Raw genomic sequence first — 56,981 nt, forward strand, 5'->3', positions numbered from 1 at the left:
TCTTAACGACGTCGCGAGCTTGGAGGATGGAACCAACTCTATTGTTATAGGGCGGAAGGGGACTGGAAAAACCGCAATTTGCCGGTATTTCGAAACAAACATTCAATACAACAGATTCAGCTTAAAGCTATCATTCAAGGAATTTCCATTCAACCTACTGTATTCTCTGGAAGATCGGAACTTCACGACGCCCAGTCAGTATATTTCGCTTTGGAAATACTTTATCTACAATTCAGTTCTAAAGATGATGGCTTCGAACGAGAACATCAACGCGGACTTCAAGTCCAGAATTCAAAAGATGTATCCGAGCGACGAGTTTCGCTACATTGGTTCAATAATGGAGACTTGGACCAAAGGAGGCTTCGGGGCAGGAATTTTTGGATTGTCAGGAAGCGCGTCAGCTGAACGCGAGAAGGCGAAGCTTGAGGATATTTGGCAAGATCTAATTCCGGCGATGGAGCTATTGATTACTAGGAATATCGACGACTCAAGCTATTTTATTGTATTTGATGAGCTCGACGAGGATTATAGGAACTACTGGGACGAAACTTCGCGATCCCGTTATCTTGCCTTGGTAACCAGTTTAATGAAAGCGGTTTCGAATGTGCGGCGTGTCTTTGCAGATCATAACTGCGATATTAAGCCGATAGTGTTCCTTCGTGATGACATTTACGAATTGCTATCCGATCCAGATAAGAATAAGTGGGAAGATCACAAGGTTAATTTGTCATGGAAAAAGGAAGAGCTGAAAAGAATGCTTGCATTCCGAATTGCAAGATCACACAACCCAACAGCTCAATCCTATGATTTTGAAACAGAGTGGCAAGGATTGTTTTCGAGCTACAAGATGCCTGTTGGCTCACCCAAATCGAAAAACTCACTTCATTCCTTTGATTATATCCTTGAACTCACGCATTCCCGGCCGAGGGACATGGTAAGGTTTTTGCGAGATGCTGCTAGGTCATCAATAGGTCAAGGTCACCGATACGTGAACGCTGACACGATTCGAGGCGTTGACGGAGATTTCTCCAATCACTTTCGGGAGGAGCTAGTAAACGAAATTGGGGGCGTCATTCCGGATATAAACTCGCTCCTTTCCAGCTTAGGAGCAACCCATAAACAAAGATACCGGTATGATGACTTTGTTGCGCAGATAACCGCCTACCAGAATACTGAGGATTGCAACTCAGAAACAAAGAGGCTCTCTGCAGTGGGGATTGCCAAGATACTATTCCACTTCAGCATTATTGGCAACGCACCCCAAAATCGTCGCCCAATTTTTAAATACCAAAGGAATCACTTGGCCCTAAATGCATCAGAGCCGATAGTGGTTCACCGAGGATTGGTGAAGACCCTTGGCCTCCATTAATATCCCTCTAACCAGATGTGATTAGCCCCGTTACTGACTGGCAACGTCACGTCTAGTCCCTCCGCCGCGTCTCCGGGTCCAGCACCGCCTCAATGGCGCGCTGGCCGGGGATGCGCTCCACCGCATCGGGCCGGATCGGGCTGTCATACAGGCCCGCCTGCCGCTGCGCCTCAAGGAACTCCTCCATCGTCAATTTGTTCGGCACCACCAGCACCCCGCCGGTGTCGATGTTCACGTTCACCCCGACCTGCTCGCCTTCGCGGTATCCGTGGCGGGCCTTCAAGAGGAACATCGCCGGGACATACTGGCCCGCCATCGCCAGATCATGCAGGACGCCCACGAGCTTGTCGTGTTCGGTCGCGCGGCCCCGGTCGATTGCCTCCTGCACCGCAGGGTCGCGCCGCTTCGCAGCGCGAAAGGCATCCTTGCCCATCCGCAGGGCCTTGGCCATCGTCGCCTCGGCCACGCCGCGCGCGGCAAGCTCCTCCACGATCTTCAATCCGCGCTTGCCGACGCGATAGGCCGGACCACCGGGGGTGCCGTCCGATACGCGGCGCGCGATTGCGTCAAACCTGTCGTCATCCATCTGCCATCTCCTTGTCGAACTCTTGGCAAACCCTCTGGCTCAGGCCCTTGCCGCATTTCAGGTTGCGCGCGATCCGGTCCATCCCCATCCCGTCCGCGCGCAGGGCGCGGATCGCGTCGATCAGCGCGTCAGAGGCCGGGACGCGACCGATCTGTTTGCCGCGCGCCCGGGCGCGGGCCATTCCGGCTTTCGTGCGCTCCACGATCATCGCCCGCTCGAACTCGGCAAACACGCCCGACATCTGCAACAGGGCGCGGCCCGCCGGTGTCGAGGTGTCGAGCGCTTGCTGTTCCAGAAAGAGGTCGCAGCCGACGCTGCGTAGCGTCTCGAACAGGTCCACCAGATCGCGCAGGGATCGCCCGAGGCGCGACACATCCCACGCCATCACCACGTCGAACCGGCGGCGCGCGGCGTCCTTCATCATCGCGTCCAGCCCGGGCCGCGCGCGGCTGGCCCCGGATACCGTCTCGACATATTCGCACACAACCGCCCAGCCCGCGCGCTCCGCCACCTCTCGCAGGCGGATAAGCTGGTTCTCGGGCGTCTGTTCGCCGGTCGATACCCGGGCATAGATCGCGGCGCGGCGGGGGGGTGTTTTCGGAAAGTCCATTGTTGTTGCTCCATTTCTTCTCTCAACCATAGGTAGAACATACCGCGAACACAGTTGGGCCGTCTATCCGAAAGCACCCTGTGCCGGTCGGTCCGGGGGTGGCCTGCGCGGCGGGGATAGACACCTGCGAATATGGGCTTTCAGGCGGCCAGATCGCGCGACCCTTGCGGGGTGGCCATTGCCCAGAAAGATCAGGCCGAGGGGATCGGCGCGGCGGATCGCGGATCGCAACACCAAGACCAGCCCAGCGGGGCGCGGGATCGGGCGTGGCCTTTTAGGAGCGGCGCACAACGCGGGTTTCGGTGTTTCCGGCCACACGGCCCCGGTTTCAGCCGGCGCGGCGCGGTCGGGGTTCGGTCGCACCCCGGTCGGGGTTCGGTCGGGGCTTCCAATCCGCTAACGCCCATAACGGCAACGGTTTCTTTCATCCGGTCGGGGCGGTCGGGGTTAGTCTCAACATATCCCGCAGAGCGAAGGAAAAAGAGAGATAGAGACAAACCGGAACACACAATAGGCGGAAACCCCGACCGCCCCGACCGGGACAGCTAAGCCCCTGTTATTTTGGGCAGGGGCCGGGGCGAACCCCGACCCGAACCCCGACCGGCCTAGAACGGCGGATCGTCCGACCTGGGCCGCGCGTCGAACCCGGACCGCAGGGCAATGCCACCATACGCCTCAATCCGCCGCTTTCCGGTCGGGTCGTGCGGATCGCGGGGCCGGTAGGGCCTCACCGCTTGGTCGGTCGCGGAATAGAGGTCCTGCGCGAAGATGTTGGCCTTGCCGACATAGTCCTGCCCCATATGCTCCCGGTGCCATTCGCGGAAGGCCGCAAACAGCCGATCCTTTGCCACCCAGAGGTCGCCGCCGATATCGCACCATTCGCGCACGAAGGCCGGGATGGGCGACGATAGGTCCGTCATCTGCAAGGCAACGTCACGCCCCGCCTCGGGCTGTGTAATCCGGTGCGTCGCCCGAACGCGGCGCCAGCCATCGACGGCCCATAGAAGGATGCCGGGCAATTCGGCGGCAAGGTTTCGCTTTAGGTCGGGGTCTTCGCGTCCATAGAAGCTCTGCCGCATCGGCAACACGACGAAACGCGAAACCAGCGCACCCGACCTATCCGCGAACTTTGGCACCTCATTCGTCATCACGACAAACCGCGTCCGCAGCGTCACCTCGACAGCGTGGCGATGCTTGCGGTTCACGCTCACGCGATCTTCGCCCGTGATCCGCAGCAGGTTTTCCGCCACCGCCGCCTCATCGGTGCGACCACTCAGGCGCATATCCGACACGATGGCAAGTTGCTTCGCCAAGAGCGGTTCCAGCCCGAAGTCGCTGCGCCCGAAGCTGTTCAGCGACGGCGCGACGGTATTTGCCTCACCGACCAACTTGCCCATAATGTGGCCGATGGTCCCCTTGCCCGACCGCTTCGGGCCGGGGAGCAGCAGGGCCTTCTGCAAGCTGGTGTCGGGGGTCAGCAGGTATCCCATAAACTCCTGCAACGCGGCAATGCAGTCGGCTTCATCATCCCCGGGCCAGACCTCGCGCAGGAACCGCAGCCACCGTTCGGGCGGCGGCGCGTCCGGGTCGTGCGAGAAGTCGAGCGCATTGCGCGTAAAAAGGTCCGGCGTGGCCGGCAAGAGGTCCCCCGTGGGCAGGTGCAACAGGCCCGAACGGGTCGGCAAGAGCTCCATCGGATCGGGGCCGGACCGCCCGTCCAGCCAAAGCGGCGGTTCCTCGCGCGACGGTGGCAGGTGCGACACGGCGCGCAGCGCGTCGATTGCGCCCGACACCATCTCGCTCTTGGGCACCATAGGCTTCACGCCGTCCTTTTCCGTCTCAACGCGGCAGGTCTCAAGGAACCGCCAGACCTCCGACCGCACCGTGTCGTCGGCCACACCGACATAGGCCGCGCCGTCCCAGTCAAGGAACTCTTGCTGGTGGTGCCGCAGGTTCGGCCGCAAGACATCGCGGCAGGCCCGCGCAAGATCCATCGGCAGGGGCCGGAGGATAGGACCCGGAGCGGGTTGCTCCTCGTGGGCACGGGCGATCTGGCGGTCGGCATAGCGGTCCGCACCCTTCTGTTCCAAGACGTGCGCACTCACGGCTAAATCCGGGTCGAGGATCACCGCCTTCATTTCAGCGTCAGATACCCCTGCGCGGATCATCTCGCACAGCACATAGAGCACGAGGCGGGATCGGTCTTCCCAGCGGCCCGGGTCATCGGGATCGTTGCCGGTCACGATCAGCGCCTTCACCCGGTCGGACACCGGCAAGGCCGACACGTCCACATCGGCAACCGCCGACACGGCCCGGACAGGCCCGGTCTTGGCCGTCGCCGTCGCGGCCTTGGCAAGTGGCGCGAAATCGGCCAGCCGGTAGCGCAAGGACCAATCCGCGAAGATCACGCGCGCCACGCGCGGCTTCCGCCCCTTCTTGCGCTTCTTCTCGCCCGGCAGGTTCACCGTGCCCGGCAGCCTCATAATCCGGTCGATGTTGTGGCAATCATCCCCGCCAAGCGCGACCTCGATGCGCCGGTTCCGATCTTCGACCGGCAGGTGCCGCGCTTCGTCGCCGCGTTCACCCTCCATCACCACAGGCGCGTCGAGCAACCAGAAGCTCTGGTATCCACCGCCACTGTCAACGATCACGCTGGGCGCGGGATCGTGTTCGCGCAGAACCCTTTCTGCCCGCTCACGCTCGGCAGCCAGCGGTTCCCCCGCGCGCGGGTCAACATCGACGTGCAGCGCAATCGCAGACTCAATGTCGGATTTCTTGGGCTTGCTGCTCGCCGGAGCGAACACGCGGTTCACGGTAAAGTAGATGTTCTGGCGACCCTGCCGCGCTTCGATCCACTCGGCCATCCGGTCGCGGTCACCGGCGCCAAAGGTCGCCGTGGTGGTCTTGTCGCCGTCCAGTGGGATCGCGGTCAGGACGCGCGGCCCGTCCCCGCACCAATGGTCAAGGAAGTCGAGCGCCGCGCCGGTGTTGGGCAACAAGCCTTTTTCGTCGCCCGGATCATCACCCGGCGGTATACTCGCGGCATCAGGGTGATGATGATGGTTCCTGTCCTCTGCGCCCCCGGCCCGCTGCCCAGCGCCGGGGGTGCTTTCGTTCTCCGGCCCGCTCATTCCGACACCTCGCCCGGTTCGACGCGGTGCTGGGCCATCCAGTCACGCAGATCGGTCACGCGGTAGCGCACGAGCTTGCCCGAGGCGCGGATAAAGGCAGGGCCACGCCCTTCCTTGCGCATCGTCTCCATTCCAGCAGGCGTCAGCCCGAGAAATGCGGCGGCGTGGGCCGTGTTAAGGTATTCAGGGGGTGGCGCATATCGGCCAGTGGCATAGCCATCGGCCATTTCCTTCGCCACAAGCTTTGCGAATGCAACAGGATCGTCCATAGAGCCTCCTGCCCCGTTTCGGGGCAATAGAGGCTCGCGGCTGGTCCTTAGCGTCCGCGACATGGGGCCTAGCCGCACCCGCCCGAAGGCAAGGCTCCCCTCGTGGGGATTTATAGCGACCGTTGTGCCGTGGCCCGCCGGTTAAGATGTCAACGGCGCCGTTATACCGGCTTAAGCGGGGCTGCGTCTAGATGCTGGTTCTTGTTGCCGAAGGTTTTCCATCATCACCGTGCTTATGCGCTCTTGGGCCAGCAGAAGCTGGTTCCAGACGCCCGTTCGGCTGCCGTAGGTGCCCGAGTGGGTGTCGCCCTTCTGCGAATGGTTCATCAGCTTCTTCGACAGGTTGTCGCTCACCACGGCCCATTCGCAGGCGTTCCGGTAGGTGTGGCGCAGACCGTGGCCCGAACACGGCAACTTGGGTTCGGTGGTCGCATAGAGCGACATATGTCCGGCGAAATCTCCGCTGCCGCGCTTGGCCTTGGACGGATCGCCCGGGAATATCCATTCACGCGCAAGGGCGGCCTGGTAGACCTTTGCGGCACGGCGGGCGCGCGCAAGGCAGGCCAGCATCGGACGCGTCAGGGGAATATCATAGGCACGGGCCTTGCCGCCTTTGGGCGTCGGGATGTGCAGCCGCCGCCCGGCCACGTCGAGGTGTTCCCAGCGTGCCGTCGCAATGGCCCCCGACCGGCTGCCGGACAGCAGCAGGAATAGCTGAAATTCAGCACGCACACGATTTTCCATCGCAAGGTATGCCTGCCACCACTCGGCAAGGTCGGACAGGTCCATCGCCTTCTTGTCGCCGTTCTGTTCCTCCGGGTTATACGTCACCTGCCGGGTCGGGTGCCATCCGTCCGGGTTTGGCCGAACGTGCCCGCGTTCGAGTGCCCAGTTATAGATCACGCGGAGGGTCCGCATCGCGCCGTTCGCGGCATAGGTGCCACCGTGCTGCGGATGCGTCTGCTTCGCGGAAATCGCATCGTGTCGGGCCGCGACCTTTCGCGCCCCCGCCTCGGTCGCCAAGTCTTCCAATGGCGTGTCGCGCCAGATGCCCAGAAGGTGGTCGGCTTCGACGGCATTTCGGTAGCTCTCGACGGTCGCGGGGCTGCGGCCCCGGCGCTCTATCGCAGATCGGTAAAGGCCCCATGCCTCGCCCAGGGTCACGCCCCGCGATTTGTCGGCGGCCAGATCGCCGGTCAGGATCGCGGCAATCTCTGCCTTGGCCTGTTCGCGCGCCGTCTTCACGCTGGTTTCGGGAAACGACGCGAAGGCCCGGCGCACCGTCTTGCGCGCCTTGCGCATAATGTCATCAAGCACGCGCAGTTCGCGCTGCACGACCCAGCTTTTCGCGGTCTTGCCGACTTTAAGGTAAAGCCCCGGTTCGACCTCATCCGCGATCAGCTTCTGCCCCTTGGGCAGGAAGGGAAACTTGGCGGCCATCGCGTCTGTCAGGCGGGCCTTGGTTGGGTAGGTGGTCATATGTGCCTCCGGTCTGGCGTAAGGCTCGCGTAAGGCTACATTGGGGTCAAGGTATCTTTGCGGAGCCGTCTATGGGGGTGGGTTTGCGTCTCAAGTCATTGTTTTCGCTTGGATTAGCCTAGCTTAGCCGTCCACCAGCCGTCTAGCCCATAGAACTGTTAATCAATTGGTCGTAGGTTCGATCCCTACCGCCGGAGCCAAAATCTTCACAAAAACCCGGGATTAGGGGAAGGTCCGAACCGGGCCTGAAAGCCTGTGTTGCGCGAAGGGGCCGTTGTTGCCTGGCAAGGTATCTGCCCTTGATCCAGCACTTGCCGCGCGCCTGCCGCATGCGTGGTATCCCGGGCGGGCGGCTGGGTGTGTTGGCGCCATCGGGATCACGGTGCACCCGGGGCTTCAGCCCTTGCGCAATTCTCCATGCCGCTGGGCAGGCACCCCGGATCATCGGGTCCGGTGATCATCCGGGCTGTTTGCGGCATATCGGCGGCAAGCCGCGGGAGGGACTTGAACCGGATGTCGCCAGACCGAGTTGGGTGCAATGATGGTGCCGGGTGTCGCCAAGGACGGCCGCGAAGCCGGAACCGGGGTCACGCCGGAAACAGGGAAGAGAGGATGCAGGACGTCGCCGACATGCTGGACCGGCTCGACGCACTCGGCGCAACGCGGCAGCGCGTGACGCTCGACGCCGTGCGCGATTGCCTTGGCAGGCATGCCTTCACGTCGGCGCTGCTGACCTCCGGGCTCCTGGCCCTCAGCCCGCTCGGCGATCTGCCCGGCACCTCGGCCATTCTCGGCGGCGTCATCGCGGCGATCAGCGTGCAGATGCTGCTCGGGCGCAGCGATCTGTGGCTCCCGCCATTCCTTCTCCGGCGCGGCTTTGCTGGCCGCCGTCTGTGTCAGGCCGCGCGTGTGCTGCGACCGGCGGTTCGGATCCTCGGCGTGGTGGTGCGGCGAAGGCTCGCATGGCTGACCGCCGGGGCCTTCGAGCGGGCGATCGCCGCGATCATCCTGCTTCTCGCACTTACGCTCCCGCCGCTCGAGATCGTGCCCTTCGGGGCCACCGTGCCGTCTTCGGTCATCACCCTCCTTGCCGTCTCCCTCTTTGCGCGGGACGGGCTGCTTGCGTTGCTCTCCCTCGCCCTGATGGTCGCTGGCGGCTGGTTCGTTGTGGCGCTGGCGGGTTGACCACGGGGCCACCCGGCGCCGGGGGTGGGCCGGAAGCCCGCCGGGCGGCACCGGGCAGGCTCACGCAGGGGGCAAGCCCGGAACACTTGGGCGAGCAGCCTGTTTCGCGACCTGATAGGCTGGAAGAACCACCTCGAATCGAGGCGATGCGGAGGACATCTTGGAAGCGCGGATGAGCCCGGAACGGATTGCCGACGTGGACGCCTTCGTGCAGCGTCACTTCACCTGGCCCGGCACCCTGCGCCTGCACCGCGTGGCGCTCGGGCGCGATATCCTGCGCGCCCCGGCGAACCTGCTGCTGTCGCCGGTCCTTGTGCTTGTCAGGGTTCTGGGATGGCTTTGCGGGCGGTTCGGGCTTCACGCCCTGTCGGCCTGGCTGCGCGGCCGACGCATCCTGCTCAGAACGAGCGTCGCGGCACGGCTCGAGGCCGCGATCCTGTCAGAGCTTTGCGGCGTGCCGCTGGCCGGGGCGGATCGCCTGCGCAGCCCTGCAGCCCTCCGCCACGCGTTGCGTGCCGCGCCGCGGTTTTGCGAGGCGCAACACCGGCGCGGAGATGCGGCGGGGGCCGGGCCGGTGGCCGACCGGATCATGTCGGCAATCTCGGAATACACCGGCACCCGCTCCGCGATGGCCGAGGTCGCGGCGGCCCTCATCGCCTTGGTCGTCGGGGCGATCGCGTTGCGGTCGCTGACGCCGGGCATGATCTCGATGGCACCGGGCATCGCCGGGGCGGTCTCGCTGAGCGCGGCGATCGCGGATTTTCCGCTCGGCACCGCCCTGGGCGGGATCTGGTACCGGATCTTCCCTGTCGGGCCTTCGCTCGCCCTCGTCGCGGCCACTCTTTTCGGCCTGATGCTTCTGGGATCGGTGATCACCGCCTTCGCCGGTGCCCTCGCAGACCCCGTGCAGGTTCGGATCGGCATCCATCGCCACCGCCTGATCCGCCTTGTCGCCGTTCTCGACGCCGAACTCGAGGGCCGGCCATCGCTGCCTTTCGTCGCCCATGCGCACTTTCTCGCGCGAATCTTCGACATTTGGGATGCATGCCTGTCCCTTCTCAGGGTATTCCGAAGTTGACATTCGCACCGCTCTCGCCGCCTGCCGGGGCGGAACCTCATCCAGTCCGGACCGCTTGACCATGCTGCTCGAAATCCTCATCGTCCTTGTCCTGATCCTCGCAAACGGGGTCTTGGCGATGTCGGAACTCGCCATCGTCTCGTCGCGGAGCGCACGGCTCAAGGTGCTGGTCGATAACGGCAGCCGGGGTGCCGCCATCGCCATGAAACTGGCCGAAGATCCGGGCAGGTATCTCTCCAGCGTCCAGATCGGGATCACGCTTGTCGGCGTCCTTTCAGGCGCATTCTCGGGCGCGACGCTGGGGGTCCGGCTGGCCGATGCGCTGATCGTGGCGGGCATCAGTCCCGCGCTCGCGCACACGCTTGGCGTCGGCGGAGTTGTCGTGGCGATCACCTACCTGTCGCTGATCCTCGGCGAGTTGGTCCCGAAACAGATCGCCCTGCGCGCGCCCGAGGCCGTCGCGACCCGGATCGCCCCGCTCCTGAACCTGATCTCGATCAGTGCCGGCCCGCTGATCTGGCTTCTCGACAAATCGGGCAAGCTGGTGCTGAAGCTCCTGGGCCAGTCGGGCGCGGCGGACCGCGGCATGACCGACGAAGAGGTCAAGCTGGTGATCTCCGAAGCGCATTCCGCCGGTGTCATGGAGAAGGCCGAGACCGAGATGATCGCGGGCGTGATGCGGATCGCCGACCGCACCGCGCGGGGCCTGATGGTGCCGCGCCACGAGGTCGAGCTGGTCGATATCACCGACCCGGCGGAGACGATCATCCGGCGGTTCCGCGAAACCGGCCATTCCCGGCTCCCGGTTCGTGATGGCGGCCCCGATGACATTGTAGGGGTCCTGAAGTCGCGCGACTTCCTCGATCCCGGCGACGTAGCCCATCCGCCCGATCCGAGGGAATTTGTGATCGAGACCCCCGTGATCCGGGACGGAATGGCGGCGCTCGATGTGCTCGAAGCGCTGCGGTCCTCACCCGCGCACATGGTGTTCGTCTTCGACGAATACGGGTATTTCAAGGGGATCGTGACACCGATGGACGTGCTCGAAGGGATTGCCGGCGAGTTCCCGGAAGGCTCAGAGGCCGAGACCAGGATCGCGGTGCGCGACGACGGCAGCCTGCTCGTGGCGGGCTGGATGCCGGTTGACGAGTTCGCCGACCACATCGGGATCGCGATGGAGGACGACCGCGACTACGAGACGGTCGCGGGCCTCGTCATCGACAGGTTGAAGACCCTTGCGAAACTTGGCGATCATGTCGATCTCGGGCCTTGGCGGGTGGAGGTCGTGGATCTCGACGGCCGCCGGATCGACAAGCTGCTGGTGCAGAGGCGTGACGACACATGACATCCACACCGGCCGGGTGCGACCGCGATCGCGCAGCGGCTTCGAAATGCGCGCACCCGCCACGCTTACGCCGGGCCGGACCCGTCCCGGTGCTTTTTGCCAGTTGCCCAAAGAGCGCCGCAAACCGGCGGCAACGCAGATGACCACCTGGGAGCAGGACAGATGACCGACACGCACGGCAGGGATATCAGGCAGGTCATCGAGACGCTGTCCGTCGACCCGGAGCAGGGTCTGGACGAGGCAGAAGTCCAGCGTCGGCGCAAGAAACACGGCAAGAACCTTCTGAGCGATGCCACGACGGCGAGCCCGTGGCAGATCCTCGCCGACCAGTTTCGCAACCTCGTCATCGCCATTCTAGCCATCGCCGCCGTGCTGTCCTTCGCGATGGGCGAGATCGTGCAGATGGCCGCGATCCTTGCGGCGATCGGGATCAATGCCGCGATCGGGTTCGTGACCGAGTGGAAGGCCGTGCGCTCGATGGAAGCGCTGCGCAGCCTGGGAACGGTGCGGGCGCGGGTCATGCGCGACGGCAGGAGCGCAACCGTCGATGCCGAGGATCTCGTGCCGGGCGACGTGGCGCTGCTCGATGCCGGAGACGTCGTGACCGCCGACTTGCGGCTGATCGAGGCGAACGGGCTGACCTGCGACGAGTCCGCCCTGACCGGCGAATCCGTCCCCGTCACCAAGACGATACAGGCCGTGGCCCCCGATAGCCCGCTGGCAGAGCGCAGCTCGATGGCCTTCAAGGGCACCGCGATCACCGGCGGCAGCGGCGCGGGCGTGGTGGTCGCCACCGGCATGGACACCGAACTCGGCGGGATCGCACGGATGACCGCCGAGGCCAGCGAGGAGGTAACCCCGCTGGAACGGCGGCTCGACCGGTTGGCGCGCAACCTCGTGGTGGTGACGATCGTCGTGGCGGCGGCGGTCGCGTTCCTCGGCTGGCTCGGCGGCAAGGATCTTGTCTCGATGCTGGAAACCGCCGTTGCGCTCGCCGTCGCCGCGGTCCCTGAAGGCTTGCCCATTGTCGCCACGGTGGCGCTCGCGCGCGGCATGTGGCGCATGGCGCGGCGCAACGCGCTGGTGGAGCGGCTGGCCGCTGTCGAAACCCTCGGCTCGACCGGCGTGATCTTCGCCGACAAGACCGGAACGCTCACCCAGAACCGGATGCGGGTCGCGCGGCTGGCCCTTCCCGGCCAGGACGACGCGGTGCGCTGGGACGACGCAGCGGGCCGCGAAGATCCCTCGCCCCTGACGCGCCGACTGCTCGAGGTGGCCGCACTCTGCAACAATGCCGAGCTTGATGGTGCAAGCGTCGGGCCCAACGATCACCCGGCCGGCACCGGCGACCCGACGGAGATCGCCCTGCTCCATGCCGCCGCGGCCGCCGGTCTCGGGCGCGACGCTCTGCTCGATGATCAGCCCGAGGAACGCGAGGAAAGCTTCGACGCCGACACCAAGATGATGGCGACGTTTCACACCCAGGGCGACGGCTGGCGCATCGCGGTGAAGGGCGCCCCGGAGGCCGTGTTGGAGATCGCCACGCAGGTTGCCACCCTCGACGGGGCCGAGGCGCTGTCCGACCCGGCCCGCAAGCACTGGGCGGCGCGGGTCGAGAGCCTGGCCGCCGAAGGGTACCGCGTGCTCGCCTTCGCCGAACGGCAAGCCGGGAGCGCCGAGGCCGACCCTTACGAAGACCTCACCCTGCTCGGTCTCGTCGGGCTGGAGGATCCGCCCCGCACCGACGTGCCCGACGCCATCGAACGCTGCCGCAGGGCCGACATCCGGGTGATCATGGTGACCGGCGACCAACCGGTGACCGCGGCCGCCATCGCGCGGCAGGTCGGGCTCGCCGACGATCCGCAGACGACCGTGGGCCGCGACCTGCCGGAAATGGGCGAGGACGCGCGCTCGGACGCACACGAAAGCCTGCGCCACACCCACGTCTTCGCCCGGGTCTCGCCGGAGCAGAAGCTCAACCTGATCCGTCTCTGGCAGGAGGCGGGCGCCGTGGTCGCGATGACCGGAGACGGCGTGAACGACGCACCCGCGCTCAAGAAAGCCGACGTGGGCATCGCCATGGGCCAGCGCGGCACCGATGTCGCCCGCGAGGCGGCCGATATCGTGCTGAAGGACGACGCCTTCCCCACCATCGTGATGGCCATCGAACAGGGCCGCACGATCTTCGAGAACATCCGTCGCTTCATCGTCTACCTGCTTTCGGGCAATCTCGGGCAGGTTCTGGCCGTCGGGGCCTGCGCGGTGATCGGCGCGCCGCTGCCGCTTCTGCCCTTGCAGATCCTCTACATCAATCTCGTCCTTGACGTCTTCCCCGCGCTCGCGCTCGGCGTCGGCGAAAGCCCGAAAGGGATCATGGACCGGCCGCCGCGCGACCCCAGCGAACCGGTGCTGACCCGGGCGCACTGGATCGCCACCGCGCTCTGGGGCGCGCTGATCGCGGCCGCGGCCCTCACCGTGTTCTTCGTCGCGCTGGCGTGGGAGATGGGACAGGATTCGGCGGTGACGATCGGCTTCCTCACCTTCGCGCTGGCGCGGCTCTGGCACGTCTTCAACATGCGCGACCCCGGAACCGGGCTGCTCGCCAACGAGGTCGTGCGCAACCGTTGGGTCTGGTCCGCGATCGCCATCTGCCTTGCGCTCACGGCCGCCGCCGCATGGCTGCCCGGCCTGAGCACGGTGCTCGACGTGGTGCCGCTGGATCCTTCCGGGTGGATGCTGGTTCTGGCGGGAAGTATCGCGCCCCTGCTCGTCGGGCAAGTGGCGCTGAGCCTGTGGCCCCGCTCGGCCTCCAACGCGCCCGGGTGACGCAACGGCCCCGCAACGCCGCCTCGGCGGACCGCATCGGTGAGGCAAAGTCTGCGGAAACCAAAGGCCTCCCGCGCCGCAGCGAGCCCCTTGTTCGTCGGCGCAAAAGGGGATGGCGGAGAGACAGGGATTCGAACCCTGGAGACGGTTTCCCGCCTACACGCGTTCCAGGCGTGCGCCTTCGACCACTCGGCCACCTCTCCGTTGCGCGCTATCTATCCTCGCGACAACCCGGCTGGCAAGGGGGGCACCGCAAAAATCAATCGACGCCGCAGACCAGCCCCACGGCTGCGCGCACGTCTTCCAATGCGGCCGCTGTCGGCCTGTCGGTCGGCGCGGTTCCCGCCATCCAGTGATTGAAGGCGAACAGCGCCTGCGCCGAGCCCGCACCCCATAGCCCGTCGATGGCGCCGCCATAGCATCCGACGCGGGCAAGTTCGGCCTGCAGCATGCGCGCGAGCTCCGTGTCGTCGGGCACCGCGACGGGAGCCGGGCCGCCGGACAGATAGGCATCAAGCGCGGCTTTCGATGCCGCGCCGAAGGCCCCGTCGAGCGGGCCGTCGTAGTAGCGCGCGGCCCGCAGCATCTGCTGAAGCCAGACCGAGGCCTGGCGCGATACATCGCGGGCAAGAACCTCGATCGCCTCCAGCGGCGCGGCGCGGTAGGCCTGCTCGAAGACCGACACGAAGCCGGTGTTGTCGCCGATCTGGTCCAACACCATGAGCGCACGGAAATAGCCCCGCACCGCTCCGGCCTCGGCGGCCTGCAGGTAGCGGCGTACCGCGAGGCCGTTGTCGGTCGCCATGCCGATACCCTGTTCGGCAAGGCTGCCAAGCTCGATCATCGCGTCGGTCTGCCCAAGCGCCGCCGCCTGTTCGAGCAGTGCGATCGGCTCGCGCGCGGCGGCGTTCCATTCGCCCGGCGGACGCACGAACACCTGGTTGAGCCGGTCCATCGCGGCGCGGTAGAGCGCATCTGGCTCCGGGGCCGCGGCGACCGGGTCGGGCGCCGGCGCGGTACCGCCGGCCTTGTCGACCTCGCGCAGACGCGCCTCGGCGATGAGACGGAATGTGCCGTTGGGGAATTGCCGCAGATAGGCCTCGAAGAGCGTTGCATCCGCGCTGTCCGCGATGGATTGCCAGAACGCGAGGTCGAGCGCGCGGTCTTGCGGATCGCTTGCCGCGGGGGCCGCGTCCGCATCGACCGGCACCGGGACCTGATCGGGTTCGCGGCATTCGCGGTCTCTGCATGCCATCGCATCCCCCGTATCGACCGGTGCGGGCTCGTCGATCGCTCCGATGCCCGCATCGGGCATGCAGTCCGGCTCACCCTCGCCCCCGCAGGGACCGACCGGCACCGGATCGGGCGGCTCGGGCCGGCACTCAAGCCCGTCAACACCGCATTCGGGCGGAAGCTCGGGTGCCGCGCCGGTGCCATCGCCCTGCACCAGCGTCGTGCCACCCGCAGCACCCGGCTTGCATCGGGCCGCGAGGTCCGGGTTTTCGGGCATGTCAAAATCGCCCGTGGCGAGAATGTAGTAATTCATGCACTCACTGGTGAGCCGCACCGGCCCAAGGACCTCGCAAACCCGCCCGTATCCACTCGCCATCAGGCTTTCGAGCTGGGTGTGGATCTTGAACAATTCGCAAGGGTCTTGCGTCGGCTGTTGATCCTGTGCCGACGCCGCCGATGCGCAGAGCAGCGCCAGGACGCCTGCCTTCGGGGTTTCGTGTGTCATGGGTCACCTCCGTTCCGCACGACATGCGATGTCCGCCCGGATCGTCCGGCGATATTGCCGCCGGTTTTCGCGGGGCATCGCAAGGCTCATTCTACCACCCACCGCCCGCCGCTCGCATGCGACATGGCGGCCGGGGGCCGAGCCCGGCGGGGCGGCGACCGGACGGGGGGAGCCGCGTAATTTACCCTTCACGGGGCCGGGAAAGCCGCCGGCGCGGCGAGGGCAAACTTTTGGGCTTGAGTAAGAATCCGCTTGCATCTGACAGCGGTGACCGGATGCATTGCCTCGGCGGTCGATGGTCAACTATCCAGATTCGTACCGACGGAGGGCTGCGAAAGCTCCCGGCAAACAGATCAAGGGAGGATCGACGGATGACACAGATTTCCAGAGACAAGACCAGATCGAAAGGATTGACGATTTCCGCCGCTGCAGCAGCGGCGTTCATTGCCTCCAGCGGGGCCCTGTCGGCGCAAACCATCTTCACCATGCCCGACGACATTTGCACTTGGGACTGGGCGTCACCGGCCACCGCGCCATTGCTCCGCGAGTTGAAAGACCGGAATTTTCTGGTGCATACCACGACGGAGATGGCAAAAAACTGCCCGCAAAACCTTTGCGACATCGACTGGCAATCTGCCGCCGCCAGCGACGAGACCCTGCCCGGCGAGATGCTGTGCGAACTCGGCCACCGCCAGCTTTTTTTCGATGACCTCGTCGACGATCTCGCGGCCACCTGCCCGGACGTGGCGCAAATGATGACCGAGCTGCTGCCGGAGGTTTACGACAGCTGCGGCACCTGGCCCCGCGTCGAGGCGGGCGGAACCGGCGGCACCCCCGCTGAGCAGGACAACGGTGAAGAGGAAGAAGAGGAAAAGGAAGAAGAGGAACAGGAAGAAGAAAGCGGTGGTGAAGGCGACGATCAGGGCCCGCCCCGTGACGTCATCATTGAGGATGGCGAGCAGGAAATCGGATGATCAGAACACCAGAACCTGACCCGGGCTTGGGACGAAATCCCATCGAGCCCCCTGCACCTGCAGCGCACCGATAGGATTACGGTGCGCCTTGGGAAGGCGCGGCCCGACGCACCAGAACGGCTTGCGAGAGACGACAAGATTGCGGGAGTCGGTGGATTACTGGCTCCCGTCGATCATGGCAACATCAGGGTTGCGGCACCGCGATCAGTCACCAATGGCCCGGTCAGCGCGAAAGCCGCGGCCTCAGTCGTCGCCATCATCCTTGCCGCCAATCGCCTCGGAAAGCTCGGACTCGTCAAGGTGGGCCGCGGCGCGCTCGGGATCCGTCTCCACCTTGCCGCGCCGTGGGCTGGCCTTCATCGGGTTCTCCGGCGCAGGCACCGATCCGCCGGCGAGCGTCTCGGGGTTGCGCAACCAGATATCGCGCTGCGGGAACGGGATCTCGATACCTTCCTCGGCAAACCGGCGCGCGATCTCGTGGTTCATGTCGCTGCGGACGGACAGGACGAAGTTCACGTCACGCAGGATCGCGCGGATCTCGAAATCGAGGCTGTCGGCCCCGAAGCCCATGAAGAACACCGAAGGCGGTGGGGTGATCGCGACGAGCGGATGGTTCTCCGCCACGCGGTGCAGGATCGCCTCGACCTTGCGCGTATCCGAGCCGTAGGCCACGCCGACGGGCACGATCACCCGGCCGGTCAGGTTGCCCCGGGTGTAGTTCGTCACCACCCCCGAAATCAGGTCTGAATTGGGCAGGATCACGTCGGTGCGGTCAAAGGTCTCGATCCGGGTGGAGCGCACCGAGATGTCGCGCACGTAGCCCATCTGGCCGCCCACGTCGATCCAGTCGCCCTCGCTGATCGGACGTTCGATCAGCAGGATGATGCCCGAGACGAAGTTCGACACGATGTTCTGAAGGCCGAAGCCGATGCCCACCGAAAGCGCACCGGCAACGATCGCGAGCGACGACAGGTTGATCCCTGCCGCGGTGATGGCAACGATCGCGGCGAGGAAGATCCCGACATAGCCCAGCCCGGAAACGATCGCGGTCTGGCCGCCGACGTCGATCTTCGTCTTCGGCAAAACCGTGGTCTTGAGCGTGCCCTGCACCAGCCGGGTGGCCGCGAAACCGATCCCGAACACCAGCGCGAACGTGACGATGTCGCCGGGCGAGATCACGGTTTCGCCAAGCGTCACCCCCTCGCCGATGCGGCGCCAGATCTCGGTCAGATCGGTGAGGCGCGCGCCCCAGATCAGTGCGAACACCGGGACCACCAGCACCGTGACAACCAGCGAAGCCAGAACCGGCAACAACGCCTCTTCCGCGTGATCGGCGTCAACCTTGAAGATCATGCCGTGCAGGTTGATGAAGAACTGGTGCAGCACCAGAAGCCCGCCAACCAGCCCCGCGCTGAGCACTGTTGGAAACACGAAGCTGTCGGCGAGCCGGGCATATCCCACCGCGGCCGCCAATGGCGCGACAACCCCGAGCAGGATCAGCGCGAGCCCGGCAAGCCCGAGTATCCGCGCCATGAAGCCCGCGCCCCCGTCGGCGTCGACAGCCTCGGCCCGGGTATGGTTGCGAAAAAGCTGACCGAGCCGGAACAACAGGAAACCCGCGAAAACGACCACCGGAAAGGTGATCACCGCGCGCGTCGCATCGGAATAGGATTCGTAATCCGCCACCTGCCTGAGCAACAGCTCGATCCCGAACATCAACCCCAGCGCCGCCGCCTCGAACCGGCCTTCCGACCGGGTGCTGGCGGTCAGGTTCAGCACCGCGCCGTCGCGATCGCCGGCAACCCCGAACATCCGGTTGCCGAGCCAGCGGGCAATGAAGAAGGCCATCCCCAGCACCGGCAGTTGCTCGACGATCACCTGCGCCCGCAGACCGAGCACCCCGGCCTGTCGCAGCGCCTCGACCAGCACGTAGACGCCGATGAGCGGCACCGCCACCTGCCCCAGCGACAGCAGGAAATCCCATACCCCATGCGCCGCGCCCTGCGCGCCCGCCCCGACCCGCGCGCGCATCCGCATCACCCAGAGCCGTCCGCGCGCGAGCAGCACCACCGCGACCACGAGCATCAGCAGCGCCAGCGGCAGGTTCTGGCGCAGCGCCGCGCGCTGGGTCTCGGTGCTGAAGGTCGAGAGCACACCGCGCCAGGCGAGCCTCAAGGTGAGCGACAGGTCTTCGACCGCCTTGGGCCAGAGCGTGGGGTTGAGCGGCGTCGGTCCGAGGGCCAGAAGCGCATCGGTCTGGCGCCCCCGCAAGGTCCGGTCGATCGCCGCGATCAGCGCCCCGGCCCGGGCGTGAGCCAGTTCCGCCGCTTTCACCGGCGCCTGCAATTCCTCGAGTTGCGCCTGCAGCTCGGCCCGCCGGGAGGTGATCACGGCCGGCTCGTTGCCGCCCTCGCCCGGAGGTGGCCCAAGCGTGGCGATCTGGATTTTCAGGGTGTCGATGCGAACCTGGTTTTCATTTCGCGCGGCGGTGAAACGGTCGCGCCATCCGACAATCTCGCCGCGCAGCGTTTCCAGCGCCTGGTTCGAGGCCCGTCCGGCCTCCAGCGCGCTTTCGGCGCGACTGGCGACCAGTTCCCAGGCCCCGTAGTCGGGCCGGGCCTCGGCCTCGGCGTTCGGCGCGGGTGCCGCCGCCGGGGGCGCGGGCTCGGTCTGGGCACGCGCGTGCCCGGGTGCGGCAACGATCAGCGCCGCCGCGAGCAACAACGGGAGAAGGCGCGCCAGCAAGTTCATTCCGCGTCTTCGAACACCTGCGGGATCTCGCCGGGCGCTCGCACCAGCCAGCCCGGCAAGGGCAGCTCCTTCTCGCGCAGGAAATCGGGGTTGAACAGTTTCGACTGGTAGCGCGTGCCGTAGTCGCAGAGCACGGTGACGATGGTATGCCCCGGCCCCATCTGGCGCGCCATCCGCACCGCGCCTGCGATGTTGATGCCGGAGGAGCCGCCGAGCACGAGGCCCTCGGCTTCGACCAGATCGAAGATATAGGGCAGCGCCTCCTCGTCGGGCACCTGGTAGGCCATGTCGGGGGTGAAGCCTTCGAGGTTTTTGGTGATCCGCACCTGGCCGATGCCTTCGGCGATCGAGCCGCCTTCCATCGCGATCTCGCCGGTGGTGTAGTAGCTGTAGAGCCCCGCGCCCATCGGATCGGCGATGCCGATCTTCACGCCCCTCGGCTGCAGCGCCATCGCCACGCCCGCCAGCGTGCCGCCCGAGCCCACCGCGCAGATGAACCCGTCCACCTTGCCGCCGGTCTGCTCCCAGATTTCCGGCCCGGTGGTCTCGACATGGGCCTGCCGGTTGGCGACGTTGTCGAACTGGTTGGCCCAGATCGCGCCATGCGGCTCGGTCTTGGCCAGTTCGGTGGCCAGCCGTTCGGAATAGCGCACGAAGTTGTTGGGGTTGCGGTAGGGCCGCGCCGGCACCTCGACGAGTTGCGCCCCCGCGAGCCGGATCATGTCTTTCTTCTCCTGGCTCTGGGTGTCGGGGATCACGATCACGGTGCGGAACCCCATCGACGCCCCGACCAGCGCCAGCCCGATACCGGTGTTGCCGGCGGTGCCCTCGACGATGGTGCCGCCCGGCTCCAGCACGCCACGCGCGATCGCGTCGCGGATGATCCAGAGCGCCGCGCGATCCTTCACCGACTGGCCGGGGTTCATGAACTCCGCCTTGCCCCAGATCTCGCAGCCCGTCGCCTCCGAGGCGGCCCTGAGCCGCACCAGTGGCGTGTTGCCGATCAACTGGGTGAGATCGCTTGCCATCGTCATCGAGATGCCTTTCCGCCGGTTTTCTCCTGTGTAGGCCCGGCTGGTGGCGAACTCAAGCAACGCGCGCGTGAAGGGGGGCAGCCGCTTTGACGACCCGCTCGTTCGACATCTGGGGCAGAGCGCGGCAGGGCTGCATCGCTTCTGCTGAATTCCGTGTCGTCGCGTTGCATCCACGACTTATTCACATTTTTCTCGCATATCTTGGAAATCTGATAGATTAGCGTATATGCTGGTGCCAAAGAGGTTCAAGTGATGTGCAACGCTAACCAAGAGCAAGACAAGATGAGGCCGAACGTTGATCGCATCTTGGCCGCGCTGTACTTTGTCATGGGCGAAGCTCAGCGGCGGGGACGAAAGGTGTCGCAGTATGATCTTGTCAAGACTCTGTTTCTCGCGGACCGCGCCCATCTAAACGAATGGGGAAGACCTGTAACCTACGACAACTACTGCGCGATGCTTCACGGGCCGGTCCCTTCTCTCACCTATGACCTGCTCAAAGGAAATGAGAAGGCTATGCGCGACCATCATCTGCATGGCTTACCTTGGAAATCTGTCCCCCACATCAATTCTACGAAGCATTTCTTTCCTGTCGATGAAGCATTGGATCCTCAAGACTTTCTTTCGGAAAGCGACATAGAGGTATTGGCGAATTCGCTTGGTGTGGTTTTGTCGTTGGGATTTGGACAGATTCGGCGGCTGACTCACGAAGACCCTGCCTATGTAGATGCTTGGCGTGGCGATGGTGATCGCGCCGCCTACGCCATGAAGCTCGGACTGCTTTTCGACGAGCCGAATTTTGAGCAAGCCGCCACGTTGGCCGAATACTCGTCGTATGTTTGAAGTTGGTGATGTCGTTCGCTTCCACTCGACCATCGCGGGAAAGGAAAAATTTCACCTTTGCCTCGGTCGCACCGAGAACGAGGCCATCTTTGCATTTCTTTTTCTGAACTCCGGCTCCGGATTCAGAGGTGATTGCGTCTTGGATGATGGCCAATTTCCGGGCTTGCCAAAGTCGCCCACTGGCAAGTCCGTCGTCTCATTCTCACTGCTCGTGAGGGTAAAGGAAGAGAAGCTGCCCGCCTTCGGCGCGACCAAAGTCGGTGCGATAGATGGGCATCTTGCGGGCGAACTGGCGGCGTTCGCCAAAGAAGTTCGGTCGCTCACTCGGCAACAACAGGCGTTTGTTGTTTCGGCGCTCGAGAGCCTCTTCATCTAACTGACAATTGCTACTGTGAATTGCTACCGCCAATAGCGAACAGACGTTTCCGGATAGCCGTACGGAGGTATAGCGAAACCCGTCAATTGTCTCACTTGGGGCTGCATACTTCCTTTTGGGCGACCACAAATCACAATTTTGCCCCCCCACTCCCCCTACCGCAACCGCTCCCGGTTCGCCGCCAGCCAGAACGCGGTGAGCACCAGCGGGCCGGTGCCGGCTTCGCCGCTGGCGATCAGCGTCATCAGCCGGTCGAAGGGGAGAACGTGGGCGCGGATGTCCTCGTCTTCGTGATCGACGCCGCCAATCTCGCCGCCGCGGCCCGAAAGCTGCGCTTCGGCGACGTAGGAGAACAGGAACTCGCTGACCGCGCCGGGGGTCGGGTAGTAATCGGCGACGTGATGCAGGCGTCCGAGATCCAGCCCGGCCTCCTCAACGGCCTCCCGCCTCAGCGCTTGCTCCACGCTCTCGCCCGGGTCGATCCTCCCTGCGATCGGCTCCAGCGTCCAGGGTCGCGGGTCGCCGCGCAGGAACGGACCGGCGCGGAACTGCTCGACCACCAGAACCGCGTCGAGCGCGGGGTCGTAGGGCAGCACGCTCACTGCGTCGCCGCCGATGAAGCCCGCCCGACGCACCGGCGCGCTCATCGTGCCGTCGAAGCGGCGGAACCGCAGATCGTGGTCTTCAAGTGCGAAGTACTCGGCATAAGGGTGGCGTTTGCGGATCACCTCGACATCGCGCGCCGTGGTGAAATCGGTGCGCTGCTCATGGCCGGGTGCGTCGGACGCCCGCAAGGCGCTGGCCGCGCGCTGCTTCAACATCGGCCAGCGCCGCGCCAGCTTGGACGCCTCGGGCACCCCCGCCAGCGCGTCCTGCGCCGCCACCACCCAGATATCGCCCCATTGTTCAGCCCAGGCGGCAAGGTTCCAGTCCGCGCCCGGTGCCACCTTGCCTTCGGGCATATAGCTCAGCGCCGCGAACGTGCCGCGGTCTTCGACCTCCACAGTCACGTCGCGCAAGGCATAGCCGAAGCCCGCCTCGAACAGATCCGCCCGCGCCCGGGCCTCGGCATCGAGCCCTTCGACGAGAAGCCCCACCGCACGGCCCGCGCCGGGCTGCAGCACCGGGTAATCGCCGCCCTCGACCCGATGCACCCGGTAGCCCGGCAGCGTCGCCTCGCGCACGAAGTGGCCAAGCCCCAGCACCGCCTCGCGCAGCGGCGCGTGGCAGAGCGTGCCGTAGAGAAACAGCGGTTTGCTCATCGCCACCGCGCAGCGACCCATTGCACCACCGTGCCGGTGACCAGCCCGCCCAGCACGAGCACCGCGATCACCTCCACCTGCGCCGCCAGCATGGCGTGCTCGGACATCAGGCTGAAGGCATCGACCAGCGCCTCCATCGGTCCGTCGTAGGTCTTGCGCAGGGCGCGTTGCAGCATGTCGTATCCGGCGAAGATGAACACCACCCAGAACACCTGAAGCGCCACGCTCGAAAGCCCGATGCCCGGTGCCGAGCCCGCGCCGCCATGCAAGCGGCGGCCGGTGAAGATCCAGCCGACACCGAGCCCGACCACCGCCGAGACCGGTGCGAACAGTCCGAGCGGCCGCGACTCGGGCAGGTAGGGTTTGACCAGATCGGCGGTGAACCAGCCGAGTGCCGCCAGCATCAGGGCGGCAACGAGACGTGCCATCGTGGGCATGGATGCGCTCCCTCGTCCTGTGGCCCGCCTGCGGGGCCATCGGCGCATTGTCAGCCCGCCGCGCGGTCGGCGCAAGGGCCTTGGTCTATTTCGTCCGCGCGCCGTAGGCCGCGAGCGCCCGCGCCCGGCCCTCGGCAAGATCGACAACCGGGGCGGGATAGGACATGTCGGGCGACAGCCCCCAAGCGCGCGGCACCGCCTCGAAAAAGGCGCGCGCGGTGGCGGGCGGGCCGGCCTGACCTTCCGCGATCCAGGCCCGCCGATAGTCGCCGTTCGGATCGAATTTTGCCAGCTGCGTCGCCGGGTTGAAGATCCGGAAATAGGGCGCGGCATCCGGCCCCGACCCCGCCACCCATTGCCAGCCCATGGCGTTGGCCGCCGGGTCCCAGTCGGTGAGGTGGTCGGCGAACCAGTCGAGCCCGATTTTCCAATGCGTCATCAGGTGCTTGGTGAGGTAGCTCGCGGCGATCATCCGGGCGCGGTTGTGCATCCGCCCGGTGACATGCATCTCGCGCATCGCGGCATCCACGAAGGGCTCGCCGGTGCGCCCCTGTTTCCACGCCAGCACCTCGGGCGCGGTCTCGTCGGTATTCCAGGGGAAGCCATCCCACTCGGCGCGCCAGTTGCGGGTGAGGATCTCGGGGGTGTGATACATCAGGTGATAGGCGAACTCGCGCCAGACGAGCTCTTTCAGAAAGTGCTCCGCCCCCGCCCTGCCCTCGTCCATCGCGCGCTGGCCCACGGCCCAGACCTGCCGGGCGCTGATCTCGCCGTAAGCGAGGTTTTCCGACAGGTTGGAGGTGGCATCCACACCGGGGAAATCGCGGCTGGCCTTGTAGGCGTCCACCTTGGCGTCGATGAACTCCGCCAGCCGGTCGGCGGCAGCCGCTTCGCCCGGGCGGGCATGGGCGGCGACCACTTCTGCCCCCCGGTTCATCGCATCCCCCAACCGCCAGTCGGCCAGACGCTCGCTCCCGGGCCATGCGTCCGGCGCGGGCATAAGCCCGGGGCGGGCGAGCGGCGCGCCCGGATCGCGTCCGCGCAGCGCGCGCCAGAACGGCGAATAGACCCGGTAAGGCCCGCCCTGCCCCGTCGCCACCGTCCATGGCTCAAAAAGGACATGGCCAGGGAAGCTCTGCGCCGCCACGCCGCGCGCTGCAAGCGCCGCCTTCACTGCGCTGTCACGCGCTATGGACGCGGGATCGTAGAGCCGCGACCAGTGCACCGCGCCCGCGCCGGTCTCGTCGATCAGCGCATCGAGCACCGCCGCCGCCGGGCCGCTGCGCAGCACCAACCGGCTGCCGTGGTCGGCCAGCGTCTTGCCAAGGGCGGCGACCGACAGCCCGAGGCGGAACTTCGCCGCCGCGCCGAGGCTGTCGACGCTTTCGTCGCGGATGAAGACGCCGATCACCGGCCTGCCGCTGCGGGCGGCAGCGTCAAGCGCGGGATGATCGGCCAGCCGCAGATCGCGGCGGAACCACAGCAGGATAGGGCTTGCGTCGGTCATGCCCCGGTTACGGCGCCGATTTGCCCCCGGATCACAACGCCTTGTCGAGCGCGGCGATGAGCTTGTCCACTTCCGCTTCGGTGGTGTAATGCACGAAGGAAAGCCGCAGCACGCCCTTGTCCGGGTCCACCCCCATAGCCTCCAGCGGGCGCACGGCGTAGAAATCGCCGCCCCCCGCCATGATCCCTTCGAGCGCCAGCGCCGCCGCGACCCCCGCGCCGGGCGCAGACAGTTCCAGCGCCACGGTGGGCGCGCGCCTCTCCGCCCGGGTGGGCCCGAGCAGGCGCACATCGTTGCGGGCGGAAAGGTAATCGAGCAGGGGCTGGAGCAGCGCGGTTTCGTGGCCGCGCATCAGGTCATGGGCATGGCGGGCCGCAGCGGCGCCGTGGGCCGGGCCGCCGTGATGGGCCGAAAGCGCCTCGATGTAGTCGGCCATCCCGGCGCTTGCCGCCACCTGCGCGTGATCCGGCCCCGCCGGGGTGAAGCGTTTGTAGAGCACGTCTGCGTTGAAATAATGCGCCTGGTTCGGCAACCATTCGCCAAGCGCGCGGCGGATCACCATCAACCCCTGGTGCGGGCCATAGGTCTTGTAGGCCGAGAACAGGTAGATATCGGGGCCAAGCGCGTCCACGTCCGGCAACCCGTGCGGCGCGTAGCTCACCCCGTCGACGCAGACGAAGGCGCCCGCCGCATGGGCCAGCGCCGAAATCGCCGCCACGTCGTTGATCTCGCCGACCACGTTTGAGACATGGGGGAAAACCACGAGCCGCACCTTCTCGTCGAGCAGGTCTTCAAGCGCCTCGGGATCAAGATGGCCGGTCTCGGGGTCGATCCGCCATTCGCGGATCTCGATGCCCTCCTCCGCCAGCCGCCGCCACGTCCCGGAATTGGCCTCGTGATCCTGGTTGGTCACCACGATCGCCTCGCCGGGCTGCATCGCCTGCGCGAAGGCGCGGGCCAGAACATAGGTGTTCTGCGTTGTCGAAGGGCCGAAGGACAGCTCGTCCGTTTCCACCCCGAGCATCGCCGCGAGCCGGGTGCGGGCCTCGTCCATTTCCGCGCCCCCCAGCCGGCTCGCCTCGTAGGGGGCGTAGGGCTGGACCTTGCGGCTGCGGTAGAACCGGGTCAGCCGGTCGATCACCGGGGCGCAGGCATAACTGCCGCCTGCATTCTCGAAAAACGCCTGCCCCGCGAGGGACGGCTCGGCGAAGGCGGGGAAGCGGCCCCGCACCCATGTGCTGTCTAGTGTCATGGCGGCACGATTGCGCCGGTTGCATCCGGCGTCAAGCGCTCCCGAAACCGAGCCGGCCCCGAGGCGAACGCCCCGGGGCCGGTGTTGTCTGGCATCTGGCTTGGAGGTGTCAGTTGCCGCGTTTCTCGCTGATCAGGCCCTTCAGGATCGCAAAGCACATCACCAGCAACACCACGGTGAAGAACAGCCCGGTGGAAATCACCATTGCCTGAAGGCTGTCGAGACCGGCGGTGCCTGCCGCGCCGAGCAGCAGCACGGCCGCCACCGCGCCCTCGAAGACGCACCAGAACACCCGCTGGATCACCGGCGCATCGACCTTGCCACCGGCGGTGATCGTGTCGATCACGAGGCTGCCGGAGTCCGACGAGGTGACGAAGAACACCACCACGAGCACCACGGCCAGCATCGAACTGATCGAGGCCAGCGGCAGCTCACCCAGCATCGCGAAGAGCGAAAGCTCGGGGCTGTAGCTGGCGATCACGGTCTGGAACACGCCCGACTCGGTCGCGCCTTCCACCACCTGGCTGATCGCGGTGCCGCCGAAGGTGGCCATCCAGAACACGCAGACCAGCGAGGGCACCAGCAGCACCGCGATGATGAACTCGCGCACCGTGCGGCCCCGGCTGACCCGGGCGATGAACATGCCCACGAAGGGTGACCAGGAGATCCACCAGGCCCAGTAGAAGGTGGTCCAGCCATGCAGGAAGCCGGTGTCTTCGCGCCCGACCGGGTTCGACAGCGGCACGATATCGCGGGCATAGCCCATCAGTCCCGCGAAGAAATCGCCGATGATGTCGAGCGACGGGCCGACGAGGAACACGAACAGCAGCAGGAGCGCCGCGAAGCCCATGTTGATCTCCGACAGCACCTTCACCCCGCCGTCGAGGCCGCGCAACACCGAGATCAGCGCGATCGCGGTGATGAAGGTGATGATCAGCACCAGCAACATCGAACTGTCGCCGCTCGAATCCACGTTGCCCCAGAGGAAGCCGAGAAAATTGCGGGTGCCCTCGGCGGAGTCGCCCGAACCGAACACCTCGGTGAGACCGGAGGCAACCTGCGTCGCGCCGATGCCGAGCGAGGTGGCCAGGCCGAACAGGGTGGCGAAGGCGGCGATCGTGTCGATCGCGTTGCCCCAGGCGCCCCAGACCCGCTCACCGAGCAGCGGGTAGAACGCCGAGCGGATGGTGAGCGGCAGGCCCTTGTTGTAACTGAACAGCGCCAGCGCCAGCGCCACGATGGCATAGATCGCCCAAGGGTGCAGACCCCAGTGGAAGATCGTGGCCGCCATCGCCCGCTGCCGGGCTTCGGCCACCGCCGCCTCGCTGGCGACGACACCATCGACGATCCCGAGATCGCCGCCCAGCGGTTGATCGCCCCACGGTGTGCCAAAATAATAGACCGGTTCGAGCACCCCGAAGAACATCAGCCCGATGCCCATGCCGGCGGCAAAAAGCATCGAGAACCAGGCAAGATAGCTGTAGTCGGGCGTCGCCTCCGAGCCGCCGAGCCGCACCGAGCCCCAGGGGGACACGATCAGCAGCAGCGAGAAGATCACGAAGATGTTCGCCGACATCAGGAAGAACCAGTCGAACTGGCTTTTCACGAAGTCGCGCATCGACAGGAAAGCATCGCGCGCGCCTTCCGGCCAGATCAGCGCGATGGCGACGAACAGGATCACCGCGATCCCGGAGATCGCGAAGACGGGGTTGTGGATGTCGATCCGGAACGGACCGAACATGGTTTCATAATTGTCCTGACCGATCTCGTAATCGGTCTCGATGATATCGGCATGTCCCTCTGGTTCGGGAATGCCCTGGTTGTCGGTATCACTCATACCGGTCTCCCTGGAATGACGTTGTTATCGTTGCGGGTGCGCGTGTCAGCCGCGCACCACGAGAACCGAAGCCCTGGAATGCCCTGCGATCTTGCCGCCGTTCGAGGGCCAGATGTAATCGACCAGACCCGGAATGTGGCTTTGCATCACCACGAGGTCGGCCCCGATCTCGTCGATCGTGTGCAGCAGCACGTCGTCGACATCCGTTGTCGGGTCGTGCGCGATGGTGGCATGCGCTTCGGCATCGATCGCGTGAGCAACGGCCTGCGCCTTGGCGAAGGCCTTGAGCTTTTCTGAGAACTCCGCCGGGTTGTGCGCCAGTTTGCCCGGTGTCGCGGTGCCCACACCCACGTAGGTCACCTTCGCGCCCCAATGCGCGGCAAGGTCGGCGGCGGTATCGAGCGCATGACCGAGGCTTTCGGTATGCGCCAGATCGACCGGCACCATGATATGTTTGAACATGATCCCTCCCGTCTCGCGCGAGGTGACCCGGCCCTTGCGAATGCCTCTGATTCGCTTGGGCGGCGCCCTCGCGTCGTTTTGGCCTTGGGGGGTGATACGGTGCCTCCGCACCACGTCCGCCCTCCGTGAAGGGTAACGGTAATGTGACCGAAAATGCAAAGGGCCGCGTCGCAACGCGGCCCGAAAACGACATTTCGACGGGGTCAGGCGTTGAGGTCGACCACCACCCGGCCCTTGACCCGGCCCTTGAGAATATCGGCCCCGAGGCGCGGCAGATCGGCCAGCGTGGCGGGCTGGATCATCGCCTCAAGCTTGTCCATCGGCAGATCGCGGGCGACCCGTTCCCAGGCGCGTTGGCGGTTCTCGAACGGCTGCATCACCGAATCGATCCCCAGCAGGTTGACCCCGCGCAACAGGAACGGCACGACCGTGGCAGGCAAGGCAGCGCCACCGGCAAGGCCCACGGCGGCGACCGAGGCACCGTATTTCATCTGTCCGAGCACCCGGGCCAGCATCGCGCCGCCCACCGCATCGACACAGCCCGCCCAGGTTTCGCTCTCGAGCGGACGCTTGACGGTTTCTGCAAGCTCTTCACGCGGCACGATCCGCGCCGCCCCAAGCCCCTTGAGGTAGCCTTCCTGTTCGGGCCGCCCGGTGACGCCGACGACCTCATAGCCCAGGTGAGCCAGGATCGCCGTGGCGACCGAGCCGACGCCGCCCGCCGCCCCGGTCACCAGAACCTCGCCCCTGTCGGGGGTCAGCCCGTGATCTTCCAGCGCCATCACCGCCAGCATCGCGGTGAAGCCCGCCGTGCCCACCGCCATCGCGTCCCGGGTGGTCAGCCCCTCGGGCAGCGGCACCAGCCAGTCGGCTTTCACCCGCGCCTTCTGGGCATAGCCGCCCCAGTGCACCTCGCCCACGCGCCAGCCGGTGAGCACCACCTTGTCGCCGGGCTTGTAGCGCGGATCGGTTGACGCCTCGACTGTGCCCGCGAAGTCGACCCCGGCGACATGCGGATAGCTGCGCACCAACCCGCCGCCCTTCGGCGACAGGCAAAGCCCGTCCTTGTAGTTCACGGTGGAATACTCGACGGCGACGGTGACATCGCCCTCCGGCAGCCGGTCGTCCCCGATCTCCTGGATGCGGGCTTCAGCCAGCCCGTCGCTGTTCTGGTCGAGAATGAGTGCTTTGAACATGGCGGCCCTCCGATTGTTTCACAGGTGATAGAGCCACTGGCGCATGAATTGAAGCCCGTTTACCCGCCGTTAACCCCGTTTGATCAATCTGCCGCCATGAAACAAATGCAGCTCGATTTCGACAGACCCCGCGCAGCGGACCTTTCGAGTCCGGAGATCTGGCTGAAAACGCTGTTCTCGTCCAAGGCGGCGCGCGACGGAAAGATCATTCGCCGCAGCCTGCGCGATATTCGCAGGTATTGCGGCTTGGAGGCCTTCCTGGCCGAAGTGAATCGTCGGGGCTACAGGGCCTTCGAGAACTCCGGGCAGGTGATCATCTTCTGCAATCACGCCCCGATCCGCCGGGTGTCTGAGACCGCCAACCGACCGTAACGTTTTCCGCTGCGGAAAACGCCACAAAATCCGCTGCGGATTTTGGCGCGAAATCTGCATCAGATTTCGTGCCCCCTTCACAGCACTGCCCGCAGGCCCTATATCTGTCTCGTTCCTTCGGGGACTATGGACATAAACGCGCTCGTAATAAGCGGATCGGACCCGGGGGCGGTACCCGGCGGCTCCACCAAACACCCGGCGTTGGCGGGACATGGGGCCGAAACAGGATCGACGAACGTCTAAAGGGGTTTGCTTTGTCCCGGTGAGGTACCACCGTTATCGGTCCGTAAAGCATAATTGCCAACGACAATCGTGCTCCGGTTGCTCTCGCTGCGTAAGCAGTGCGAAAGACCGAAACTTAAGCCCTTGCGCCTAGCCGCGTAAGGCGGGGTTCGCAGGCACCTGGCAACAGAAGCCTGCACCTACCTCCCTATCTCCCTATCTCGACTTCGGGCTTGCAGATGCCTCCGCGCCATGGGCAAATCGCCGCCATGCGCCCTGCCCTGTCCGCCCTCGTCATCACCTTCGGCCGGATCGGCCTGATGTCCTTCGGCGGGCCGGTGGCGCAGATCGGCGTGATGCAGCGCGAGTTGGTGGAAACGCGAAGCTGGCTCACCGAGGCGGAATTCCTCAAGGGTCTGAGCTTCGCGATGCTGCTGCCGGGGCCCGAGGCGATGCAGCTTGGCACCTATGCCGGCTGGCGGCTCCGCGGGATCACCGGCGGGCTGATCGCAGGCACGCTTTTCATTCTGCCCGGTGCGCTGGTGATGGCGGCGGTGGCCTGGGCCTACGGACGCTGGGGTGCGATGCCCGCGCTCGCCCCCGCCTTTCTCGGGATCAAGGCGGTGGTGATCGTGGTGCTGGTGCAGGCGCTGTGGCGGCTCGGCTCGCGGGCATTGCGCCGACCGTTGCATCATGGCCTCGCGCTCGCCGCGCTTGTCGCGATCGCGGTTGCCGGCTGGCCGTTCCCGCTAGTCGTTGCGCTCGCCGCGCTGGCGGGGCTTGCGGGGGGCCGCGGCGCGGGCGCCACGTCGCCCGCGCCGCGGCCGGGCCTGCGCGCGCCGCTCGCGGCAGGGGGCGGGTTTCTCGTGCTCTGGCTCGCGCCGCTCGCGGCGCTCTGGGCCGCGGGGACCGAGCGCCTGCTCGATGTCGGGCTGTTCTTCTCGCGCCTCGCGGTGGTCAGCTTTGGCGGTGCCTATGCCGCGCTCGCCTATACCGCGCAGGCCGCCGTCGAGGCCGAAGGCTGGCTCACCGCCGCGCAGATGGTCGACGGGCTGGGGCTGGCCGAATCCACGCCCGGCCCGCTGATCCTCGTCACCCAGTTCGTGGGGTATCTCGCCGGGCACGCTGCCGGCGGCGCGCCGCTCGGCTTTGCCGCCGCCGCGGTCACTCTCTGGGCCGTGTTCCTGCCCAGTTTCGTGCTCGTCTTCAGCCTCGCGCCGTTCCTCGAACGCCTCACCGCCCAACCCCGGATCACCGCCGCGATGGAGGGCGTGTCGGCCGCTGTCGTCGGCGTGATCGCCGCCCTCGGGCTCTATTTCGCCACCCATGTTCTGTTCGCCGAGGTCGCACCCTCGGGCCTGCCCGCCCCGGCGAGCCTGTCGCCGGTCGCGCTCGGACTGGTCGCGTTCGCTGCGGTCTTGCTGGTCCGCTTCCGGCTGTCCTTGCCGATCGCGCTCACCGCCACGGCGGGTGCGGGCGCACTCACCGGGCTGATCGGCTGACCTTGCCATTCGCGCCTTTTCTTCGGGCCCGAATCTCGTATGGTGTGAAAAAACTGCGCCCCGGGAGTTTCGATGTCGCGCTCGATCGACTATGGCAACCTGATGCACGACGCCATGCGGCGCCTGATACGCCAGGTGCTCGCGGACGTGGCCGACCACGGTCTGCCCGGCGCGCATCACTTCTTCATCAGCTTCGACACCGGCCACCCCGACGTGGAGATCGCCGACTGGCTGTCCGACCGTTTCCCCGACGACATGACGATCGTGATCCAGCACTGGTTCGACAATCTGAAGGTCGATGACGAGGGGTTCGCGATCACGCTCAATTTCGGCAACAACCCCGAGCCGATGTATATTCCCTACGACGCGATCCGCACCTTCGTCGATCCATCGGTCGAGTTCGGCCTGCGCTTCGAAAGCCAGGACGAAACCGACGACGAGCCGGACCCGCTGCCGCCCGACCAGCCCGAGGACGAAGACGGCGCGAAGGATGCCGAGGTCGTGCGCCTCGACCAGTTCCGCAAGTAGCCTGTTAGCGCCACCGTGATTGCGCGCGGAGCGCAGCTTCGCTAGACGGCATGCAACCGTATACGATGGAGCCCCCGATGACCAAGACCCGCACCGAAACCGACAGCTTCGGCCCGCTCGAAGTGCCCGCCGACAAGTATTGGGGCGCGCAGACGCAGCGGTCCTTGCTCAATTTCCCGATCGGCTGGGAAAAACAGCCCGTCGCCATCGTGCGCGCGCTCGGGGTGATCAAGCAGGCCTGCGCCGAGGCCAACAAGGCCGCAGGCGCGCTGGATGCGCGGATTGCCGACGCCATCGTCGCGGCGGCGGACGAGGTGATCGCGGGCAAGTTCGACGACAATTTCCCGCTCGTCGTCTGGCAGACCGGATCGGGCACGCAATCGAACATGAACGCCAACGAGGTCATCGCCAACCGCGCGATCGAGATCCTCGGCGGCGAGATCGGCTCGAAGGACCCTGTCCACCCCAACGATCACTGCAACATGGGGCAAAGCTCGAACGACACCTTCCCGACCGCGATGCATATCGCCACCGCGATGAGCATCCGCGACGTGCTGATGCCGGGGCTCGACAAGCTGGCGGCCGGGCTCGAAGCCAAGAGCGCCGAGTTCAAGGACATCATCAAGATCGGCCGCACCCATACCCAGGACGCCACGCCGCTCACGCTGGGGCAGGAGTTTTCCGGCTATGCCGCGCAGATCCGGGGCGGGATCAGGCGCATCGAGGCGGCCCTGCCGGGGATCTACGAGCTGGCGCAAGGCGGCACCGCCGTCGGCACCGGGCTGAACACCCGGCCCGGCTGGGGCGAGGAGGTGGCCGCCAACATGGCGCGGATCACCGGGTTGCCCTTCGTCACCGCGCCCAACAAGTTCGAAGCACTCGCGGCGCATGACGCGATGGTGTTCATGTCGGGCGCGCTCGCCACGGTGGCGGGGGCGATGTACAAGATCGCCAACGACATCCGCTTCCTCGGCTCCGGCCCGCGCTCGGGACTGGGCGAGCTGATCCTGCCGGAAAACGAGCCCGGCTCCTCGATCATGCCCGGCAAGGTCAACCCGACCCAGGCCGAGGCAATGACCCAGGTGGCCGCGCACGTGATGGGCAACGATGCCGCGATCAAGTTCGCAGGCTCGCAAGGCCATTTCGAGCTCAACGTCTACAACCCGATGATGGCCTACAACCTGCTCCAGTCGATCCAGCTTCTGGGCGACGCCGCCGACAGCTTCACCGAGCGCATGCTGAACGGCATCAAGGCCAACGAGGCGCGCATCGAGAAGCTGATGAAGGAAAGCCTGATGCTGGTGACGGCGCTGGCCCCCAGCATCGGCTACGACAACGCCACCAAGGTGGCCAAGACCGCCCACAAGAACGGCACCACCCTGCGCGAAGAGGCGATCGCGCTCGGCTTCGTCGATGGCGAGACCTTCGACCGCGTGGTGCGTCCCGAAGACATGATCGGGCCGAAGGGCTGAGAGCGCCGGGGGCTGTCTGCCCCGTCGTGCCGGAGGCGCGCCGCTGGAGCGCCGGGGGGCTGTCTGCCCCGTCGTGCCGGAGGCGCGCCGCTGGAGCGCCGGGGGGCTGTCTGCCCCGTCGTGCCGGAGGCGCGCCGCTGGAGCGCCGGGGGGCTGTCTGCCCCCCGGACCCCCCGAAGGTATTTTCGGACCCAAGAAGAGGGGCGCGGGGCTTTCTCCCGGCCGCCGCATCGGGCATGATCGGGGCATGAGCGACGTCACCAACCTGAACCGTTTCCGCAAGCACAAGGCGCGCGCCTCGAAACGCGCGCAGGCCGACGCGAACGCCGTGAAACACGGCCGCACGAAAGCGCAGAAAGAAGCCGAACGCTTGCGCGCCGAACAGGCTGCGCGGGCGCTCGAAGCCCATCGCAAGGCGGAGGAGACATGAGCGACGCCCGGCCGGTAAAACACTCGCTCACGCTCCGGGGGCACCGCACCTCGGTTTCGCTGGAAGACCCGTTCTGGAGCGCCTTTCGCGAGATCGCCGAGGCCGAGGGCAAGGGCGTCAACCAGCTTGCCGCCGAAATCGACGAGGCGCGCGGGGTGTCGGCCGGGCTGGCCTCGGCGATCCGGGTTTTCGTGCTCGACCACTACCGCAACCGGCTGCGCTCGTGATGCCGGCCGCGCGCCGTCGCCGCCCGACAACCCGACATCCGGGGGATTGAGACCATGCCCTACCTGATCCTGTTCTTCGCCGTGGCCTTCGAGACCATCGGCACCACCGCGCTTCAGGCCAGCCAGCAATTCACCAGGCTCGGCCCCTCGATCATCGTGGTCGTCGCCTACGCGGTGAGTTTTCTGCTGCTTGGCTGGGTGCTGAAGTTCCTGCCCGTCGGGATCGCCTACGCGATGTGGTCGGGGCTCGGGATCGTCTTCATCGCGCTGATCGGCCGCGCGGTCTTCGGCCAGCGGCTCGACCTGCCCGCCGTGATCGGCATGGCGATGATCCTCGGCGGTATTCTCGTGATCCACCTGTTCTCGACCAGCGCGCCGCACTGAGGCTGGCCTTTCGCGCGCCCCGGCGCTACCGATGCGCCAACCCTCAGCCAAAGGCCCGCCATGCTCCTGCTCTCTGCCCCACCCGACCGCCACACCCGCCTCGAAGACGCGCTGGCGCTCGTCACCGGCACCGCGCTGATGGCGCTCTCGGTGCTGTTCCTGCGCGCCTCGGGGTTGATCACCGGCCAGATCGCGGGGCTGTCGCTGGTGGCCTCCTATGCCTCGGGCTGGTCGTTCGGTTTGCTGTTCTTTGCGCTCAACCTGCCGTTCTACGGCTTCGCCATCGCCCGCATGGGTTGGCGTTTCACGGTGAAAACCTTTCTCGCGGTGGCGTTGCTCTCGGTCATGGTGGAGGGGCTCGACCGGCTGGTGACGCTGGAAATCGCCCACCCCGCGCCTGCCGCCTTTCTCGCCGGGGTCATTGCCGGCACCGGGCTTCTGGTGCTGTTTCGCCACGGCGCCACGCTCGGCGGGGTCGGCATTCTCGCGCTCTACCTCCAGGATCGCCTTGGCCTGCGCGCGGGCGTGATCCAGCTCGGCTTCGACGCGGTTGTGTTTGCCGTCGCCTTCTTCCTCTTTCCCACCGCCATCGTTGGCTGGTCGCTGGCGGGCGCGGTGCTGCTCAACCTTCTGATCACCCTCAACCATCGGCGCGACCGCTACATCGCGCGCTGAACCTCTTGACGGGACGCGGGGCACGGCGCATGTAATAGGTCATGACTGCTGACCCGAATACAACGCCCCGCTATGCCCCGCACGAAGACGCGCAGGGCCTGCTCGTGGCCTCGATCGAGGCCGCGCTCGGCATTCATCTGCTGCGCGCGGCGGGGCTGGTCACCGGCGGCACGGCTGGCATGGCGCTGATCCTGTCCTACCTCGGCGGCTGGTCGTTCGGGCTGGTCTTCTTCCTCGTCAACATCCCGTTCTTCGCACTGGCACTCTGGGCGCGGGGCCGGGTATTTTTCGTCAAGTCGCTGGCCACCGTGGCGCTGGTCTCGCTCCTCGCCGAGGCGTTGAAACCGCTGTTCGACGTGGGCCAGATCCATCCCGGCGTAGCGGCGGTGCTGTTCGGGGTGACTGCGGGCGTCGGCCTCCTGGGCCTGTTTCGTCATTCCGGCAGCCTCGGCGGCGTGTCGATCGTTGCGCTGATCCTGCAGGACCGCTTCGGCCTGCGCGCGGGATACGTCCAGATCGCACATGACGTGGTCCTCTTTGCCGTCGCCGCCTTGATCCTGCCACCCGACCGCGTGGCCTGGTCGCTGGTGGGGGCGCTGGTGCTCAACCTCGTGATCGCGTTCAACCACCGGCGCGACTGGTACGTGGTGAGCTGAGCGGGCCGCGGCCCGGTTTCACCGATCGCCGTTTTCAGGGCTGGCCTTTCGCCCGGGGCCACGTTATGGCCCGGCGACGAAACCCGAAAGGCACCCCATGGATCTGCGCAACATCGCCATCATTGCCCACGTCGACCACGGCAAGACCACGCTCGTCGACGAGCTTCTGAAGCAATCGGGCGCGTTTCGCGAGAACCAGGCCACCGCCGAGCGGATGATGGATTCCAACGACCTCGAACGCGAGCGCGGCATCACCATCCTTGCCAAGGCCACCAGCGTCGAGTGGAAGGGCACCCGGATCAACATCGTCGATACCCCCGGCCACGCCGATTTCGGCGGCGAGGTCGAGCGCATCCTGAGCATGGTCGACGGCGTGGTGCTGCTGGTCGATGCCGCCGAGGGGCCGATGCCGCAAACCAAGTTCGTCACCTCGAAGGCGCTGGCGCTCGGCCTGCGCCCGATCGTCGTGCTCAACAAGGTCGACAAGCCCGACGCCGAGCCCGACCGCGCGCTCGACGAGGTGTTCGACCTGTTCGCCAACCTCGGGGCCGACGACGACCAGCTCGACTTCCCCCACCTCTACGCCTCCGGCCGCTCCGGCTGGTGCGATCCCGAGCTTGACGGGCCGCGAAAGGACCTGCACGCGCTGTTTCAACTCGTGGTGAACCACGTGCCCGCGCCGCGCCAGATCAAGCGCCAGGGCGAGGATTTCACCATGCTCGCCACCACCCTCGGGGCCGACCCCTTCGTCGGGCGCATCCTCACCGGGCGGATCGAGAGCGGCCGGGTCAAGGTTGGCCAGACGGTGCAGGCGCTTAGCCGCATCGGCCAGAAGATCGAACAATTCCGGGTTACCCGGGTGCAGGCCTTCCGCGGCCTCGGCCAGCAGGATATCGAGATCGGCGAAGCCGGCGATATCGTCTCGCTCGCCGGCATGTCGAAGGCCACCGTGGCCGACACGATCTGCGCCCTCGCGGTCGACACCCCGATCGACGCTCAACCGATCGACCCGCCGACGATCACCGTCACCTTCGGGATCAACGACAGCCCGCTGGCAGGCCGCGACGGCAAGAAGGTGCAAAGCCGGGTGATCCGCGAGCGGCTGATGAAGGAAGCCGAGAGCAACGTCGCGATCAAGATCGCCGACACGCCGGGCGGCGAGGCCTTCGAGGTTTCGGGCCGGGGCGAATTGCAGATGGGCGTGCTGATCGAGAACATGCGCCGCGAGGGCTTCGAGCTTTCGATCTCGCGCCCGCAGGTGATCATGCGCGAAGGCGACAACGGCCAGGTGCTGGAGCCGGTCGAGGAAGTCACCATCGACGTCGACGACGAATATTCCGGCGCAGTGATCGAGAAGATCACCGGCGCGCGCAAGGGCGATCTCGTCGAGATGAAACCGGCCGGTGCCGGCAAGACCCGGATCATTGCCCACGTGCCCTCGCGCGGGCTGATCGGCTATCACGGCGAGTTTCTCACCGACACCCGCGGCACCGGGGTGCTCAACCGCGTCTTCCACGGCCACACCCCGCACAAGGGCCCGATCGAGGGCCGGCGCGCGGGCGTGCTGATCTCGATGGAAAACGGCGAGGCGGTGGCCTATGCGCTGTGGAACCTCGAAGAGCGCGGCAAGATGTTCGTCGAGCCGCAGGAGAAGGTCTACCAGGGCATGATCATCGGCGAACATGCGCGCGAGAACGATCTCGAGGTCAACCCGCTGAAGGGCAAGAAGCTCACCAACGTGCGCGCCTCGGGCACCGACGAGGCGGTGCGCCTGACCCCGATCAGCCGGATGAGTCTTGAACAGGCAATCGCCTATATCAACGACGACGAGCTTGTCGAGGTGACCCCGAACGCGATCCGGTTGCGCAAGCGCCACCTCGATCCGCACGAACGCAAGCGCGCCGCGCGCGGCGGAGCCTGACGCCGCGGCGGTTGGCGATGCGGGCCTGACGCGCTAGGCTGGTCCGAGGGCCAGCCATGCACAAGCTCCAGGTTCAGGGCGTGCATCACATCACGCTCAACGGTGCCGACCGTCAGACCTCGATAGATTTCTGGGAGGGGGTGCTCGGCATGCCCTTCCTCTTCGAGCAGCCCAACCTCGACAATCCCGGCGAGGGCCATCTCTACTTCGATCCCGGCGACGGCAGGTTGATCACGATCTTCACCAACGAGGCGCGCCCGCCCGATCCCCGTCCGACCGCGCGCGAGCCGGGCAACGTGCATCATATCGCGTTCAATGTCTCGAAAGCGGTGTTCTCGCAGGCGGTGGAGCGGCTCGACGCGCGCGGCATTCCGCATTCCGGGCCGAAAGACCGGGGGTTCATGGATTCGATCTACTTCCGCGACCCCCTCGGACTGCTGATCGAACTTGCCTGCTACCGGTTCGATCCACCCGTCGGCTGCAGCCACGCCGAGGTTCTGGCCGAAGCGCACCAGATCCGGGTTGCGCGCGGCGATCACGCCATTGGCGTGGTGCATCTTGCCGATGCCATCGAGCGCCTTGTGAAGGCCCGCAGCCGATCGCTTTCGGATGACCCGAACGAGACAGGCGCCCGCAGCTAGTTGGCGATCTCCACGATCACGAGGTCGCGCTCGCTGGCACCCCGGGCATGATCGAGCGCGGCCTGGTACTCGGGACTTTCGTAGCAGGCTTGCGCCGCTTCGAGCGATGCAAAGCGCGCCACCACGTTGCGCGGGCGGTCGCGGCCCTCAAGTTGGACGTAGCGCCCGCCCCTGGCGATGAATTCACCGCCGTGTTTCGCGATGGCAGGTCCGGCCAGTTCGGCATATCGGCCGTACGCCTCGGCATCGGTGACGGTGACATGGGCGATCCAGAGCGCGGCCACAGGTTCAGCCCCCGATCACGGCTTCGGCGGCGGCGATGGCCGCCTCGGCCTGCGCCGGATCGGCCCCGCCGCCTTGCGCCATGTCGGGCCGACCGCCGCCGCCCTTGCCGCCAAGCGCGGCCACCGCTGCGCGCACCAGATCGACCGCCGAGACTTTCGCGGTCAGATCGGCGGTCACCCCGGCGGCCACCGCGGCCTTGCCATCGACCTCGGCGATGAGCAGCACCGCGCCCGAGCCGATGCGGGCCTTGTGATCGTCGATCAGCGGCGGCAGGTCCTTGCCCGAAACCCCGCTGAGCACCTGTGCAAGGAAGGGCACGCCGTTGATATCCTTCGGCTTTGCCGCCTCCTGCGCGCCACCCGACATCGCCAGTTCGCGCCTCAGCTGGGCCACCTCGGCCTGCAGTGCCTTGCGTTCGTCGATCAGCGCGCGCACCCGCGTCACCAGCTCGTCGGGCTGGGTCTTGAGCGTATCCGAAAGCTCCGCCACGCGGCCCGCAGCGCGCTCCAGCCAGGCGAAGGCTTCCTTGCCGGTCAACGCCTCGACCCGCCGCACGCCGGAGGCGGAGGCACTGTCGCCGAGCAGGACGAAAAGCCCGATATCGCCGGTGCGCGCCACATGCGTGCCGCCGCAGAGCTCGATCGAATAGGTTTCGCCATCGGTGCCCTTGCCGGTGGGCGCGCGGCCCATCGACACCACGCGCACCTCGTCGCCGTATTTCTCGCCAAAGAGCGCCTGCGCGCCGACGGCGCGGGCGTCATCCGGGGTCATCACCCGGGTTTCCACCGCCGAGTTCTGGCGGATATAGGCGTTCACCTCGCGCGCGACATTGTGCAATTCCTGCGCGCCGAGCGCCTTGTTGTGGCTGAAATCGAAGCGCAGCCGGTCGGGCGCGTTGAGCGATCCGCGTTGTGCGACGTGCTCGCCCAACTCCTGGCGCAACGCCTCGTGCAGCAGGTGCGTGGCGGAATGGTTCGCCCGGATCGCGGTCCGGCGGATATGATCGACCGCCAGCTCCGCGCCCTGCCCGCGCGCGATCTCGCCCGCCTCGATCTCGGCGACATGGATGAACACGCCCGCCACCTTCTGGCAATCGGTCACCCGCGCGCTGCCGGTCTCGGTGCGGATCAACCCGGTGTCACCAACCTGCCCGCCGGATTCGGCATAGAACGGCGTCTGGTTCACCACGATCTGGACCTTGGCCCCCGCGCCCGCGGCATCGACCTCGGCACCGTCCTTGACGATGGCCAGCACCTGCCCCTCGGCGTTCTCGGTATCGTAGCCGAGAAACTCGGTGACACCGCTGGCCTCGGCGATATCGAACCAGAGCGTTGCGTCTGCCGCCTCGCCGGAGCCCGACCACGCCGCGCGTGCCTTGGCCTTCTGCTCGGCCATCGCGGCGTCGAAACCTGCCGTATCGACGCTCCGACCCTTCTCGCGCAGCGCATCCTGGGTCAGATCGAGTGGAAAGCCGTAAGTGTCGTAGAGTTTGAACGCGGTCTCGCCCGGCAGATCGGCGTCGTCGGGCAGATCCGACAATTCGTCATCGAGCAGCTTGAGACCACGATCCAGCGTCGCCTTGAAACGGGTCTCCTCGGTGAGCAACGTGTCCGCGATCAAGACCTGCGCCCGGCCAAGCTCGGGGTAGGCCTGGCCCATCTGGCGCACAAGCTCGGGCACCAGCCGGTGCATCACCGGGTCTTGCGCGCCCAGAAGGTGGGCATGCCGCATCGCCCGGCGCATGATCCGGCGCAACACGTAGCCGCGCCCCTCGTTCGAGGGCATCACCCCATCGGCGATCAGGAACGAGGTGGAGCGCAAGTGGTCGGCGATCACCCGGTGGTGGATGTTTCCCGACCCATCGGGATCGGCACTGGTGGCATGGGCCGAGGCCTCGATCAGCGCGCGCATGAGGTCGGTGTCGTAGTTGTCGTGCTTGCCTTGCAGCAGTGCGCCGATCCGCTCGAGCCCCATGCCGGTATCGATCGACTGCATCTCGAGATCGACCATCGAGCCGTCTTCGAACTGCTCGTTCTGCATGAACACGAGGTTCCAGATCTCGATGAAACGGTCGCCGTCTTCCTCGGGCGAGCCGGGCGGACCGCCCCAGATATGCTCGCCGTGATCGAAGAAAATCTCGGTGCATGGGCCGCAGGGGCCGGTCGGGCCCATCTGCCAGAAATTGTCGGAGGTGGGGATCCGGATGATCCGCTCGTCGGGCAGCCCGGCCACCTTCTTCCAGATCTGCGCCGCCTCGTCGTCGGTGTGGTAGACGGTAACCAGCAGCTTGTCTTTCGGGATTGCGAAATCCTTGGTCAGCAGCTCCCAAGCGAAGGGAATCGCCTGCTCCTTGAAGTAGTCGCCGAAGGAGAAGTTGCCCAGCATCTCGAAAAACGTGTGGTGGCGCGCGGTGTAGCCGACATTGTCGAGATCGTTGTGCTTGCCGCCGGCGCGCACGCATTTCTGCGCCGTGGTCGCCCGGGTGTAGTCGCGGTGCTCGACCCCGGTGAACAGGTTCTTGAACTGCACCATGCCCGAATTGACGAACATCAATGTCGGGTCGTTGCGCGGCACCAGCGGCGAGCTGTCGACGACCTGGTGGCCGTTGCGCTCGAAGTAACCGAGGAAAGTGGAGCGGATGTCGTTCAGGCTGGCCATGGGTGTTTTCAGCTGTCCTTGCCGGGGTCGGGCGTGATGGTCGCGGCCGTTATGGCCGATCGCCCCCGGTTTAATTGGGCCCCGGGCAAGTGTCCATAAAAGAACAGCCGGGGCGCGGGGCCCCGGCCGTCATGCCGTCCGGTCAAACCGTATCAGGCTTCCATCAAGTCGTCGCCATCCGACCCGTCCCCGCCCTCGGTCATGTCGAACTCCAGACCATGGGCGGCGCGAATCTTGTCTTCGATCTCGAGCGCCATCTTCGGGTTTTCCTTGAGGAAGGTCTTGGCATTCTCGCGGCCCTGGCCGATCCTCTCGTCGCCGTAGGAGAACCAGGCACCGGACTTGTCGACCACGCCCGCCTTCACCCCGAGATCGAGCAACTCGCCGGTCTTGGAGATGCCCTCGCCATACATGATGTCGAACTCGACCTGCTTGAATGGCGGTGCCACCTTGTTCTTCACCACCTTCACCCGGGTTGCATTGCCCACCACCTCGTCGCGGTCCTTGATCGCGCCGATCCGGCGGATATCGAGCCGGACCGAAGAGTAGAACTTCAGCGCGTTGCCGCCGGTGGTGGTTTCGGGGCTGCCGAACATCACGCCGATCTTCATCCGGATCTGGTTGATGAAGATCACCATGCATTTCGAGCGCGAGATCGAACCGGTGAGCTTGCGCATCGCCTGGCTCATGAGCCGCGCCTGCACGCCGACGCTCGAATCGCCCATGTCGCCCTCGAGTTCGGAGCGCGGCGTGAGCGCCGCCACCGAGTCGACCACAACCATGCTCACCGCGCCCGAGCGCACCAGCGTATCGACGATTTCGAGCGCCTGCTCGCCGGTGTCAGGCTGCGAGATCAGCAGCTCGTCAAGGTTGACGCCCAGCTTGCGCGCGTAGAGCGGATCAAGCGCGTGTTCGGCATCGACAAAGGCGCAGACGCCGCCCTTCTTCTGCTCCTCGGCCACGCAATGCAGGGTGAGCGTGGTCTTGCCGGAACTTTCCGGCCCGTAGATCTCGATGATCCGCCCGTTCGGCAAGCCGCCGATGCCGAGCGCGATGTCGAGCCCGAGCGAACCGGTCGAGGTGGCCTCGATCTCGGCAACCGGGTTGTCGGCCCCGAGCCGCATGATCGACCCCTTGCCGAACTGCCGCTCGATCTGGGCAAGCGCCGAGTCGAGCGCTTTCTGCTTTTCGCTGTCGCGCTTGGTGGTCATGTCGAGAAGATCCGCCGTTGCCATCGTTTCCATCCTTATTTCACACCGGACGCCGGGCGGCAATCACCGCGCATATTCGCCCTTTGTTCTTCGCCGCACCATGCGCACAAACCGAGAACAATTCAAGTTTCTTTTTCTTCACCCACCTTGGCATCTCAATGGTTAACGCTTCGTTGACAACGGCGGGGAAATTGTCCCGGACCTTGGCGCGCCGGCAAAACCGGCCCTCAATGCAGTTGCCGCGACACGGTTTCGGTGAGTTCCGAAAGCGAGAACGGCTTCGGCAGGAAGACCGCGTTCGGAATCCGGTTCCGGTGTTCGGCAACCGAGTCCTCCGCGTAGCCGGAGACGAAGACCACCCGCACGCCCGGGCGGGCACGCAGGGCCTCGCTCACCCATGTTGGCCCGTCCATCCCCGGCATCACCACGTCGGTGACGAACACATCCACTTCAAGGCTCTCGTCTTCGAGCGTTTTCAAAGCCTCCTCGGCACTTTCTGCCTCCAGGACGGTGAAGCCACGCAGCCGAAGTGCGCGTGACGCGAAGGCGCGCACCGGGGCCTCGTCTTCGACGAGCAGCACGATCCCGCCCTCGCGCGGCGCGGCAGCATGGGTTGGCCGCGGCAGATCGCCATTGGGCTCACCGATTGGCAGGCCGGACAACGCGCGCACCGGCACCGCCGCGCCGATTGCATCGCCGGGCCGATCTTCCGGCGGCACCGCAAGTGCTGCGGCGGCCGCCGTTTCGGCCGTCAGGTCAGACCGGCAAACCGGGAAATACAGCGTGAAGGTGGTGCCCACGCCCTCCACCGAATCGACGAAGACATAGGCCCCGGATTGCTTCACGATGCCGTAGACCATGCTCAGTCCGAGCCCGGTGCCCTTGCCCGCGCCCTTGGTGGTGAAGAACGGCTCGAATATCTTGCCGCGATGTTCCGGGCTGATGCCACGCCCCTCGTCGATCACCTTGATGGTAACATAATCGCCCGCCGGAACCACCGCCCGGTCACGTTCCAGCGGGCGCTCGAGCAAGTGATTCTCCAGCACCAGGCGGATCTTGCCGCCGGCCGGCATCATCGCGTCGCGGGCGTTGACCACGAGGTTCATCAACACCTGTTCGAGCTGGCGCTTGTCGGCGCGGACCGGCAGGACCGGGTGGCCCGGCTCGAACGAGAGCTGCACCCGCTCACCGACAAGACGGCCGAGCAGGTGGCTGAGATCGCCCATGGTATCGGCCAGGTCGAGCCGTTCGAGGCGCAGGGTCTGCTTGCGCGAAAACGCCAGCAACTGGCTGACCAGCGCCGCCGCGCGGTTGGCGTTCTGGGAAATCTGGCTGAGATCGGCAAAATCCGGATCGCCCGCGTCATGGCGCAGCAGCAACAGGTCGCAATGGCCCGAAATCGCGGTCAGCAGGTTGTTGAAATCATGCGCGACGCCGCCTGCAAGTTGCCCGATCGCCTGCATTTTCTGGCTCTGGACAAACTGCGTCTCCAGCGTTTTCAACTCGGTCGCGTCATTCAGAACCGCGACCAGCGCAGGCCCGGCATCGTCGTGAAACTGTTCGAGCGACACCTGCAGGAAGCGATCGTCGGCCTTGGCGGCGCGCATGGTCTCGACCCGCCCCAGGTGACGCCCTTCCCAGGCCTCCCGCAGCCAGTCCGAAAGCGGCCGGCCCAGCCCTTCGAGCTGGTCCGACAAATGGCTGCCGATCGCCGCATCATCGCCCAGCAACCGGCGCGCGCGCGCGGTGGCCATGGTGATCGTGCCCTCTTTGTCGAGCCTGACCAGCGGAACCGGGAGGCGCTCCAGGATCCCCCATTCGCCGGGGCCTAGGCGGTGTTGGCGGGCATCCGGCACCAGGTAGATCTCGCGCCGCCCGGCGGAGAGCGGCGCCTCGATCACCAGCACGTCGACCGGCCCGTTTGCCCCGGCGACCCGATGGGTCTCGCCCGGCCGCAGCGGCAATTCGGTGAACACCCGGTCGAGCGCGGTTTCCCGCCCGCCGAGCAGCCGGCGCAGCACCTCGTTCATGAAAAGGATCGTGCCGTTCTTCGACACCGTCATCATCGGCAGCGAGATCGTCTCGCCGCCAAGACCCGCGGTGCCGCGATCCGCGAGATGCGCGATCTCGTCGCTGCGCCAAAGGAACCCCTCATCCCCGACGCAATGCACCGATAGCCGCATTTGGCCATCACGGATGACCAGGTCTTTCTGTGCCGCACCGCCCGCGAGCGCCTTGTTCTGAAGCCGGTAGATCACCGTCGCGGGCGCGGCGAACTGGTCGGCAAAAGCCGCCGCCAGGGTGCTGCCGACGCCGGCCCCCGCGTACCGCGTGCGCGCGGCGGAATTCATGTAGAGGATTTCACCGTCACGGTCGGCGATGAAGCACGGCACGGCATCGCGCGCGACGAATTCCGCGATCGTGTCGAGCAGATCGGCGCGGGCGCGGCGATGCCGAAGCACAAGTGCCCGCACCAGCACCGCGAGGGCGACGAAGGTGGCGCCCAGCACGACAAGCGCCAGCCCGGGCACTCCCGGCACCACCCGAGCGATGCCCAGCGGCACCACGCCGAGGGCAAGAAACCACATCGCCTTCGGCCCAAGTTCGAGCGCCGCCCGTGTTGCGGGGCGTGGTGACAACGCCGGGTGCGGCAAGACGGCCCCCTCTCGTGATTCGGACCCCCGCATTAGGCTCCGACGTCATTAACAGCCGATTAACGCGCACCGGCGAACTCAACCTGTAATTGAGTAAACCGATCACGCCTCACCGCGTCAAGAGAGCGAGGAAAAACCCGTCGCCGCCATCCAGCGGCGTGAACCGGCGCGAAAGGGTGCAGCGCCAGTCCGGGTGACGGGCCAGAAATCCGGTGATCTGGGCGGTGTTCTCCGCCTCGATCAGCGAACAGGTGGCATAGGCCAGCCAGCCGCCGGGCGCGACGAAATCTCGGATTTCATCAAGAATACCAGCCTGTATGTCGCAAAGCTCATCCAACCTGTCAGGCGTCAGATCCCATTTTCCCTGCGGGTTGCGTCGCCATGCGCCGGAGCCCGAGCAGGGCGCATCGGCCAGCACGAGGTCGAATCCCCAATCGGCTTGACGCGCGCCCGGGGGCAGCATGGCCACCTTCGCCCCGGCGCGGGCCGCGCGGGCGGGCAGATCGCGCATCCGTCCGGCGTCGATGTCATGCGCCGTCACCGCGGCACCGCGCGCCGCCAGGGCGAGGCTCTTGCCGCCACCGCCCGCGCAATAATCGAGCACCCGCGACCCGGCGGCGACGGGCAGAAGATCCACCACCGCCTGGCTTGCGGCGTCCTGAAGCTCCACAAGACCGTCGCGGTAGGCCGCACTCGCCTGCACCTTTCGCGCGCCTTCGACCACCTCCAGCGCGCCGGGCGAAAGCGGGTGCGGACGGGCGGCGATCCCTTCCCCGGCCAAGGCTGCGCGGGCGGCTTCAAGCGTGATGCGGGCAAGGTTGACGCGCAGAAAAACCGGGGCGCGGTGGCGCAGCGCCGCCATCGCCGGGGCGAAATCCTCGCCGAGGCTCGCGCGCAGCGGGGGCACGAGCCAGTCGGGACAATCGAGCCGCACCGCTTCGGGCAGATCCGCAAGCCCCGGCCCCTCGCCCTCGCCCGGCGCGAGCGGTTCGGGCGCGTGGCCCTCGCCGGTGAACCAGGCGTTCGGGTCTTCGTCGCGCGCTTTGAGCGCGCCGATCATCAGCCCGCGCCCGCTCTCGCCGCCGCCAAGCGCCGCATGGCTGCGCCGACACCGGACGGACTCGAACACGTGGTCGCGGATCGCCGCGCGATCCTTGGACCCGGCAAAGCGGTGGCCGCGTGCCCAGTTGGTCAGCGCACGCTCCAGCGGCGCCCCCTCGAGCCAGCTATCGAGCACCTCGATGGCGGCGGCGATGCGTGCGGCGGGAGTCATGCCGACACCTCAAGTTCGCGGCGCAACCCCATGAAAACCCTAGCCTGCCCGGTAATTTGGGCTCTCGCGGGTGATCTGCACGTCATGGACGTGGCTTTCCTTCAACCCGGCCCCGGTGATCTTCACGAACCGCGCCCCGCCGCGCATTTCCGCGACCGTGGCGTTGCCGGTGTAGCCCATCGCGGCGCGCAGGCCACCGACCATCTGGTGGATCACGTTGGTCACCGACCCCTTGTAGGGCACCTGCCCCTCGATGCCCTCGGGCACAAGCTTGTCGGAGGCGGCATCCTTCTGGAAGTAGCGGTCGGCCGAGCCGCGCGCCATGGCACCGAGCGACCCCATGCCGCGATAGCTCTTGAAACTGCGGCCCTGGTAGAGGATCACTTCGCCCGGGCTCTCGTCGGTGCCCGCGATCATGCTGCCCACCATCGCGGCCGAGGCCCCGGCCGCGATCGCCTTGGCGAAATCTCCCGAGAACTTGATCCCACCGTCGGCAATCACCGGCACATCGCCCGCCGCCTCGGCGCAATCCATGATCGCGGTGAGCTGCGGCACGCCCACGCCCGCCACCATCCGCGTGGTGCAGATCGAGCCCGGCCCGATCCCGACCTTGACCGCGTCGGCACCCGCGTCGATCAGGGCGCGGGTGGCCTCGGCGGTGGCGACGTTGCCGGCGATCACCTGCACCCCGCTGGACAGCGCCTTGACCCGACGCACCGCCTCGATCACGCCTTCGGAATGGCCGTGCGCGGTGTCGATCACGACGATATCCACGCCAGCGTCGATCAGCGCCTCGGACCGCTCGAAGCCTGAATCGCCCACCGAAGTGGCGGCAGCGACGCGCAGACGCCCGAGATCGTCCTTGCAGGCATTGGGGTTGAGCACGGCCTGCTCGGTGTCCTTCAGGGTCAGAAGCCCGGTGAGCTTGCCTGCCCCGTCGGTGACCAGCAGCTTTTCGATCCGGCGCGCCTTCATCAGGTTCTTGGCTTCTTCGAGTTCGGCGGGCTCGGTGAGGATGGCGAGGTTGTCATGCGTCATCATCGCCTTCACCGGGGTGTCGTCGGAGGTGGCGAAGCGCATGTCGCGGTTGGTGAGGATGCCGACAACGTGGCCAAGCTCGTCGACCACCGGGAAACCGGTGAAATTGTAGCGTTCGATCAGCGCCTTGGCATCGGCCAGCGTCTGCTCGGGGGCGAGCGTGATCGGGCTGTAGACAATCCCGCTCTCGAACCGTTTCACCCGGCGCACCTCGCGCGCCTGCGCCTCCACGCCGAGGTTCTTGTGGATCACCCCGAGGCCGCCCGCCTGCGCCATCGCAATCGCCATCCGGGCCTCTGTCACCGTGTCCATCGCGGCGGCGAGCAGCGGGATGTTCATGGCGATCGACCGGGTCACGCGGGTGCGGGTATCGGCCATCGACGGCAGGACCGAACTGGCGGCCGGAACCAAGAGCACATCGTCGAAGGTGAGGGCCTCGCGAATCTCCATGGGGCGTCTCCTTGGATACATCGTTTGGCGCTTCCCTATTTCACGCATGATGCGGTTTGGGAAGGGGGGCGTCACGATTTCTTGTGCACCTTCCCCGGCAGGCCGCGGTTTCTTCCGCTTCTTCCGCTCGGGGCAGCGGGCAAGGTGCCCGCCGCTGCGGCTTCGGCAGGCTCATGCAAACCGCCTTGGCCCGAGATTTTGGCGACCGCCGCACCGCGGAGAACCGGCCGGTGCCGCTGTGCGCCGCCGGGTCGGTGGAGATGCCCTTCTGCCGTGGGCCATGCCCTGCCCCCCGATCAGCGCGTTGATCCGCTGCGGTTTTCTCTTGCCCCGTCATCCGCGATCGGCAAAAACCGATCTCATGACCAACAAGATCGCCCTTGCGCTCGGCCTGCTCGTGATCGCGGTTTTCGCGGCCGACGCGCTCGCCGGTGAGGGCGGGCTGCCGGTCTTGCTGGGCAAGAAGCTGTTCGAGTTCCTTGACTGGATCGCGTTCTGGCGGTGATCCCGCCTGTCTTGCATGCCAGCCATGCCTTGACATGGCCCGCGCCTTCCCGAAGGTTGTCGCCGCAATCTGCTCCGCTTGCGGAGTTCCACACCCAACCCGAGGATTAGAACAATGACGGTCAAGGTAGCCATCAACGGTTTCGGACGCATCGGGCGCAACGTGTTGCGCGCTCTCGAGGAATCCGGACGCAAGGATATCGAGGTGGTGGCGATCAACGACCTCGGCCCGGTCGAGACCAATGCGCATCTGTTGCAGTTCGACAGCGTGCATGGCCGTTTTCCGAAGCAGGTGAAGGTCAACGGCAACACTATCGACGCCGGTTCCGGCCCGATCGAGGTGTCGGCGATCCGCGATCCGAAGGACCTGCCCTGGGCCGATGTCGATATCGTGATGGAGTGCACCGGCATCTTCACCGACCGTGACAAGGCCGCGATCCACCTTGAAAACGGCGCCTCGCGCGTGCTTGTCTCGGCACCGTCGAAAGGCGCCGACAAGACCATCGTTTTCGGCGTCAACCACGAGGTGCTCACCGCTGACGACGTGATCGTGTCGAACGCCTCCTGCACCACCAACTGCCTCTCGCCGGTGGCCAAGGTTCTGCACGATACCGTGGGCATCAAGCGCGGCTTCATGACCACGATCCACTCCTACACCGGCGACCAGCCGACGCTCGACACCATGCACAAGGATCTCTACCGCGCCCGCGCGGCAGCGATGAGCATGATCCCGACGTCGACGGGGGCCGCCAAGGCCGTGGGCCTGGTGCTGCCGGAACTCAACGGGTTGCTCGACGGCGTGGCGATCCGGGTGCCGACCCCGAACGTCTCTTGTGTCGATCTCACCTTCGAGGCCGGCAAGGACACCAGCGTGGAAGAGATCAACGCCGCGATCCGCGCCGCCGCCGATGGCCCGATGAAGGGCGTTCTCGGTTACACCGATCTGCCCAACGTCTCGGTCGACTTCAACCACAACCCCAATTCCTCGACCTTCCACATGGATCAGACCAAGGTGATGGATGGCAACTTCGTGCGCATCCTGACCTGGTATGACAACGAGTGGGGCTTCTCCAACCGGATGCTCGATACCGCTGTCGAAATGGGCAAGTACCTCTGATCCTGGCGGATATCCGCCACCCGAAACCGCGAAGGCCGCCCGAAGGGGCGGCCTTTTTTCTTTGCAGTCAGGGGGTTGCGAGCCATGCGCGGGATGCAATCCCGTTATCGCTAACTGTCAGTTGTGCTGCAGCGCAGCATAGCCACATTGGTATCGAAGACGGACATGAAAGGAGATTACCATGACCGCTTATGAAACCATCCGCGAGATCATCGCCAAGCGCGCGCTCTACCACAAGACCGTGCGCGAGATCGAGGCGCTGCCTGTCGACCTCGCCATCGAGGACATGGGGATCAACCCCTACAAGGCCAAGGAAATCGCCCGGCGCGCAGTTTACGGCTGACGCGCCCGGCCGCCGGGTTTGCGGGTCAGCGCGCAAGCCTGGCTTCGAGATGCGCGCGCACCTCGGGGGTGACGAACTTCGACACGTCGCCGCCGAGCCGCGCGATCTCCTTCACCAGCTTCGACGCGATCGGCTGGAACTTCGCCTCGGCCATCAGGAACACGGTCTCGATCGACGCATCGAGCGCGCGGTTCATGCCGACCATCTGGTATTCATATTCGAAATCGGCCACCGCGCGCAGGCCGCGCAGGATGATCTGCGCGCCGACGTCATGGGCACAATGGATCAGAAGGTTGTCGAACGGGTGCACCACGATCTCGGTGCCGGTTGAGGCCATGATCTTGCCGGCCTCGGCCTCGACCATCGCCACCCGCTCGTCGAGCCCGAACAATGGCCCCTTGCCCTCGTTGATCGCGACCGCGATCACCAGCCGGTCGACCAGCACGCAGCCGCGCTTGATGATGTCGAGATGTCCGAGCGTGATCGGATCGAAAGTGCCTGGATAAAGGCCGATGCGCATGGGGGCTCTCCTCGTCGAATGCCGCGCACGCAACAATATTTCGCGTACAGGTGCAAGGCATTTCTGCGCCGCAGCGTTGCCGCGCAGACTCAGTAGCCCATGATCATCGCCTTGAGGGATTCGTTCTGCGCCGCCAACTCCTGGAGCCGGCCCTTCACCACGTCGCCGATCGACACCATCCCGATCAGCTTGTCGCCGTCCATCACCGGCATGTGCCGGAAACGCCCCTCGGTCATCAACTGAAGCACCCTCAGCGCGCGGTCGCCGGGGACGCAGGAAATGATTTCGCGGGTCATCAGATCGTCGACCGCATCGCCAAGACAGCCACCGCCGCGCTTGCCCAGTTCACGCACGATGTCGCGTTCGGTGATGATGCCGAGCGGGCTCGCCCCGTCTTCCGCGATGATCAGCGCGCCGATCCTGCGCTCCGACAAGATCTGTGCCGCCTCGCTTACAGATGTTCCGGGTGCCACGGTGAGCACCCCCTCGATATCCTTTTCTTTCAGGATCTGGCTGACGAGCATGGCGGGTCCTCCCTGGCGCCCTCGGGGCGATCTTTTGTTTATTGTCAAAGCCTGCGCAGGGCGCGACAACTTGTCAAGTCAGCCAATCGCTTCGAGCCGCGCCACCTCCGCCCGCAGCCCTTGCGCGAGCAGGTCGCCCAGCCGCCGCAGCCGCCCGATCCGTGCGTCGGCGGCGTGCCGCACGAGGTAATAGCTGCGGGTCAGCGCGAAGCTGTCCGGCAACACCTTTTGCAATCCCGGCACGAAAGGGAGCGAAAAATCATGCGCGATTCCGAGCCCCGCCGCTTCGCGCAGGAAGCCAAGCTGCACCGAAACGGCGTTGGACGCGAGCGCGACGCTGTCGGCACCGATCTCGGCAAGATAGTCGAGTTCGGTGTCGAAGATCATGTCGGGAATGTAGCCGATCACGGGATGGGCAACCACATCGGCGAGATCGCGGATCGGCGCCGCCGCCGCGAGATAATCGCGGTGGGCGACGAGGTGGAGGCGGTAGTCGGTGATTTTCTGCACCAAGAGCCGCCCCGCAGCCGGCGGCGAGACGGCAATGGCGAAGTCCGCCTCGCGCCGCGACAGGTTCACCACCCTTGGCAGCGCCACGATCTGAAGCTCGAGGCCCGGATTGCGCGCGCGGATCTCGGCGCAGACGCGCGGCAACAGGTAGTTGGCACAGCCGTCCGGCGCGCCGATGCGCACCTGCCCGCTCAGCCGTCCGGTGTCCTCCCCGCGCAACGCCTCGGCCCCCAGCGCCACCGCCTGTTCAACCGCTTCGGCATGGGCCATCAGCCGTCCGCCCGCCTCGGTGAGCGCATAGCCTGTGGGGGCGCGCAAAAACAGCGCCGCACCCAACGCGGTTTCCAGCCGCGCGATGCGGCGGCCCACCGTGGCCGGGTCGCGCTTGAGCCCCTTGCCTGCGGCCGACAGGCTCTCACCCCGCGCCACCGCGAGAAAGACCTTCAGATCGTCCCAGTCCGGGTCCACGCTCAGGTTTCCTCGCCGTGCCAGTAATCGAGGCTTTCGCCGGCCGGCACGATAAGACGCACGGCCGGGGCATCGCGCCCGACGTAGGAGGCAATGCCGATCTTGCCGCTGTCGGGGTATTCGACGATCTCCGGCTCCAGCTTGGTGGAAAAGGTCAGGTAGCGCAGTTCGGCATCGGACGTGTTCTCGATCTGGTGGGCGGTGGACCCGTCGCCGGGCGGCGCTGCGATCAGGTCTCCGGCGCGCACCGGCGCGCTTTCGTCGCCGCAATGGTAGGTGCCCTCGCCCGACAGGATCAGCATCATCTCTTCGTTGACGTGATGGGCATGACGCGGCCAGGCGCGCTTGCCGGGTGCCACCACGGCAAGGCTGACGCCGAGTTTCTTCGCCCCGATCTGCACCCCGAGCATGGCGACATCCGCCGCGAACCTGCCGCCGGGGCTTTGGGTTGGGCGGGTTTGTGCATCATCAATATTGAGTATCTGTTTCATCGCGCGCCTCCGGGCTTCATCTTGCGAAATTGCAAAACCATTTTGAAAGCTTGCCGCTTTCATCGGCAATTTTGCAAGCCTAGAGTGCCGCCAACCGCAACCGGGAGGAATACCCCATGTATGAAGTCGACCACTGGATCAACGGCGCGCGCGTGAAGGGCACGTCGGGCCGTTTTGCCGACGTTTTCAACCCCGCCACCGGCGAGGTGCAGGGCAAGGTGCCGCTGGCCACGCCGGACGAACTGGACGATGCCGTCGCCAAGGCCGCCGTGGCGCAGGAGAGCTGGGCCAAGGTCAACCCGCAGCGCCGCGCCCGGGTGATGATGAAGTTCGCCGACCTCATCAACCGCGACATCGACAAGCTTGCCGAGACTCTCAGCCGCGAGCATGGCAAGACCATTCCCGACGCCAAGGGCGACATCCAGCGCGGGCTTGAGGTGGTCGAGGTCTGCATGGGCGCGCCGCACATGCTCAAGGGCGAGTTCATGGATTCGGGCGGGCCGGGGATTGATCTCTACTCGATGCGCCAGCCGCTCGGCGTGGTCGCCGGGATCACCCCGTTCAACTTTCCGGCGATGATCCCGCTGTGGAAGCTCGCCCCGGCGATCAGCGCGGGCAACGCGATGGTGCTGAAACCCTCCGAGCGCACGCCCTCCACATCCGTGATGCTGGCGGAGCTTCTGCAGGAGGCGGGGCTGCCCGACGGCGTGTTACAGGTCGTGCACGGCGACAAGGAGGCGGTTGACGCGATCCTCGACAACGAAACGGTGCAGGCGGTGGGCTTCGTCGGCTCGACCCCGATCGCGCAATACATCTACGGCCGCGCGGCGGCGAACGGCAAGCGCGCGCAATGCTTCGGCGGTGCCAAGAACCACATGATCATCATGCCCGACGCCGACATGGAAAAGGCCGCCGACGCGCTGGTGGGCGCAGGATACGGCGCGGCCGGCGAGCGCTGCATGGCGATCTCGGTGGCGGTGCCGGTGGGCGAGGAAACCGCCGACAGGCTCGTTGAGCTGTTGGTGCCCCGGATCGAAAAGTTGAAGGTCGGCCCCTATACGGCGGGCGACGATCTCGACTATGGGCCGCTGATCACCGGGCAGGCGATGGAACGGGTGAAGCGGCTGATCGCCTCGGGCGTCGAGCAGGGCGCGACCCTTGTAACCGACGGGCGCGACTTCACGCTGCAGGGCTACGAGAACGGCTTTTTCGTCGGCCCCACCCTGTTCGACCACGTCACGCCCGCGATGGACATCTACCGCGAGGAGATTTTCGGCCCGGTGCTGAGCCAGGTGCGGGCGGCGAGCTACGAGGACGCGCTCGGGCTGGTGATGAACAACCAATACGGCAACGGCACCGCGATCTTCACCGGCGATGGCGACACCGCGCGCGATTTTGCCAGCCGGGTGAACGTCGGCATGGTCGGGATCAACTTCCCGATCCCGGTGCCGCTCAGCTATTTCACCTTCGGCGGCTGGAAAAAATCGGCGTTCGGCGATCTCAACCAGTATGGCCCCGACGCCTTCCGGTTCTATACCCGCACCAAGACGGTGACGGCGCGCTGGTTCTCCCACGTCAAGGAAGGCGGCGAGTTCCACTTCAAGGCGATGGACTGAAACGCCTGAAAACAAACTTGAGGCGGCCCCCCGGGGGCCGCCTTTTTGCATCCCGCCTCACCGCACTTCACATTCGGGCGAGGGAATGTCTCGCGCCATGGTCCGGGCCGGGCCTTGGCGGTATAGGGTCGGTCAGCAAGAGCAGACAATCGGGAACAGAAAAATGCCCCACAGCCAGATCACCCGCCGCAGCCTGATCGCCGCCGCCGCCGCCCTGCCGCTGGCCGCGCCCACGGTGCTGCGCGCCCAGCCCCCCGCGCCCGAGGTGGAAGCCGACGACTTTGCGCGCCACAACATCTCGTCGTTCAAGGCCGAGCATTGGCAGGATCATTTCGACAGCCTCGGCAAGGGCGCGATCGTGGCCGACACCGTGAGCCGGGCCCTGCACTTCTGGTCGGGCGACGGTGAAACCTACAAGCTCTATCCCACCTCTGTGCCGCGCTCCGAAGACCTCACCAAGCGCGGTTACACCGAGATCCTGCGCAAGAAGGTCGGGCCGTCGTGGACGCCCACCGCGTCGATGCATGAACGCTTCCCCGATCTGCCCAAGGTCATGGGTCCCGGCCCCGACAACCCGCTCGGCAGCCACGCGCTCTATCTCTCCTGGCCCGCCTACCTGATCCACGGCACCCACGACACCCGCAAGATCGGGCGGCGCTCGTCGGACGGCTGTATCGGGCTCTACAACGAGAAGATCGCGGAGTTGTTCGATCTCGCCCCGGTCGGCACCCAGGTGCGCCTGATCTGACGCGCCCGGATCACGGGGTAGACCTCTGCGCCGAAGCGGCTATGGTCGGGCCAGTAAGAAATCTGGTTCGCAACGGCTGCCTAGGGAGGGTCAGGTGTCGGTTCAGGTCAATATCTTGCCCGAGATCGGTCTGGTCTATATCCGCTACCCAAGCCGGCTTGCGATCGACGAAAGCGCCCAGGCTTTCAGCGATTACCTCGCCCACCCCGATTTCCGCCCCGGCCAGAAACATCTGGTCGATATCAGCGATGTCGTCGAATGGGATGAAGACTTCGCCAAGCTCCTGGCGTTGCAGGCACGCAAGGCCGATGCCTTTCACCTGCCACCGCACACCACGCTGATCGCCATGATCGCGCCGACCGAAGACACCCAGAGGCTTGCCAACTGGATCAGCCGGTCATGGGACGGGATCGATACCGTGGCCTACCTCGTGGCCCATTCCGAGGCCGAGGCGCTCGAACTTCTGGGTATTCCCGCCAAGAGCGTGGATCAATTGCTCGCCTCGCCCTGACCCGTTTCCACGCTTGCCTCGCGCGCGGTTTTTCCGCAGGCTCGTGATGATCAGCCGCGGGAGGGGACCATGGCCAGCGAGACCCCCGATTTCACCATCGGAATCGAGGAGGAATACCTTCTCGTCGACCGCGAAACCCTCGCCCTCGCGGTGGCCCCGACCGGGCTGATGGAAGCCTGCAAGTCCGAGCTCGAAGATCAGGTTTCGCCCGAGTTCCTGCAATGCCAGATCGAGATCGGCACCCACGTCTGCGCCTCGGTGGGCGCGGCGCGCGACGATCTGCGCAAGCTGCGCGCCTCGGTCGCCCGGCAGGCCGATGCCTTCGGCCTCGCCCCGATCGCCGCGTCTTGCCACCCGTTCTCGGCCTGGCGCGATCAGCACCATACCAACAAGGAGCGCTACAACGATCTGCGGCGCGATCTCGGCGGCGTCGCCCGGCGGCTGCTGATCTCGGGAATGCACGTCCACATCGGCCTGCCCGACCCCGAAGACCGCATCGACGTGATGAACCAGCTCACCTATTTTCTGCCGCACCTGCTGGCGATGTCGGCCTCTTCGCCGTTCTGGCAAGGCGAGGACAGCGGGCTTGCCTCCTACCGGCTCACCATCTTCGACAACCTGCCGCGCACCGGGTTGCCGCCAAAGTTCTGGAGCTGGTCGGAATACCAGCGTTCGGTCGATGCCATCGTCGATATCGGGCTGATCGAGGATGCCTCGAAGATCTGGTGGGATCTGCGCCCCTCGGCGCGTTTTCCCACCATCGAGGCGCGGATCTGCGATGTCTCGCCGCGGATGGAAGACACGCTCACCCTCGCCGCCCTCGTGCAATCGCTCACCCGTTTCCTGTGGCGGCTCAAGGGCCAGAACCGGCGCTGGCGGGTCTATGACAACTTCCTCCTCGCCGAAAACCGCTGGCACGCGATGCGCTACGGCATGTCGAACGGCTTGATCGACCTCGGCCAGCGCCGCCTCGTCCCTTTCGAGGTGCTGGTGGAAGAAATGATCGGGCTGGTGGCGGAAGATGCCGAGGCACTGGGGTGCCTTGCGGAGGTCGAGCGCGCCCGCAAGATCGTCGCCGGCGGCAATTCCGCCGACCGCCAGCGGCAGGTGTTTCGCGATTCGATCGAGGCGGAAGCGCCGATCGACGAGGCATTGCGCGACGTGGTGCGCCACCTGATCGGGGAGTTCCACGCCGACCTGTAAACAACCGCCGGGCCCGGCGCGCACGCGCACGCGATCGCGTGGGCACCGTGCCGCCCGCGCTGGACCCGGCGGCGTTTCCGGGGCAGAAACGGGGTCAACCGACCCAACGGACCCGGCCCATGCCCGATATCCGCATCTACCGCGAAGGCCCTGCGGGGCGCATCACCCTCACGCGCCCGCAGGCGCTCAACGCGCTGACCTGGGCGATGTGCCGCGAGATCGCCGCCGCCCTCGCCCGCTGGCGCGACGATCCCGAGCTGCGCCTCGTGCTGATCGACGCCGA

The 56,981-nt window shown here is 66.0% G+C and carries 52 protein-coding genes, 1 tRNA gene and 1 other RNA gene (2 of these 54 running past the window's edge); 28 read left to right on the forward strand and 26 right to left on the reverse strand.

All coding sequences use genetic code 11. The features are described 5' to 3' along the window. Positions 1–1,369, forward strand: the 3' portion of a protein-coding gene (locus B9Y97_RS18035; RefSeq protein WP_139828366.1) for a P-loop ATPase, Sll1717 family. The gene continues 98 nt to the left of window position 1, outside the view; the window shows 1,369 of its 1,467 coding nt (coding positions 99–1,467); its start codon lies off the left edge, out of view; its stop codon occupies positions 1,367–1,369. Between the two features lie 52 nt (positions 1,370–1,421). Here B9Y97_RS18035 and B9Y97_RS17535 read toward each other — a convergent pair whose 3' ends face one another. From B9Y97_RS17535 to B9Y97_RS17550, 5 genes are all read right to left on the reverse strand, one after another. Continuing rightward, positions 1,422–1,955, reverse strand: a complete 534-nt coding sequence (locus B9Y97_RS17535; protein WP_085527961.1) for a hypothetical protein — start codon at positions 1,953–1,955, stop codon at positions 1,422–1,424. Then, positions 1,948–2,565, reverse strand: a complete 618-nt coding sequence (locus tag B9Y97_RS17540; protein ID WP_085527962.1) for a recombinase family protein — start codon at positions 2,563–2,565, stop codon at positions 1,948–1,950. Before B9Y97_RS17540 ends, B9Y97_RS17535 begins: the two co-directional genes overlap by 8 nt. Positions 2,566–3,170: 605 nt before the next feature. After that, on the reverse strand, positions 3,171–5,696 hold the full coding sequence (locus tag B9Y97_RS17545) for a DNA primase family protein (RefSeq protein WP_085527963.1): 2,526 nt from the start codon (positions 5,694–5,696) through the stop codon (positions 3,171–3,173). Beyond that, a complete protein-coding gene (locus B9Y97_RS18040) occupies positions 5,693–5,965 on the reverse strand; it encodes a helix-turn-helix transcriptional regulator (RefSeq protein WP_176224408.1) in 273 nt (90 codons plus the stop codon). Before B9Y97_RS18040 ends, B9Y97_RS17545 begins: the two co-directional genes overlap by 4 nt. Before the next feature lie 171 nt (positions 5,966–6,136). Continuing rightward, entirely contained in the window at positions 6,137–7,444 is a 1,308-nt protein-coding gene (locus tag B9Y97_RS17550; RefSeq protein ID WP_085527964.1) for a tyrosine-type recombinase/integrase, read from the reverse strand. Between the two features lie 612 nt (positions 7,445–8,056). Here B9Y97_RS17550 and B9Y97_RS17555 point away from each other — a divergent pair. The 4 genes from B9Y97_RS17555 to B9Y97_RS17570 all read left to right on the forward strand — a co-directional run bounded on the left by B9Y97_RS17555 (position 8,057) and on the right by B9Y97_RS17570 (position 13,878). Beyond that, positions 8,057–8,629, forward strand: a complete 573-nt coding sequence (locus B9Y97_RS17555) for an exopolysaccharide biosynthesis protein (RefSeq protein WP_176224409.1) — start codon at positions 8,057–8,059, stop codon at positions 8,627–8,629. 172 nt (positions 8,630–8,801) lie between these two features. Next, a complete protein-coding gene (locus B9Y97_RS17560) occupies positions 8,802–9,707 on the forward strand; it encodes a DUF6635 family protein (RefSeq protein ID WP_085527966.1) in 906 nt (301 codons plus the stop codon). Between the two features lie 61 nt (positions 9,708–9,768). Next, positions 9,769–11,052 carry a hemolysin family protein gene (locus B9Y97_RS17565; RefSeq protein WP_085527967.1) on the forward strand — a complete coding sequence of 428 codons (1,284 nt, stop codon included), beginning with the start codon at positions 9,769–9,771 and terminating at the stop codon, positions 11,050–11,052. Between the two features lie 162 nt (positions 11,053–11,214). After that, complete coding sequence (locus B9Y97_RS17570; RefSeq protein ID WP_085527968.1) at positions 11,215–13,878, forward strand: cation-translocating P-type ATPase; 2,664 nt, start codon at positions 11,215–11,217, stop codon at positions 13,876–13,878. A 113-nt stretch (positions 13,879–13,991) separates the two neighbouring features. Here the strand turns inward: B9Y97_RS17570 and B9Y97_RS17575 are convergent. Both B9Y97_RS17575 and B9Y97_RS17580 read right to left on the reverse strand, forming a co-directional pair. Then, positions 13,992–14,081: transfer RNA gene (locus tag B9Y97_RS17575), tRNA-Ser, on the reverse strand. Positions 14,082–14,137: 56 nt separating this feature from the next. Further along, positions 14,138–15,616 (reverse strand): SEL1-like repeat protein, encoded by a 1,479-nt coding sequence (locus tag B9Y97_RS17580; RefSeq protein ID WP_085527969.1) that lies wholly within the window; start codon positions 15,614–15,616, stop codon positions 14,138–14,140. Between the two features lie 371 nt (positions 15,617–15,987). Here B9Y97_RS17580 and B9Y97_RS17585 point away from each other — a divergent pair, with 371 nt between their 5' ends. Further along, on the forward strand, positions 15,988–16,590 hold the full coding sequence (locus B9Y97_RS17585) for a hypothetical protein (RefSeq protein WP_139828368.1): 603 nt from the start codon (positions 15,988–15,990) through the stop codon (positions 16,588–16,590). 243 nt (positions 16,591–16,833) lie between these two features. Here B9Y97_RS17585 and B9Y97_RS17590 read toward each other — a convergent pair whose 3' ends face one another. Beyond that, positions 16,834–19,341 carry a DUF3772 domain-containing protein gene (locus B9Y97_RS17590; protein ID WP_085527971.1) on the reverse strand — a complete coding sequence of 836 codons (2,508 nt, stop codon included), beginning with the start codon at positions 19,339–19,341 and terminating at the stop codon, positions 16,834–16,836. Further along, positions 19,338–20,375, reverse strand: a complete 1,038-nt coding sequence (locus tag B9Y97_RS17595) for a cysteine synthase A (RefSeq protein WP_085528335.1) — start codon at positions 20,373–20,375, stop codon at positions 19,338–19,340. The genes B9Y97_RS17590 and B9Y97_RS17595 overlap by 4 nt, the downstream gene beginning before the upstream one ends. A 252-nt stretch (positions 20,376–20,627) precedes the next feature. Between B9Y97_RS17595 and B9Y97_RS17600 the strand changes: the two genes are divergently transcribed. Continuing rightward, complete coding sequence (locus tag B9Y97_RS17600) at positions 20,628–21,215, forward strand: Panacea domain-containing protein (protein ID WP_085527972.1); 588 nt, start codon at positions 20,628–20,630, stop codon at positions 21,213–21,215. Continuing rightward, positions 21,208–21,591, forward strand: a complete 384-nt coding sequence (locus B9Y97_RS17605; protein WP_085527973.1) for a hypothetical protein — start codon at positions 21,208–21,210, stop codon at positions 21,589–21,591. Before B9Y97_RS17600 ends, B9Y97_RS17605 begins: the two co-directional genes overlap by 8 nt. Before the next feature lie 155 nt (positions 21,592–21,746). Here B9Y97_RS17605 and B9Y97_RS17610 read toward each other — a convergent pair whose 3' ends face one another. From B9Y97_RS17610 to acuI, 7 genes are all read right to left on the reverse strand, one after another. Further along, positions 21,747–22,874 carry an NUDIX domain-containing protein gene (locus tag B9Y97_RS17610; RefSeq protein ID WP_085527974.1) on the reverse strand — a complete coding sequence of 376 codons (1,128 nt, stop codon included), beginning with the start codon at positions 22,872–22,874 and terminating at the stop codon, positions 21,747–21,749. Continuing rightward, positions 22,850–23,290, reverse strand: a complete 441-nt coding sequence (locus tag B9Y97_RS17615) for a TrgA family protein (RefSeq protein WP_085527975.1) — start codon at positions 23,288–23,290, stop codon at positions 22,850–22,852. The genes B9Y97_RS17610 and B9Y97_RS17615 overlap by 25 nt, the downstream gene beginning before the upstream one ends. Before the next feature lie 85 nt (positions 23,291–23,375). Further along, positions 23,376–24,797 carry a cryptochrome/photolyase family protein gene (locus B9Y97_RS17620; RefSeq protein ID WP_085527976.1) on the reverse strand — a complete coding sequence of 474 codons (1,422 nt, stop codon included), beginning with the start codon at positions 24,795–24,797 and terminating at the stop codon, positions 23,376–23,378. Between the two features lie 31 nt (positions 24,798–24,828). Next, entirely contained in the window at positions 24,829–26,049 is a 1,221-nt protein-coding gene (locus B9Y97_RS17625; protein ID WP_085527977.1) for an aminotransferase class V-fold PLP-dependent enzyme, read from the reverse strand. A 109-nt stretch (positions 26,050–26,158) separates the two neighbouring features. Beyond that, positions 26,159–27,886 carry a BCCT family transporter gene (locus B9Y97_RS17630; protein WP_085527978.1) on the reverse strand — a complete coding sequence of 576 codons (1,728 nt, stop codon included), beginning with the start codon at positions 27,884–27,886 and terminating at the stop codon, positions 26,159–26,161. Between the two features lie 45 nt (positions 27,887–27,931). Next, positions 27,932–28,348, reverse strand: coding sequence for a universal stress protein (locus B9Y97_RS17635; RefSeq protein ID WP_085527979.1), 417 nt, complete (start codon positions 28,346–28,348; stop codon positions 27,932–27,934). 203 nt (positions 28,349–28,551) lie between these two features. Further along, on the reverse strand, positions 28,552–29,544 hold the full coding sequence (acuI, locus tag B9Y97_RS17640; protein ID WP_085527980.1) for an acryloyl-CoA reductase: 993 nt from the start codon (positions 29,542–29,544) through the stop codon (positions 28,552–28,554). Between the two features lie 48 nt (positions 29,545–29,592). Here acuI and B9Y97_RS17645 point away from each other — a divergent pair, with 48 nt between their 5' ends. From B9Y97_RS17645 to B9Y97_RS17700, 12 genes are all read left to right on the forward strand, one after another. After that, positions 29,593–29,916 (forward strand): hypothetical protein, encoded by a 324-nt coding sequence (locus B9Y97_RS17645; protein WP_369596655.1) that lies wholly within the window; start codon positions 29,593–29,595, stop codon positions 29,914–29,916. 72 nt (positions 29,917–29,988) lie between these two features. Continuing rightward, positions 29,989–30,339, forward strand: a transfer-messenger RNA (tmRNA) gene (gene ssrA, locus B9Y97_RS17650). A gap of 68 nt (positions 30,340–30,407) precedes the next feature. Further along, positions 30,408–31,640, forward strand: coding sequence for a chromate efflux transporter (gene chrA, locus B9Y97_RS17655; RefSeq protein WP_085528337.1), 1,233 nt, complete (start codon positions 30,408–30,410; stop codon positions 31,638–31,640). A 72-nt stretch (positions 31,641–31,712) separates the two neighbouring features. Continuing rightward, positions 31,713–32,168, forward strand: coding sequence for an SspB family protein (locus B9Y97_RS17660; protein WP_085527981.1), 456 nt, complete (start codon positions 31,713–31,715; stop codon positions 32,166–32,168). Positions 32,169–32,245: 77 nt separating this feature from the next. Then, positions 32,246–33,640, forward strand: a complete 1,395-nt coding sequence (gene fumC / locus B9Y97_RS17665; RefSeq protein ID WP_085528338.1) for a class II fumarate hydratase — start codon at positions 32,246–32,248, stop codon at positions 33,638–33,640. Positions 33,641–33,887: 247 nt separating this feature from the next. Continuing rightward, positions 33,888–34,070, forward strand: coding sequence for a DUF4169 family protein (locus B9Y97_RS17670; RefSeq protein WP_085527982.1), 183 nt, complete (start codon positions 33,888–33,890; stop codon positions 34,068–34,070). After that, on the forward strand, positions 34,067–34,297 hold the full coding sequence (locus B9Y97_RS17675) for a ribbon-helix-helix domain-containing protein (protein WP_085527983.1): 231 nt from the start codon (positions 34,067–34,069) through the stop codon (positions 34,295–34,297). Before B9Y97_RS17670 ends, B9Y97_RS17675 begins: the two co-directional genes overlap by 4 nt. A 54-nt stretch (positions 34,298–34,351) precedes the next feature. Then, on the forward strand, positions 34,352–34,681 hold the full coding sequence (locus tag B9Y97_RS17680) for an SMR family transporter (RefSeq protein ID WP_085527984.1): 330 nt from the start codon (positions 34,352–34,354) through the stop codon (positions 34,679–34,681). A gap of 60 nt (positions 34,682–34,741) precedes the next feature. Then, entirely contained in the window at positions 34,742–35,356 is a 615-nt protein-coding gene (locus tag B9Y97_RS17685) for a YitT family protein (protein ID WP_085527985.1), read from the forward strand. Between the two features lie 41 nt (positions 35,357–35,397). Then, positions 35,398–36,012 carry a YitT family protein gene (locus B9Y97_RS17690; protein ID WP_085527986.1) on the forward strand — a complete coding sequence of 205 codons (615 nt, stop codon included), beginning with the start codon at positions 35,398–35,400 and terminating at the stop codon, positions 36,010–36,012. A 97-nt stretch (positions 36,013–36,109) separates the two neighbouring features. Next, entirely contained in the window at positions 36,110–37,933 is a 1,824-nt protein-coding gene (typA, locus tag B9Y97_RS17695) for a translational GTPase TypA (RefSeq protein WP_085527987.1), read from the forward strand. A gap of 56 nt (positions 37,934–37,989) precedes the next feature. Next, positions 37,990–38,574, forward strand: coding sequence for a VOC family protein (locus B9Y97_RS17700; protein ID WP_085527988.1), 585 nt, complete (start codon positions 37,990–37,992; stop codon positions 38,572–38,574). Here B9Y97_RS17700 and B9Y97_RS17705 read toward each other — a convergent pair. The 6 genes from B9Y97_RS17705 to guaB all read right to left on the reverse strand — a co-directional run bounded on the left by B9Y97_RS17705 (position 38,571) and on the right by guaB (position 48,143). Then, positions 38,571–38,858, reverse strand: coding sequence for a DUF1330 domain-containing protein (locus B9Y97_RS17705; RefSeq protein ID WP_085527989.1), 288 nt, complete (start codon positions 38,856–38,858; stop codon positions 38,571–38,573). The genes B9Y97_RS17700 and B9Y97_RS17705 overlap by 4 nt on opposite strands. Positions 38,859–38,862: 4 nt before the next feature. After that, positions 38,863–41,517 (reverse strand): alanine--tRNA ligase, encoded by a 2,655-nt coding sequence (alaS, locus tag B9Y97_RS17710; protein ID WP_085527990.1) that lies wholly within the window; start codon positions 41,515–41,517, stop codon positions 38,863–38,865. 152 nt (positions 41,518–41,669) lie between these two features. Then, on the reverse strand, positions 41,670–42,752 hold the full coding sequence (recA, locus tag B9Y97_RS17715) for a recombinase RecA (RefSeq protein WP_085528339.1): 1,083 nt from the start codon (positions 42,750–42,752) through the stop codon (positions 41,670–41,672). A 203-nt stretch (positions 42,753–42,955) separates the two neighbouring features. Continuing rightward, on the reverse strand, positions 42,956–45,316 hold the full coding sequence (locus B9Y97_RS17720; RefSeq protein ID WP_139828370.1) for a hybrid sensor histidine kinase/response regulator: 2,361 nt from the start codon (positions 45,314–45,316) through the stop codon (positions 42,956–42,958). A 175-nt stretch (positions 45,317–45,491) separates the two neighbouring features. Continuing rightward, positions 45,492–46,655 carry an RsmB/NOP family class I SAM-dependent RNA methyltransferase gene (locus B9Y97_RS17725; protein WP_085527992.1) on the reverse strand — a complete coding sequence of 388 codons (1,164 nt, stop codon included), beginning with the start codon at positions 46,653–46,655 and terminating at the stop codon, positions 45,492–45,494. Between the two features lie 39 nt (positions 46,656–46,694). Beyond that, positions 46,695–48,143, reverse strand: coding sequence for an IMP dehydrogenase (gene guaB, locus B9Y97_RS17730; RefSeq protein ID WP_085527993.1), 1,449 nt, complete (start codon positions 48,141–48,143; stop codon positions 46,695–46,697). A 361-nt stretch (positions 48,144–48,504) separates the two neighbouring features. Between guaB and B9Y97_RS18225 the strand changes: the two genes are divergently transcribed. From B9Y97_RS18225 to B9Y97_RS18230, 3 genes are all read left to right on the forward strand, one after another. Next, complete coding sequence (locus B9Y97_RS18225; protein WP_176224410.1) at positions 48,505–48,648, forward strand: hypothetical protein; 144 nt, start codon at positions 48,505–48,507, stop codon at positions 48,646–48,648. 114 nt (positions 48,649–48,762) lie between these two features. Continuing rightward, positions 48,763–49,764: a type I glyceraldehyde-3-phosphate dehydrogenase gene (gap, locus tag B9Y97_RS17740; RefSeq protein WP_085527995.1), complete on the forward strand. Its 1,002-nt coding sequence runs from the start codon at positions 48,763–48,765 to the stop codon at positions 49,762–49,764. A gap of 181 nt (positions 49,765–49,945) precedes the next feature. Next, positions 49,946–50,107, forward strand: a complete 162-nt coding sequence (locus tag B9Y97_RS18230; protein ID WP_176224411.1) for a hypothetical protein — start codon at positions 49,946–49,948, stop codon at positions 50,105–50,107. A 25-nt stretch (positions 50,108–50,132) separates the two neighbouring features. Here the strand turns inward: B9Y97_RS18230 and coaD are convergent, their stop codons facing one another. The 4 genes from coaD to B9Y97_RS17760 form a co-directional block, all read right to left on the reverse strand. After that, positions 50,133–50,627 (reverse strand): pantetheine-phosphate adenylyltransferase, encoded by a 495-nt coding sequence (gene coaD / locus B9Y97_RS17745; protein ID WP_085527996.1) that lies wholly within the window; start codon positions 50,625–50,627, stop codon positions 50,133–50,135. Positions 50,628–50,716: 89 nt separating this feature from the next. After that, positions 50,717–51,151 (reverse strand): CBS domain-containing protein, encoded by a 435-nt coding sequence (locus B9Y97_RS17750; protein ID WP_085527997.1) that lies wholly within the window; start codon positions 51,149–51,151, stop codon positions 50,717–50,719. 78 nt (positions 51,152–51,229) lie between these two features. After that, on the reverse strand, positions 51,230–52,129 hold the full coding sequence (locus tag B9Y97_RS17755; RefSeq protein ID WP_085527998.1) for a LysR family transcriptional regulator: 900 nt from the start codon (positions 52,127–52,129) through the stop codon (positions 51,230–51,232). Positions 52,130–52,131: 2 nt separating this feature from the next. Continuing rightward, on the reverse strand, positions 52,132–52,620 hold the full coding sequence (locus tag B9Y97_RS17760; protein ID WP_085527999.1) for a cupin domain-containing protein: 489 nt from the start codon (positions 52,618–52,620) through the stop codon (positions 52,132–52,134). Positions 52,621–52,736: 116 nt separating this feature from the next. On the opposite strand from B9Y97_RS17760, the gene B9Y97_RS17765 reads away from it, so the two are divergent. From B9Y97_RS17765 to B9Y97_RS17785, 5 genes are all read left to right on the forward strand, one after another. Then, positions 52,737–54,236: a CoA-acylating methylmalonate-semialdehyde dehydrogenase gene (locus B9Y97_RS17765; protein ID WP_085528000.1), complete on the forward strand. Its 1,500-nt coding sequence runs from the start codon at positions 52,737–52,739 to the stop codon at positions 54,234–54,236. Between the two features lie 163 nt (positions 54,237–54,399). Further along, complete coding sequence (locus B9Y97_RS17770) at positions 54,400–54,984, forward strand: L,D-transpeptidase (RefSeq protein WP_085528001.1); 585 nt, start codon at positions 54,400–54,402, stop codon at positions 54,982–54,984. A 94-nt stretch (positions 54,985–55,078) separates the two neighbouring features. After that, positions 55,079–55,495 (forward strand): hypothetical protein, encoded by a 417-nt coding sequence (locus tag B9Y97_RS17775; RefSeq protein ID WP_085528002.1) that lies wholly within the window; start codon positions 55,079–55,081, stop codon positions 55,493–55,495. 69 nt (positions 55,496–55,564) lie between these two features. Further along, positions 55,565–56,698 (forward strand): carboxylate-amine ligase, encoded by a 1,134-nt coding sequence (locus B9Y97_RS17780; protein ID WP_085528003.1) that lies wholly within the window; start codon positions 55,565–55,567, stop codon positions 56,696–56,698. 119 nt (positions 56,699–56,817) lie between these two features. After that, positions 56,818–56,981 carry the 5' portion of an enoyl-CoA hydratase/isomerase family protein gene (locus B9Y97_RS17785; protein ID WP_085528340.1) on the forward strand. It continues 865 nt past the right edge of the window, so only the first 164 of its 1,029 coding nucleotides appear in the window; it begins with the start codon at positions 56,818–56,820; the stop codon falls past the right edge of the window.

It is taken from the genome of Maritimibacter sp. HL-12 (assembly GCF_900177545.1).
Taxonomy (GTDB): Bacteria; Pseudomonadota; Alphaproteobacteria; order Rhodobacterales; family Rhodobacteraceae; genus Sinisalibacter.

Bases quoted from the DNA above. Each gene is read 5' to 3' on its own strand.
- gap (WP_085527995.1), top strand. From the start codon at position 48,763: ATGACGGTCAAGGTAGCCATCAACGGTTTCGGACGCATCGGGCGCAAC.
- B9Y97_RS18040 (WP_176224408.1), bottom strand. From the start codon at position 5,965: ATGGACGATCCTGTTGCATTCGCAAAGCTTGTGGCGAAGGAAATGGCC.
- B9Y97_RS18230 (WP_176224411.1), top strand. From the start codon at position 49,946: ATGACCGCTTATGAAACCATCCGCGAGATCATCGCCAAGCGCGCGCTC.
- B9Y97_RS17720 (WP_139828370.1), bottom strand. From the start codon at position 45,316: ATGTGGTTTCTTGCCCTCGGCGTGGTGCCGCTGGGCATCGCTCGGGTG.
- B9Y97_RS17765 (WP_085528000.1), top strand. From the start codon at position 52,737: ATGTATGAAGTCGACCACTGGATCAACGGCGCGCGCGTGAAGGGCACG.
- alaS (WP_085527990.1), bottom strand. From the start codon at position 41,517: ATGGCCAGCCTGAACGACATCCGCTCCACTTTCCTCGGTTACTTCGAG.
- B9Y97_RS18225 (WP_176224410.1), top strand. From the start codon at position 48,505: ATGACCAACAAGATCGCCCTTGCGCTCGGCCTGCTCGTGATCGCGGTT.
- B9Y97_RS17680 (WP_085527984.1), top strand. From the start codon at position 34,352: ATGCCCTACCTGATCCTGTTCTTCGCCGTGGCCTTCGAGACCATCGGC.
- B9Y97_RS17630 (WP_085527978.1), bottom strand. From the start codon at position 27,886: ATGAGTGATACCGACAACCAGGGCATTCCCGAACCAGAGGGACATGCC.
- B9Y97_RS17550 (WP_085527964.1), bottom strand. From the start codon at position 7,444: ATGACCACCTACCCAACCAAGGCCCGCCTGACAGACGCGATGGCCGCC.
- B9Y97_RS17600 (WP_085527972.1), top strand. From the start codon at position 20,628: ATGTGCAACGCTAACCAAGAGCAAGACAAGATGAGGCCGAACGTTGAT.
- B9Y97_RS17595 (WP_085528335.1), bottom strand. From the start codon at position 20,375: ATGACGATGGCAAGCGATCTCACCCAGTTGATCGGCAACACGCCACTG.
- B9Y97_RS17625 (WP_085527977.1), bottom strand. From the start codon at position 26,049: ATGACACTAGACAGCACATGGGTGCGGGGCCGCTTCCCCGCCTTCGCC.
- B9Y97_RS17585 (WP_139828368.1), top strand. From the start codon at position 15,988: ATGACACAGATTTCCAGAGACAAGACCAGATCGAAAGGATTGACGATT.
- B9Y97_RS17535 (WP_085527961.1), bottom strand. From the start codon at position 1,955: ATGGATGACGACAGGTTTGACGCAATCGCGCGCCGCGTATCGGACGGC.
- B9Y97_RS17615 (WP_085527975.1), bottom strand. From the start codon at position 23,290: ATGCCCACGATGGCACGTCTCGTTGCCGCCCTGATGCTGGCGGCACTC.
- B9Y97_RS17605 (WP_085527973.1), top strand. From the start codon at position 21,208: ATGTTTGAAGTTGGTGATGTCGTTCGCTTCCACTCGACCATCGCGGGA.
- B9Y97_RS17685 (WP_085527985.1), top strand. From the start codon at position 34,742: ATGCTCCTGCTCTCTGCCCCACCCGACCGCCACACCCGCCTCGAAGAC.
- B9Y97_RS17660 (WP_085527981.1), top strand. From the start codon at position 31,713: ATGTCGCGCTCGATCGACTATGGCAACCTGATGCACGACGCCATGCGG.
- acuI (WP_085527980.1), bottom strand. From the start codon at position 29,544: ATGTTCAAAGCACTCATTCTCGACCAGAACAGCGACGGGCTGGCTGAA.
- guaB (WP_085527993.1), bottom strand. From the start codon at position 48,143: ATGGAGATTCGCGAGGCCCTCACCTTCGACGATGTGCTCTTGGTTCCG.
- B9Y97_RS17580 (WP_085527969.1), bottom strand. From the start codon at position 15,616: ATGACACACGAAACCCCGAAGGCAGGCGTCCTGGCGCTGCTCTGCGCA.
- B9Y97_RS17770 (WP_085528001.1), top strand. From the start codon at position 54,400: ATGCCCCACAGCCAGATCACCCGCCGCAGCCTGATCGCCGCCGCCGCC.
- B9Y97_RS17750 (WP_085527997.1), bottom strand. From the start codon at position 51,151: ATGCTCGTCAGCCAGATCCTGAAAGAAAAGGATATCGAGGGGGTGCTC.
- B9Y97_RS17760 (WP_085527999.1), bottom strand. From the start codon at position 52,620: ATGAAACAGATACTCAATATTGATGATGCACAAACCCGCCCAACCCAA.
- B9Y97_RS17590 (WP_085527971.1), bottom strand. From the start codon at position 19,341: ATGAACTTGCTGGCGCGCCTTCTCCCGTTGTTGCTCGCGGCGGCGCTG.
- fumC (WP_085528338.1), top strand. From the start codon at position 32,246: ATGACCAAGACCCGCACCGAAACCGACAGCTTCGGCCCGCTCGAAGTG.
- recA (WP_085528339.1), bottom strand. From the start codon at position 42,752: ATGGCAACGGCGGATCTTCTCGACATGACCACCAAGCGCGACAGCGAA.
- B9Y97_RS17620 (WP_085527976.1), bottom strand. From the start codon at position 24,797: ATGACCGACGCAAGCCCTATCCTGCTGTGGTTCCGCCGCGATCTGCGG.
- B9Y97_RS17670 (WP_085527982.1), top strand. From the start codon at position 33,888: ATGAGCGACGTCACCAACCTGAACCGTTTCCGCAAGCACAAGGCGCGC.
- chrA (WP_085528337.1), top strand. From the start codon at position 30,408: ATGCGCCCTGCCCTGTCCGCCCTCGTCATCACCTTCGGCCGGATCGGC.
- B9Y97_RS17675 (WP_085527983.1), top strand. From the start codon at position 34,067: ATGAGCGACGCCCGGCCGGTAAAACACTCGCTCACGCTCCGGGGGCAC.
- B9Y97_RS17635 (WP_085527979.1), bottom strand. From the start codon at position 28,348: ATGTTCAAACATATCATGGTGCCGGTCGATCTGGCGCATACCGAAAGC.
- B9Y97_RS17610 (WP_085527974.1), bottom strand. From the start codon at position 22,874: ATGGGTCGCTGCGCGGTGGCGATGAGCAAACCGCTGTTTCTCTACGGC.
- coaD (WP_085527996.1), bottom strand. From the start codon at position 50,627: ATGCGCATCGGCCTTTATCCAGGCACTTTCGATCCGATCACGCTCGGA.
- B9Y97_RS17545 (WP_085527963.1), bottom strand. From the start codon at position 5,696: ATGAGCGGGCCGGAGAACGAAAGCACCCCCGGCGCTGGGCAGCGGGCC.
- B9Y97_RS17780 (WP_085528003.1), top strand. From the start codon at position 55,565: ATGGCCAGCGAGACCCCCGATTTCACCATCGGAATCGAGGAGGAATAC.
- B9Y97_RS17540 (WP_085527962.1), bottom strand. From the start codon at position 2,565: ATGGACTTTCCGAAAACACCCCCCCGCCGCGCCGCGATCTATGCCCGG.
- B9Y97_RS17560 (WP_085527966.1), top strand. From the start codon at position 8,802: ATGAGCCCGGAACGGATTGCCGACGTGGACGCCTTCGTGCAGCGTCAC.
- B9Y97_RS17570 (WP_085527968.1), top strand. From the start codon at position 11,215: ATGACCGACACGCACGGCAGGGATATCAGGCAGGTCATCGAGACGCTG.
- B9Y97_RS17725 (WP_085527992.1), bottom strand. From the start codon at position 46,655: ATGACTCCCGCCGCACGCATCGCCGCCGCCATCGAGGTGCTCGATAGC.
- B9Y97_RS17690 (WP_085527986.1), top strand. From the start codon at position 35,398: ATGACTGCTGACCCGAATACAACGCCCCGCTATGCCCCGCACGAAGAC.
- typA (WP_085527987.1), top strand. From the start codon at position 36,110: ATGGATCTGCGCAACATCGCCATCATTGCCCACGTCGACCACGGCAAG.
- B9Y97_RS17555 (WP_176224409.1), top strand. From the start codon at position 8,057: ATGCAGGACGTCGCCGACATGCTGGACCGGCTCGACGCACTCGGCGCA.
- B9Y97_RS17700 (WP_085527988.1), top strand. From the start codon at position 37,990: ATGCACAAGCTCCAGGTTCAGGGCGTGCATCACATCACGCTCAACGGT.
- B9Y97_RS17565 (WP_085527967.1), top strand. From the start codon at position 9,769: ATGCTGCTCGAAATCCTCATCGTCCTTGTCCTGATCCTCGCAAACGGG.